The organism is Aeribacillus sp. SP014 (genome assembly GCF_054055575.1).
Map to the genome: position 1 here is coordinate 2,315,483 of NZ_JBSRXI010000001.1, position 57,671 is coordinate 2,373,153.

The 57,671-nt window shown below is 38.2% G+C and carries 51 protein-coding genes, 1 pseudogene and 1 CRISPR repeat array (2 of these 53 running past the window's edge); of the genes and pseudogenes, 18 read left to right on the forward strand and 34 right to left on the reverse strand.

Translation table 11 applies throughout. The annotated features are described in order from the left end of the window. Together ACVIJU_RS11210 and ACVIJU_RS11215 are read right to left on the reverse strand one after the other, a co-directional pair. Positions 1–964, reverse strand: partial view of an ABC transporter ATP-binding protein gene (locus ACVIJU_RS11210; RefSeq protein ID WP_429652866.1) — the 5' portion only. 44 nt of this gene lie to the left of the window's left edge; the window shows 964 of its 1,008 coding nt (coding positions 1–964); it begins with the start codon at positions 962–964; its stop codon lies beyond the left edge, outside the window. A gap of 17 nt (positions 965–981) precedes the next feature. Then, positions 982–1,650, reverse strand: coding sequence for an ABC transporter permease (locus tag ACVIJU_RS11215; RefSeq protein WP_277986825.1), 669 nt, complete (start codon positions 1,648–1,650; stop codon positions 982–984). Positions 1,651–1,955: 305 nt separating this feature from the next. On the opposite strand from ACVIJU_RS11215, the gene ACVIJU_RS11220 reads away from it, so the two are divergent. Beyond that, a complete protein-coding gene (locus tag ACVIJU_RS11220; protein WP_456687941.1) occupies positions 1,956–2,495 on the forward strand; it encodes a DUF2179 domain-containing protein in 540 nt (179 codons plus the stop codon). 1,322 nt (positions 2,496–3,817) lie between these two features. Here ACVIJU_RS11220 and ACVIJU_RS11225 read toward each other — a convergent pair. The 4 genes from ACVIJU_RS11225 to ACVIJU_RS11240 all read right to left on the reverse strand — a co-directional run bounded on the left by ACVIJU_RS11225 (position 3,818) and on the right by ACVIJU_RS11240 (position 9,567). Continuing rightward, entirely contained in the window at positions 3,818–4,072 is a 255-nt protein-coding gene (locus tag ACVIJU_RS11225; protein ID WP_063388730.1) for a hypothetical protein, read from the reverse strand. 1,519 nt (positions 4,073–5,591) lie between these two features. Beyond that, positions 5,592–6,941, reverse strand: coding sequence for a GntP family permease (locus ACVIJU_RS11230; protein WP_130157838.1), 1,350 nt, complete (start codon positions 6,939–6,941; stop codon positions 5,592–5,594). Between the two features lie 49 nt (positions 6,942–6,990). Then, a complete protein-coding gene (gene gntK / locus ACVIJU_RS11235) occupies positions 6,991–8,535 on the reverse strand; it encodes a gluconokinase (RefSeq protein ID WP_327855866.1) in 1,545 nt (514 codons plus the stop codon). A gap of 15 nt (positions 8,536–8,550) precedes the next feature. After that, positions 8,551–9,567 (reverse strand): LacI family DNA-binding transcriptional regulator, encoded by a 1,017-nt coding sequence (locus tag ACVIJU_RS11240; RefSeq protein ID WP_063388183.1) that lies wholly within the window; start codon positions 9,565–9,567, stop codon positions 8,551–8,553. Between the two features lie 639 nt (positions 9,568–10,206). Between ACVIJU_RS11240 and ACVIJU_RS11245 the strand changes: the two genes are divergently transcribed. The 3 genes from ACVIJU_RS11245 to ACVIJU_RS11255 all read left to right on the forward strand — a co-directional run bounded on the left by ACVIJU_RS11245 (position 10,207) and on the right by ACVIJU_RS11255 (position 12,958). After that, positions 10,207–11,253: an energy-coupling factor ABC transporter permease gene (locus ACVIJU_RS11245; RefSeq protein ID WP_456687942.1), complete on the forward strand. Its 1,047-nt coding sequence runs from the start codon at positions 10,207–10,209 to the stop codon at positions 11,251–11,253. Positions 11,254–11,529: 276 nt separating this feature from the next. Then, the gene (gene cbiQ / locus ACVIJU_RS11250; protein ID WP_456687624.1) at positions 11,530–12,123 is read left to right on the forward strand and encodes a cobalt ECF transporter T component CbiQ; all 594 of its coding nucleotides are present in this window, start codon (positions 11,530–11,532) and stop codon (positions 12,121–12,123) included. A gap of 4 nt (positions 12,124–12,127) precedes the next feature. Continuing rightward, entirely contained in the window at positions 12,128–12,958 is an 831-nt protein-coding gene (locus ACVIJU_RS11255; protein ID WP_261308718.1) for an energy-coupling factor ABC transporter ATP-binding protein, read from the forward strand. A gap of 324 nt (positions 12,959–13,282) precedes the next feature. After that, positions 13,283–13,573: a CRISPR direct-repeat array (repeat unit 30 nt; unit sequence GTTTCAATTCCTCATAGTTAAGATAAAAAC). Positions 13,574–14,298: 725 nt separating this feature from the next. On the opposite strand, the gene ACVIJU_RS11260 is transcribed toward ACVIJU_RS11255, so the two are convergent. The 8 genes from ACVIJU_RS11260 to ACVIJU_RS11295 all read right to left on the reverse strand — a co-directional run bounded on the left by ACVIJU_RS11260 (position 14,299) and on the right by ACVIJU_RS11295 (position 25,969). Continuing rightward, on the reverse strand, positions 14,299–14,997 hold the full coding sequence (locus ACVIJU_RS11260; RefSeq protein ID WP_082829387.1) for a response regulator: 699 nt from the start codon (positions 14,995–14,997) through the stop codon (positions 14,299–14,301). Next, a complete protein-coding gene (locus ACVIJU_RS11265; RefSeq protein WP_327873727.1) occupies positions 14,997–16,586 on the reverse strand; it encodes a sensor histidine kinase in 1,590 nt (529 codons plus the stop codon). Before ACVIJU_RS11265 ends, ACVIJU_RS11260 begins: the two co-directional genes overlap by 1 nt. A 65-nt stretch (positions 16,587–16,651) precedes the next feature. Next, positions 16,652–18,178 carry a tripartite tricarboxylate transporter permease gene (locus ACVIJU_RS11270; RefSeq protein ID WP_063388192.1) on the reverse strand — a complete coding sequence of 509 codons (1,527 nt, stop codon included), beginning with the start codon at positions 18,176–18,178 and terminating at the stop codon, positions 16,652–16,654. Positions 18,179–18,193: 15 nt separating this feature from the next. After that, entirely contained in the window at positions 18,194–18,649 is a 456-nt protein-coding gene (locus tag ACVIJU_RS11275) for a tripartite tricarboxylate transporter TctB family protein (RefSeq protein ID WP_063388193.1), read from the reverse strand. 55 nt (positions 18,650–18,704) lie between these two features. Further along, entirely contained in the window at positions 18,705–19,673 is a 969-nt protein-coding gene (locus tag ACVIJU_RS11280; RefSeq protein ID WP_395994369.1) for a Bug family tripartite tricarboxylate transporter substrate binding protein, read from the reverse strand. Between the two features lie 1,771 nt (positions 19,674–21,444). Then, a complete protein-coding gene (locus ACVIJU_RS11285) occupies positions 21,445–21,822 on the reverse strand; it encodes an iron chaperone (protein WP_063388196.1) in 378 nt (125 codons plus the stop codon). A gap of 883 nt (positions 21,823–22,705) precedes the next feature. Then, positions 22,706–24,013 (reverse strand): NtaA/DmoA family FMN-dependent monooxygenase, encoded by a 1,308-nt coding sequence (locus tag ACVIJU_RS11290; RefSeq protein WP_456687625.1) that lies wholly within the window; start codon positions 24,011–24,013, stop codon positions 22,706–22,708. A gap of 1,239 nt (positions 24,014–25,252) precedes the next feature. Beyond that, complete coding sequence (locus tag ACVIJU_RS11295) at positions 25,253–25,969, reverse strand: alanyl-tRNA editing protein (protein ID WP_456687626.1); 717 nt, start codon at positions 25,967–25,969, stop codon at positions 25,253–25,255. A gap of 354 nt (positions 25,970–26,323) precedes the next feature. Between ACVIJU_RS11295 and ACVIJU_RS11300 the strand changes: the two genes are divergently transcribed. Together ACVIJU_RS11300 and ACVIJU_RS11305 are read left to right on the forward strand one after the other, a co-directional pair. Beyond that, on the forward strand, positions 26,324–26,425 hold the full coding sequence (locus ACVIJU_RS11300; RefSeq protein WP_456687627.1) for a DUF3986 family protein: 102 nt from the start codon (positions 26,324–26,326) through the stop codon (positions 26,423–26,425). Positions 26,426–26,466: 41 nt separating this feature from the next. Further along, positions 26,467–26,595, forward strand: coding sequence for a DUF3986 family protein (locus ACVIJU_RS11305; RefSeq protein WP_456687943.1), 129 nt, complete (start codon positions 26,467–26,469; stop codon positions 26,593–26,595). Positions 26,596–27,094: 499 nt separating this feature from the next. On the opposite strand, the gene accC is transcribed toward ACVIJU_RS11305, so the two are convergent. The 4 genes from accC to ACVIJU_RS11325 form a co-directional block, all read right to left on the reverse strand. After that, positions 27,095–28,438, reverse strand: a complete 1,344-nt coding sequence (accC, locus tag ACVIJU_RS11310) for an acetyl-CoA carboxylase biotin carboxylase subunit (protein ID WP_456687628.1) — start codon at positions 28,436–28,438, stop codon at positions 27,095–27,097. A gap of 166 nt (positions 28,439–28,604) precedes the next feature. Beyond that, positions 28,605–29,159: an acetyl-CoA carboxylase biotin carboxyl carrier protein gene (locus ACVIJU_RS11315; RefSeq protein WP_456687629.1), complete on the reverse strand. Its 555-nt coding sequence runs from the start codon at positions 29,157–29,159 to the stop codon at positions 28,605–28,607. A 54-nt stretch (positions 29,160–29,213) separates the two neighbouring features. After that, positions 29,214–30,689, reverse strand: coding sequence for a hypothetical protein (locus ACVIJU_RS11320; protein WP_456687630.1), 1,476 nt, complete (start codon positions 30,687–30,689; stop codon positions 29,214–29,216). 111 nt (positions 30,690–30,800) lie between these two features. Next, positions 30,801–32,123, reverse strand: coding sequence for a phenylacetate--CoA ligase family protein (locus tag ACVIJU_RS11325; RefSeq protein ID WP_456687631.1), 1,323 nt, complete (start codon positions 32,121–32,123; stop codon positions 30,801–30,803). A gap of 179 nt (positions 32,124–32,302) precedes the next feature. On the opposite strand from ACVIJU_RS11325, the gene ACVIJU_RS11330 reads away from it, so the two are divergent. The 4 genes from ACVIJU_RS11330 (at position 32,303) to istB (ending at position 36,125) form a co-directional block, all read left to right on the forward strand. After that, positions 32,303–33,076 carry an IclR family transcriptional regulator gene (locus tag ACVIJU_RS11330; protein ID WP_063388202.1) on the forward strand — a complete coding sequence of 258 codons (774 nt, stop codon included), beginning with the start codon at positions 32,303–32,305 and terminating at the stop codon, positions 33,074–33,076. Positions 33,077–33,102: 26 nt separating this feature from the next. Continuing rightward, on the forward strand, positions 33,103–33,738 hold the full coding sequence (locus ACVIJU_RS11335; RefSeq protein ID WP_456687632.1) for an IclR family transcriptional regulator: 636 nt from the start codon (positions 33,103–33,105) through the stop codon (positions 33,736–33,738). A gap of 102 nt (positions 33,739–33,840) precedes the next feature. Beyond that, the gene (istA, locus tag ACVIJU_RS11340) at positions 33,841–35,370 is read left to right on the forward strand and encodes an IS21 family transposase (protein ID WP_066251714.1); all 1,530 of its coding nucleotides are present in this window, start codon (positions 33,841–33,843) and stop codon (positions 35,368–35,370) included. Next, positions 35,367–36,125 (forward strand): IS21-like element helper ATPase IstB, encoded by a 759-nt coding sequence (gene istB, locus ACVIJU_RS11345; protein WP_066251710.1) that lies wholly within the window; start codon positions 35,367–35,369, stop codon positions 36,123–36,125. The genes istA and istB overlap by 4 nt, the downstream gene beginning before the upstream one ends. Positions 36,126–36,997: 872 nt before the next feature. Here istB and ACVIJU_RS11350 read toward each other — a convergent pair. Then, positions 36,998–37,477 (reverse strand): VanZ family protein, encoded by a 480-nt coding sequence (locus ACVIJU_RS11350; protein ID WP_094245988.1) that lies wholly within the window; start codon positions 37,475–37,477, stop codon positions 36,998–37,000. A gap of 1,090 nt (positions 37,478–38,567) precedes the next feature. Next, positions 38,568–38,849, reverse strand: coding sequence for a hypothetical protein (locus tag ACVIJU_RS11355; protein ID WP_456687633.1), 282 nt, complete (start codon positions 38,847–38,849; stop codon positions 38,568–38,570). A gap of 652 nt (positions 38,850–39,501) precedes the next feature. Between ACVIJU_RS11355 and ACVIJU_RS11360 the strand changes: the two genes are divergently transcribed. Then, positions 39,502–39,924: a VOC family protein gene (locus ACVIJU_RS11360; RefSeq protein ID WP_063388747.1), complete on the forward strand. Its 423-nt coding sequence runs from the start codon at positions 39,502–39,504 to the stop codon at positions 39,922–39,924. Between the two features lie 760 nt (positions 39,925–40,684). Here ACVIJU_RS11360 and tkt read toward each other — a convergent pair. The 4 genes from tkt to rpiB form a co-directional block, all read right to left on the reverse strand. Then, positions 40,685–42,694 carry a transketolase gene (tkt, locus tag ACVIJU_RS11365; RefSeq protein ID WP_311066201.1) on the reverse strand — a complete coding sequence of 670 codons (2,010 nt, stop codon included), beginning with the start codon at positions 42,692–42,694 and terminating at the stop codon, positions 40,685–40,687. A 77-nt stretch (positions 42,695–42,771) separates the two neighbouring features. Continuing rightward, complete coding sequence (gene fsa, locus ACVIJU_RS11370) at positions 42,772–43,422, reverse strand: fructose-6-phosphate aldolase (protein ID WP_063388749.1); 651 nt, start codon at positions 43,420–43,422, stop codon at positions 42,772–42,774. A gap of 12 nt (positions 43,423–43,434) precedes the next feature. Further along, positions 43,435–44,394 (reverse strand): class II fructose-bisphosphatase, encoded by a 960-nt coding sequence (glpX, locus tag ACVIJU_RS11375; protein ID WP_117017533.1) that lies wholly within the window; start codon positions 44,392–44,394, stop codon positions 43,435–43,437. Positions 44,395–44,431: 37 nt separating this feature from the next. Then, positions 44,432–44,917, reverse strand: coding sequence for a ribose 5-phosphate isomerase B (gene rpiB / locus ACVIJU_RS11380; RefSeq protein ID WP_063388750.1), 486 nt, complete (start codon positions 44,915–44,917; stop codon positions 44,432–44,434). Positions 44,918–45,203: 286 nt separating this feature from the next. Here rpiB and ACVIJU_RS11385 point away from each other — a divergent pair, with 286 nt between their 5' ends. Next, a complete protein-coding gene (locus tag ACVIJU_RS11385; RefSeq protein ID WP_063388751.1) occupies positions 45,204–45,971 on the forward strand; it encodes a DeoR/GlpR family DNA-binding transcription regulator in 768 nt (255 codons plus the stop codon). Between the two features lie 969 nt (positions 45,972–46,940). On the opposite strand, the gene dhaL is transcribed toward ACVIJU_RS11385, so the two are convergent. From dhaL to ACVIJU_RS11405, 4 genes are all read right to left on the reverse strand, one after another. After that, on the reverse strand, positions 46,941–47,597 hold the full coding sequence (gene dhaL, locus ACVIJU_RS11390; RefSeq protein WP_063388759.1) for a dihydroxyacetone kinase subunit DhaL: 657 nt from the start codon (positions 47,595–47,597) through the stop codon (positions 46,941–46,943). A 16-nt stretch (positions 47,598–47,613) separates the two neighbouring features. Then, positions 47,614–48,618, reverse strand: coding sequence for a dihydroxyacetone kinase subunit DhaK (dhaK, locus tag ACVIJU_RS11395; protein ID WP_063388758.1), 1,005 nt, complete (start codon positions 48,616–48,618; stop codon positions 47,614–47,616). A gap of 79 nt (positions 48,619–48,697) precedes the next feature. After that, positions 48,698–49,984, reverse strand: coding sequence for an MFS transporter (locus ACVIJU_RS11400; protein ID WP_063388757.1), 1,287 nt, complete (start codon positions 49,982–49,984; stop codon positions 48,698–48,700). A gap of 29 nt (positions 49,985–50,013) precedes the next feature. Next, the gene (locus ACVIJU_RS11405; protein WP_063388756.1) at positions 50,014–51,123 is read right to left on the reverse strand and encodes an MDR/zinc-dependent alcohol dehydrogenase-like family protein; all 1,110 of its coding nucleotides are present in this window, start codon (positions 51,121–51,123) and stop codon (positions 50,014–50,016) included. Between the two features lie 281 nt (positions 51,124–51,404). Between ACVIJU_RS11405 and ACVIJU_RS11410 the strand changes: the two genes are divergently transcribed. After that, on the forward strand, positions 51,405–52,172 hold the full coding sequence (locus ACVIJU_RS11410) for an SDR family oxidoreductase (RefSeq protein ID WP_063388755.1): 768 nt from the start codon (positions 51,405–51,407) through the stop codon (positions 52,170–52,172). Positions 52,173–52,245: 73 nt separating this feature from the next. Here ACVIJU_RS11410 and ACVIJU_RS11415 read toward each other — a convergent pair whose 3' ends face one another. The 4 genes from ACVIJU_RS11415 to ACVIJU_RS11430 form a co-directional block, all read right to left on the reverse strand. Further along, complete coding sequence (locus ACVIJU_RS11415; protein WP_456687944.1) at positions 52,246–52,404, reverse strand: IS3 family transposase; 159 nt, start codon at positions 52,402–52,404, stop codon at positions 52,246–52,248. Next, positions 52,405–52,830: an IS3 family transposase gene (locus tag ACVIJU_RS11420; protein WP_117017532.1), complete on the reverse strand. Its 426-nt coding sequence runs from the start codon at positions 52,828–52,830 to the stop codon at positions 52,405–52,407. Then, positions 52,776–52,988, reverse strand: a complete 213-nt coding sequence (locus tag ACVIJU_RS11425; protein WP_456687945.1) for an IS3 family transposase — start codon at positions 52,986–52,988, stop codon at positions 52,776–52,778. The genes ACVIJU_RS11420 and ACVIJU_RS11425 overlap by 55 nt, the downstream gene beginning before the upstream one ends. 137 nt (positions 52,989–53,125) lie before the next feature. Further along, complete coding sequence (locus ACVIJU_RS11430; RefSeq protein WP_063388754.1) at positions 53,126–53,503, reverse strand: YmaF family protein; 378 nt, start codon at positions 53,501–53,503, stop codon at positions 53,126–53,128. A gap of 181 nt (positions 53,504–53,684) precedes the next feature. On the opposite strand from ACVIJU_RS11430, the pseudogene ACVIJU_RS11435 reads away from it, so the two are divergent. From ACVIJU_RS11435 to ACVIJU_RS11450, 4 genes and pseudogenes are all read left to right on the forward strand, one after another. Further along, positions 53,685–54,039, forward strand: a pseudogene (locus tag ACVIJU_RS11435) (polymorphic toxin type 35 domain-containing protein); the annotation flags it as partial. A gap of 105 nt (positions 54,040–54,144) precedes the next feature. After that, the gene (locus tag ACVIJU_RS11440; protein ID WP_235600469.1) at positions 54,145–54,486 is read left to right on the forward strand and encodes a hypothetical protein; all 342 of its coding nucleotides are present in this window, start codon (positions 54,145–54,147) and stop codon (positions 54,484–54,486) included. Positions 54,487–54,616: 130 nt separating this feature from the next. Beyond that, positions 54,617–54,985, forward strand: a complete 369-nt coding sequence (locus ACVIJU_RS11445; RefSeq protein WP_456687634.1) for a transposase — start codon at positions 54,617–54,619, stop codon at positions 54,983–54,985. Beyond that, positions 54,931–55,395, forward strand: coding sequence for an IS3 family transposase (locus tag ACVIJU_RS11450; protein WP_456687635.1), 465 nt, complete (start codon positions 54,931–54,933; stop codon positions 55,393–55,395). The genes ACVIJU_RS11445 and ACVIJU_RS11450 overlap by 55 nt, the downstream gene beginning before the upstream one ends. A gap of 86 nt (positions 55,396–55,481) precedes the next feature. Here ACVIJU_RS11450 and ACVIJU_RS11455 read toward each other — a convergent pair whose 3' ends face one another. Then, entirely contained in the window at positions 55,482–55,679 is a 198-nt protein-coding gene (locus ACVIJU_RS11455; RefSeq protein WP_063386748.1) for a hypothetical protein, read from the reverse strand. Positions 55,680–56,398: 719 nt separating this feature from the next. Between ACVIJU_RS11455 and ACVIJU_RS11460 the strand changes: the two genes are divergently transcribed. Next, entirely contained in the window at positions 56,399–56,581 is a 183-nt protein-coding gene (locus ACVIJU_RS11460) for a hypothetical protein (protein WP_429653369.1), read from the forward strand. Between the two features lie 995 nt (positions 56,582–57,576). On the opposite strand, the gene ACVIJU_RS11465 is transcribed toward ACVIJU_RS11460, so the two are convergent. Next, positions 57,577–57,671, reverse strand: the 3' portion of a protein-coding gene (locus tag ACVIJU_RS11465) for a hypothetical protein (protein ID WP_066252043.1). The gene runs 106 nt beyond the window's last position; 95 of the gene's 201 nt are visible here — the last part of the coding sequence; the start codon falls outside the window, past its right edge; the stop codon is at positions 57,577–57,579.

A 57,671-nucleotide genomic window follows, 5' to 3' on the forward strand; every position in this document is an offset into this window, starting at 1 on the left:
CCGTAACGATCTCAAAATCATCTAAACTTAACAGTCCGATCCTGCGATCTTTTTCGTCAACTACCCAAGCATTCCCCGTCGGCGAAGACAAAACAACCGAAAGCGTCGTTCGCAAATCGGTATTCACTTTCACAACAAAATCATGATAATCATTTCTTGTCGTTCTCTTTTGAAAGTGATCAATCTTGCTTATCAAATCTTTGACAGTGAACAAAGTCAGCCGTTTTAATTCCCTGTCGCTTCCTACAAAATCCCGCACAAAATCATTCTTTGGATTAGATAAAATTTCATCAGGAGTTCCATGCTGCATTAATTGACCCGATTTAAAAATCGCGATCTTATCCGCCAATCGGATCGCTTCATCAATATCGTGACTGACGAAAAGAATCGTCTTTTTCACATTTTCTTGAATGCGTAAAAACTCATTTTGTAAACGCTCTCTTATAAGCGGATCAAGTGCACCAAAAGGTTCATCCATCAGCATGACGGGCGGATCTGCCGCAAGCGCCCTCGCAACGCCGATACGTTGTTGTTGTCCTCCAGACAATTCCCAAGGAAACCTTTTTCTGTATTCTTCTGGATCAAGTCCAACCATTTCCATGAGCTCATTGTATCTTTTCTTGATCTTCACCCGATCCCATCCTAATAAATTTGGAACGACCGAAATGTTTTCCTCGATTGTCATATTCGGAAACAATCCGACTTGCTGAATTACATAACCAATGGAGCGCCTTAATTCAATCGGATTGAGCTTACTTATATCTTTTCCGTCAATGAATATCGAACCATTTGAAATCGGAATCAAACGATTGACCATCCGCAACAGCGTTGTTTTTCCGCATCCAGAAGGTCCAAGAAACACACATATTTGCCCTTTTTCGATATGAAGACTGACGTTGTCTACTGCTTTTACTTGTTTGTTTCCACTTTCGTAAATCTTTGACACGTTTTTAAACTCTATCATTTTTTCACCTCTTTTTCTTAAACTTCTTTTAATCTCGTCACTTTTGGCACCTTTTGAGAAAGCTTTTTCTGAATTCTTCCTAAAACAAAATCTATTGTAATGGCTAATATGGATACCCCGATTGCTCCCGCTTGAACCATCGTTTTATAGCTTGTGGAAATCCCTCTTGCGATATATTCGCCAAAACCACCTGCTCCGATATAAGCTGCTATTGTTGCTATTCCAATAATAAGAACGACAGCCATTCGCACACCAGCCATAATTACCGGAAGAGCTATGGGAATTTCTACTTTGTACAAACGTTCCCATGTAGTCATTCCCATTCCAATTGCAGCATCACGAACATTTGGATCAACATTTTTTATTGCTACATAAGTGTTTCGAATAATTGGTAATTGTGAATAAAGAAATAATGCGATAAATGCTGGTACAAACCCGATTCCTTGATTGATGATTGACAAAATCGGAATCATAATTCCGAACAAGGCTATGCTCGGAATGGTCATAATGATCCCGGCCACGGTTAATACGAGATTCGCTAAGGTTTCTTTCTGGCTGATATAAATCCCGAATGGAACTCCGGTTATAATGGCGACACCTACTGACAGCCCAACCAATTCAATGTGTTCCCAAGTCATACGAACAATATCATGCCAATTTAAAAAAATGAAATCCAACAATTCCAAATAACAGCCCCCCCTTTATCAATTCAATTTAAAATTATTGAATATTGAGAAATAAATGAATATTTACAATTCATCTATTTAACTATAATGCAAAATGCATGCCAACTTATTAGCAAGTAAATTTCATGGTTTTTATGAGAAAACAGTAAAAAAATTAGACACGTCTGTAAAAAAATTTTTACAAAATTCCAGAGGACATTTTTTTGATTGGTTTTTATATGACAAGATCTATTGGCATAGGAGTTGCAAGAAAAAATACAACCAAAGATGACTACCGTAGAGGGGGATTAGTTGATTTGATATCGATGATTTTTCTTATATTAACGATTATTGGTTTTAACATTTTATATATGGCTTCAGTTACCCTTCGCACGATTCTAGTGATTAAGGGATACAGTCTCATCGCTTCTTTTTTATCTATGTTTGAAGTATTTGTATATTTAATGGGATTAACTATCGTCTTAGATAATCTGGATAATCCAATCAACGTGTTTGCTTATTGCATGGGATGGGGAATTGGAGTTTATTTTGGAAGCAAAATTGAAGAGTACATGGCTCTTGGATATGTGACGGTTCAAATAGTCGTTGATTCTTTAGAGCATGAACTGCCTTCATACCTGCGAAACCATGGCTATGGGGTTACATCTTGGTATGGAGATGGAAAAAACGGCAAGCGCCTTATCTTACAAGTGTTAACAAAACGGAATAATGAAAAAAATTTATTGTATTTGATTAATGAACTCTCTCCTCAATCATTTGTAATTTCATACGAACCGAAATACTTTAAAGGAGGGTTTTGGGTCAATAGATTGAAAGGGAATTTCGTGAGGAGCAATAAAAACTAGAGAGTACTCGCACTCTTCTTTTTTTGAGTTAACTAGATTAGCCAATTAAGATTAAGTGTTTTTAGGTCACTCAATGTACTTTCCAGTATAGAAGAGGCCAATAAACCGTTTATCCAAAAAACCATATGCAGCGTTGTGTAGTTCCCAAATTTCGCAACAAAATTCGAAAAAAAGAAGTCGAATCGGCAAAGGTCTTCAAACTGATTTATCTCGCACAAGGAGTGGGCAAAACAAATGTTTATGCAACAAAGGCATTGCTCACGCATTGATGTCCGGATCTACAATACGTTCCTCCGACCATAAAAATAGATTAAGCACGACCGTATTGATATTGGCCGTGCTTTTTTGTTTAATATTTTTCTCAGTTAAAAATAAAAAACACGCTGGAACTATGCATTTTCGAAACAAAGTGCCTTATTTAAGTTCCTTTTAGTTAAGATAAAAACGATATTCCAATTAGAAAGACTTACCGGAGTTTCGTGTTTCAATTCCTCATAGTTAAGATAAAAACCCCAGAAAATGTTGTTAAATAAGCATTTCGTTTTAAATGGTTGATTGGTTATTTTCATTTTAACGAAGGAGTTATATTTTATCAATCCTTTAATTTGTGCGGGCTCAATGGAAATTTGAAAGAGTCGTCGATCCCCCAGGTTTTTTGCACGATTGGAGGTCGACGACAAATTTCATTATTTTTAAAACATAACGTTTGTTTGCAGATCGACAATTCCAGTTTGTTTTAATCCGTGTTTTTTACAGAATGCTTTTTACTGCTGCTTCTGTATCTTAGACAATATTCCACCAGCTTTTTCTCGATCTCTTCTTTCTTTGGAACATTTTGATCTATTGATTTTGTAATATGGTGATTGTTTTGAATCTCAAATTGATTATACACCAGATGTAAATTTATACAAGAATTGATTGTTAAATCCAAAAATTATATGAACAATATTTCTCAAGCATTTTTGGGTCAACTCGTCCGCTCCGGCGCATACATAGCCGGCAGCGTTAACTTCTTTACGGTTTAAACATAATCTTTTTCACCAAGTTCAGCTTTGCAACGTTTATTATCAACAAAAAAGCGTCTAGATGTTCGACGCTTCCTGCCCAGATTTCGTACTTTTTAACTTCACATTGACAACAAAACCTTTATATTCTTTGGTTGGCATTGTGATGGTGTTGCCCGAAAAACGAACCATCTGGTTGTTACCATTTCCGGCCAAACCGCTTGTTCCTCTAGCTGATTCAAGTACGCTTATGCAGCTGTCAAGAAAGGAAACACTTTATACTTTTCCAACCAGCAATCGCCCCGGATTTGTCTGCCATTATTTCTCCGTTGTCTTTTCAAGAGCATATTTGATTGCAGCGACGGATCCGATCCCATACAAGGCATATTTTAATCCGTTTACTAAAACCTCAAACGAGAAAGCGCTGGCTTCAAAAATAGAGAAAGCAACGCCAAGTACAACTGCGACAATCGGAATGTAGCGATTCGAAAGATTGGTTGCTTGACGGATTGCGTACAGCAAAACTGCTAATGCCACATATGCAGTGAACTCAATTGATAGAATAGCTTCCATTTGAACATCTCCTTTCTAATTGTCATTGCTCCAACATTAGTGTATTCAAGACCTAGGGCAAGAGAAACAGCAGAAGCATAGCAATTCAACAAATGAGTTACTTGTCTACCGCACGATTTTTTCCGTCACTGAACACTTACTTCAATGCAGCAAAAATAATAGCTACGACTCCTCCGATCACTGACACAATAATTGCGCTTGTGATCGTTAGCCGTAGCCACTTTGTATCGTCCTAAATAGATCGAATGTCATTAAATTAATGATCGCCAAAACAATTGACATAGAACCGTAATTAAATTACATTCTTATCCTTTGAATTTCAAATGTCGATATTTAAAACTCAATCGTTTGCTCGATTCTCATTAAGAATTTTCAAAAGAAAAAATGAACTTACTAATAAAACAGGTATTCCTATCAAGATGTATAAAAAATTTTTCGGCATAATCATATCGTATACATACAAAAAGAGTTGTCCAAACAAACAGGACTATATATTTTAATATTTTTCAACTCCGCATTCATTTATCCATCGCTGCTTAACATAAAATCTCTATGAAACTGTCATTTACTGCTAATTTACATTGTATTAAAACCGATGGATAAACATAAAAAAGGTCGTGTAGTATGAATGAAAGCATTTTTATTTAGAAATCTCACAACATATTGGTTGGTATCAGTACTGATAACGATCTGTCTAATCCCTAGATTCAGGATGGAAACTCCTGATGAAATATTTCCTATATTTTTATCTGCTGGCTTCTATGTATCTTTCATTGTTTTGTTGTATGGGGTATCCGCATCAATCCTCTCTGAAATTTTAAGTAAAAGTATTATGAAAAAAGAAAATCGACTATTAGTCAAAGCAATTGTATACTGTCTTTCTATATCTATATTTGCATTACAGTCTCCTCCTGAATTACTGATTTATGCAGTTATTCGTGCAGTGTTCTATTATTCTGTGGACGAATTTATTCGAAAAATATAATAGCAATAAACAATAGCCCAAGGATTTTTCTTTTGAACCTAAATAAAAATGCTCTATCAAATACAACTTCTAAATTTTATGTCGTTGGACGAATTTTTAACGAATGTTCCGTTCTTCTAATTTCGCATATTCACCTGCTTTTTACATTTAGATGAACAAAAAACACATAGTTTTGACGGCATCTCCTTTTTTATACGATTCAGCGAGCGATTAGTCTCACGCTTTTAGAAGTCCTTACGCAATTTCCTGCTGGATTAGTTTGATGATCAAAAAAAAATAAATGTGTGATTCTTTAAGGCTTGTAATTGCGATTGAAGAATATATTCATTTTTTACCATTACAGTCGTTTCCAAGAAAAAATAACGGCCTTTCCCCGGTTGAGTATCGAGAAAAGGCCGCAGCTTCATATACTCTTTTTTTAATATCTGCTTGACAGAGTTATGTGCAAGTGACTATTACAGCATTGTTGTTCGATCTCAGTCGGAAATGCCCACTTGACAGGGTTTTGCGAAAGCGCCTGACATTTTTTATATCTTACACTAATAAATCCAGCAACGCAATCAGCGCAAAAGCGACGACAGAAATAATTGTCTCCATTGCGGTCCATGTCATCAACGTTTCTTTGACGGTCATGCCGAAATACTCTTTGATCATCCAGAAGCCGGAGTCGTTGACGTGCGATAAAATGAGTGATCCCGCTCCTGTCGCTAATACAAGCAATTCAGCGTTCGTGCCAGGAATGCTGGCCGCAATTGGGGCAACGATGCCTGCCGCTGTCATCATCGATACCGTCGCAGAACCTGTCGCAATCCGAATGAGCGCGGCAATTCCCCAACCTAACAGCAGCGGAGACATTTGCGAATGTGTAGCCCAGTCTGCGATTTGGTCGCCAATGCCAGAATCAAGCAACACCTTATTGAACGCCCCGCCAGCGCCGATGACAAGCAAAATATTGGCGACAGGACCAAGGCAGTCATTGGCAAATTTTAATACTTTATCGCGATTGAATCCTCGAGCGTAGCCAAGGCTAAAGAACGAATAAATCGTCGCGATCAAAAGCGCTATGATCGGATCCCCGATAAAGCGCAGCACTTTCGATGCTTCCGACGCTTGATCCAGCGTAACATTAGCTATGGAAGCAACCAGCATTAAAATAACCGGAAGCAGAATCGTAAATAACGTGTTGCCAAAGCCAGGGAGGTCTTTCTTTTCTTTATGCTGTACAAGCTGCTCGGCGATTTCACCAGGCACTTGTTTATACATGCGCGACCCGATCCATTTTCCAAACAACGGGCCGGCGATAATGGCTGTCGGCAGCCCGACAATAAGCGAATAAAGAATTGTTGTCCCGACATCGGCTTTAAAAATGCCGACGGCAGCCATAGCAGCCGGATGCGGCGGAACAAGTCCATGCACGACAGATAATCCGGCAACTAGCGGAATACCAATTGTCACAAGTGAAATTCCTGTTTCCATTGCAATTGTAAACACAAGCGGAATTAATAGCACGAATCCTACTTGGAAAAATACTGGGATCCCCACTAAAAATGCGACGACCATCATTGCCCAATGGACGCGTTTTTGGCCAAAACGGTCAATCAATGTTTTCGCAATGCGTTCAGCGCCTCCGGACTCCGCCATCATTTTTCCAAGCATCGTTCCAAGCGCCAATACGATCGCCAAAAAGCCAAGCGTATTGCCAAGACCTGCTTTAATCGAATCAATAATTCCCGGCGTTTCCGGCGACGGTGCGATCAGCGGCATCCCCATTGCCAGCCCTACTCCAACGGATGTCAAAATCAAAGCGACAAACGGATGCATTTTCGCAACCGTGATGAGCAGCAATAACACAACAATCGCAGCAATAACAATCGCGATTCCCATTTCCATTCCTCCTCTTTTCTGTTTGATGCAAACTAAACCGATTTAGTAGCTATCCATTTCTACGCTGGAAAGAAGCAATCACATCAAACTCATCCTTTAAGCGATCATATAATCGTGTATATATATCAAATAGTTCGGAATAAATAAGCGTATTTTCTTCATTTGGCACATGGCGTGATAAAATATGAATCCACGTTTTCACCGTATCAAGCGATGGAATATCGCCAAGCGCATACAATGCCAATGCTGCAGCGCCTAGCGCAGACGCCTCGTGCGTTTCCGGTACTAACAGCTCTTTTCCCATCATATCGGCAAGCATTTGCCGCCAAAACGGAGATTTCGCAAAACCGCCAGATACGCGGATTTCCGACAGCGGCCCTGTGACATCGCGAATCGCCAGAGCGACAGAAAAGACGCTCATACATACCCCTTCCATCACCGAGCGAATAAAATGCTCCCGCTTATGACGGAGGCTGATGCCGAAAAAAGTCCCTCTTGCGTTCGCATTCCAGTACGGTGCACGTTCGCCAGACAAAAATGGAAGAAACAGCAATCCTTCTGAACCTGCTGGAACTCTTTCAGCGTACTTTGTCAGCAGTTCATATGGATCAATGCCGAGCCTTTTCGCCACTTCGCGCTCTGGGCTGCCAAATTCGTCACGCAGCCAACGCAGCAAAATACCGCCATTGTTCGTCGGCCCGCCAACGACCCAATGATTTGGTGTAAGCGCATAACAAAACGTCCGCCCTTTTTCATCTGTTTTTTGAATTGGGGAAATCGTCCGCACCGCGCCGCTTGTTCCTATCGTAATCGCCGCCTCCCCGGGCAAAATCGCTCCGACGCCGACATTAGCGAGCACCCCGTCACTAGCTCCGACAACGACAGGGACGTTCGGATCCAAGCCCATTTGCTCAGCCCATTCTTTCCTCATCCCCCGCAATATGTGCGTCGTTGGCACCAAGCTCGATAACTGCGCTCTTGTCATTCCGAGAAGTTTAAGAACATCCTCATCCCAATCAAGCGTATCTAAGCGGAACAGACCCGTTGCTGAGGCGATCGAATAGTCGACAACATATTGGCCATATAATTGATACAGCACATATTCTTTCATCGATACAAATTTGTGCGTCTGACGGAATAAATCAGGCTGTTCCTCTTTCAGCCAAAGCAATTTCGGAAGCGGGGACATCGGATGAATCGGGGTTCCAGTCCGTTTGTAAATGCTTATGCCGCTTAATTCATCCAAAAGCCGCTCCGCTTGTTCGACACTGCGGTTATCGGCCCAAATAATGCAGCGGGTAAGCGGGCGTCCTGATACATCAAGCGCCATTAATGAATGCATCGCCGCGCTGAATCCGATCGCCTTCACTTGGCTAGAAGGAATTTTTAACTTAGAAATAACAGCGTTTACAGTTTTCACAACAGCTGCGAAAATCTCCTCCGGATCCTGCTCCGCCCAGCCTGGATGCTGCTGTATTATTGGATAATCAATTGCGTGGGAGGCTAGCGTCCGCCCCTGTTCGCCAAACGCCACCGCTTTTGTGCTCGTCGTTCCGATATCGACACCAATTACAACTGGTTGTTTTGCTTCCATGTCTGCTCCCTCTTTCTATGATGTTTTTTCCTTTACCGATCCTCGTTCGATAAACGTAGGCGAAAAACGAAAAACTTGCGGTTGATGCTCGCTTTTTTTGGCGATTTGCAAAAAAAGCCGTTCTGCCGCTTTTTTCCCCATGGCAAACGTCGGCTGCGAGATCGTCGTCAACGTCGGCGTATAAACATGGGCAAACGGCACATCGTCAATGCTGATGATCGCCAATTCGTCAGGAGTATTAATATGATTTCCTTTAATAAAATACAAAACTTCCATCAATGTTAAATCATTGATCGCAAACAATGCTTCCGGCAAGCGGCCGGATTCATACAACCTTGTCAATTCTTTTTGAATACGAGGGATCTCCGTTGTGATAAAATAATCGTCAACAACTGGAAGTCCCTTTTTTACTAACGCTTGCCGAAATCCTTCAATGCGCTCCATCCTCGGAACGATATGGGAAACAAGCGGCGGAGTGACAATTCCGATGTGTTCGTAACCACGCTCAGCAAAATATTCGACCGCCAATTCAGCAGCCTTTTGATTATCAAGCAGAACTGCGTCCGCTTTGACCTCCGGAACCATCCGATCGACAAACACAAGCGGAAACCGTTCTTCAAGTAATTTTTGATATATATCAGCGTTTTTTCCTGTTGGAAAAATAATCAAACCATCGACTTGTTTTGCCCGCAGCATCTCAATATATTTCTTTTCTTTCTCCGGATCATCATCGGAATTAGAGACGATAACATGGAAACCCCGCTCTTGGCACTCTTCCTCAATCGCATGCAGCACTTGCGTCGTAAGCATATGCATAATGTTGAAGACGACCACTCCGATTGTCATCGTTGTTTTCTGTTTTAAGCTGCGGGCGATAATATTCGGTTGATATCCCAATTCCTTAATCGCCATGGCAATTCGTTTTCTCGTTTCCTCGCTCATATATTCATAACGTTTATTTAAATATTGCGACACCGTGCTTTTCGAGACATCCGCCAACTTTGCGACGTCAGCCATCGTAACTTTCTTCAAAGGGATCCCTCTTTCATTACTAAATCGATTTAGTATTTATAAGCGTTTTCATAAACCGGTTTAGTAAAATTATAAAACAAAATGAAATCGTTTTACAATTATTTTGTTAAAATTTTTTCTTTAAAAATCAACATATCTAGCTTCCAAACGTTGTAAATAAATTGATATTTTTGTGAACCTGTTAAATGCGGACAAATCCAATTTTAAAAAAACTGCCCGTTTATATGGATAGATTCATTAATCGCCGATAAGAAAAAAACTTCGCAAAACATTGACGGAATTACCGGCTGTACGCAACAGCGATCATAAAAATGTAATTTTCGACATCTATGACCCGGCAAAAAAAATCTGCGATACTAGTTGACCCTTAACGATGAGCCGAAAACAACATGAGTACCAGTAAAAATCCATCTCCTCCCCCGTTTCAAATCCAGAAGCCGGATAGTGAGAAAATGCTGGATAGCAAAAGATTGTAATTGCTGAACAAAAACAAATCGCGTTCAACAAAGCTGAACATTTCTGACCATTGAAAGTCGTGTAACTTAACATTCTCTTGACCATTCTTGTCAAACCGTGATACGCTCGTCTTACAAATTATTTTAAAAATTCTAAAAATAATGTTACAAAGGGGTGAATATGATGCACATGGCGGATGCCTTGATTTCACCAGCTGTTGGTGGAACCATGCTGGCAACTACTGCTGGAGTTGCAGCTTATTCAATCAAAAAACTCCAGAATGAGCTGGATGAAAAGAAAATTCCTTTAATGGGAGTGATGGGAGCATTTGTTTTTGCAGCACAAATGATTAATTTTTCAATACCAGGCACTGGTTCAAGCGGACACCTCGGAGGAGGAATGCTGCTGGCAATATTATTAGGTCCTTATGCGGGATTTTTAACAATGGCTTCGATTTTGTTGATACAGGCATTGTTCTTTGGTGACGGCGGATTGCTTGCTTATGGCTGCAACGTATTTAACCTTGGTTTTTATACGTGCTTTATAGCATATCCATTCATATATAAATGGTTTACACGTAAAGGTATTACTTCCAAAAGGATTTTTGCTGGTTCGATGGCTTCAGCACTGGTTGCTCTCCAATTGGGTGCTTTTAGCGTTGTCCTTGAGACTCTTTTATCAGGAAAAACCGAATTGCCCTTTGAGAAATTCGTATTGTTAATGCAGCCGATACACCTTGCGATCGGAATAGTTGAAGGGCTGGTAACCGCAGCAATCATTACCTTCGTATGGAGAGCTAGACCTGATATTTTGGAAAAAGTAGCAAACGAGGAAGCCTTTGGCAATATATCTATGAAGAAAGTATTGACAGCCCTTTCAATCGCTGTAGTTGTGGTTGGCGGTTTGTTTTCTTGGTTTGCATCCGCTAATCCTGACGGACTGGAATGGTCTATCGAAAAAACAGCAGGTACGGCAGAATTGGAAGCTCCTGACGGCATTCATGAAACACTCTCTGAAATTCAAAGCAAAACAGCATTATTGCCTGATTATGATTTTAAAGCAAGTGAAAATGAAAAAACAGCTGGACAAGCTGAAAATGCGTGGCCTGCTGTTAATGCTGGGACAAGCGTTTCGGGTATAGTAGGAGGAGCATTGACTCTTGCATTAGCCGTATTTACAGGGTGGGGCATCATGTTGATTAAAAGGAAAAAAATAAAAACGACCGCTTGATCATTTTTATGGTGGGGTCCTCCCTTTAGTTTATTAAAAATATATAATAGGAATGGATGTAAATGTCGAACATGATAAATTCGCTGTCTAATATGAGGCTTCTGGATGATCTGGCGCGAAAAGAGACCTTTATACACAGAATTCATCCACTAATAAAGCTGTTAACCACAGTCGTCTATTTGACTGTGGTTGTATCATTTGAAAGGTATGAAATAATTGGTCTTTTGCCTTTTATTTTTTATCCTATACTACTTTTTGCTTTTGCAGAGCTACCAGTTGCACCAATTTTTAAAAATGATATTGCTTATTGAACCTTTCATTATCGGAATTGGAATATTAAATCCATTGTTTGATCAATCTAAAGTGCTGTTTGGTGGAATTGCCATTTCAAAAGGTTGGGTTACTTTTTTATCCATTTTAATAAAATGCAGTTTAACAGTGACAGCCAGCATTTTACTCATTGCAACCACAGGGATGGATCGGTTTGCTGCAGCTTTGCGGATGCTCAAAATACCTAAGATTTTTGTCTTACAGCTTCTATTAACATATCGATATATATCGGTGCTGATCGAAGAGGTTTCTAGGATGATAAGGGCGTATTCACTTAGGGAGCCAGGACAAAAGGGATTAAAGTGGAGCGCTTGGGGCTCTTTTGCCGGACAAATATTGCTCAGGACTTTTGAAAGAGCAGAGCGGGTATATCAAGCAATGAATTTAAGAGGCTTTACAGGAGAGTATTATACAGGAGATATTGCAAAACTAAGCTTTAAAGATCTTGCCTATTTTGCCGGATGGAGTCTATTTTTTATTATTGCAAGAATTTACAACATACCTGTATTGATAGGGTCATTGTTTACAGGAGTGATTTGATAGGATGAGTCATCATAAAATTGAAGTGAGGAATCTGCATTTTTCGTATCCGGATGGACATAAAGCAATTAAAAATATGTCTTTTTCCATTTATCATGGTGAATCAGTCGGAATCATTGGTGCAAATGGTGCTGGGAAGTCTACGCTGCTAATGCTGTTGATGGGAGTTTATTTTCCGGATGGCGGAGAAGTGCTGGTAGGAGATGTGCGTGTAACCAAAAAGACATTACCGATGATTCGCCAAAGATTGGGAATGGTTTTTCAGGACCCTGACGACCAATTGTTCATGACTACTGTTTATGAAGACGTTGCCTTTGGACCACGAAATTATAAGCTGGAAGAGGAAGACGTGGAGAGACGGGTGATGCAGGCACTGGAGAAGGTTGGAATACCTCATTTGAGAGACCGAGCCCCCTATAAACTATCAGGAGGAGAAAAACGATCTGCCGCAATTGCATCCGTTTTATCCATGCAACCTGATGTATTGATCATGGATGAGCCAACTTCTGGCCTGGATCCAAAATCAAGACGGAGAATAATTGATTTGTTAAAAAGCTTTGAACATACAAAAATAATTACCAGCCACGATTTGGACATGGTACTTGAAACCTGTAAAAGGATTATTGTGATAAAAAAAGGAGAAATAGCTGCAGATGGAACCGCAGTGGACATTTTATCCAATGAAGATCTGCTGAATAGCTGTGGCTTGGAATTACCTCTTTCACTTCAAAATTGTCCTGTTTGCGGAACTTCAAAAGACAAATTCGGATATATCCATGAGAAAATTGTAGTCGACAAAGAAGCCAAAAAAGAATTGCGATTGACCGGAGAATGAGATTGCTTTTGAAATTTGAAGAAGCTCAAATAAATTCAACTATTTCGAAGCAGTTGACCTTATGAAATAAGCACTGCCTAATCTGACGAGAACGATCAAAATATTCTCTCGTTTATTTTGATGTTCCATGCCCCCCGCTCCGACATCACTTTCACAAAAAACATCGGCTGGCTCATTGATGTTCCGAACTTAACTTATATCCGTTTCCCCGATTATAAAAATGATGAAGCACGACCGCATAGGCCGTGCTTTTTTGGTTAAAATTTTTCTTCATAGTTAAGATAAAAATAGTATTGGCAATTGATATGGACGGACAAGGGAATCGTTTCAATTCCTCGTAGTTAAGATAAAAACGTTGGATGATTTGGATGTGCGGATCATCCTACGATGTTTCAATTCCTCATAGTTAAGATAAAAACGGAAATAAAAAAACGAAAAACAAAGGAGAGATTTGTTTCAATTCCTCATAGTTAAGATAAAAACGAAAACCCGGAATTGTTGGGGGGATCGGAATGAGCGAGTTTCAATTCCTCATAGTTAAGATAAAAACGATACAGGCTAAGATATCCGGTACGCCTTGCTTGGGTTTCAATTCCTCATAGTTAAGATAAAAACCCAAAAAATCACTGTTATATAAGTATTTAGTTTAAAATGATTTATGAGTTATTTATATTTTAGCGAAAGAGTTACATTTTATCAATCCTTTGATTTGCGTGGGCTCATTGGAGATTAGAAAGAGTCGTCGATCCCCCAGGATTTTTGCATGATTGGGGGTCGACGACAATTTTCATTTAAAACAGGCTTTCCACGTTTGCAGGCCAACAATCAAATCCGTGTTTTATCTGAAATATTTTACCTGATCCATCTGTTTTAATAGAGCAAACGGCCGAACTAGAAGTTCATGCCGTTTGTTATTTCCATTGAATGGTTAGAGAGATAGACCATCATCGTCACGGTCTCTGAACTAAACAGTATTGAAATCAATACGCTTAAGCGGCATCATCCGGTAGTGTCCATATTCCACGGATAAAACGCTGTGTTCTGGGTTTATCCTTCTCACTCATTTGCGGTGAGAGTGAGACCATCTTCAACGCATAAAACGCCGTGTTTCTGGAGCAAGGATACGGCCTACCGATGAATAACGATTAAGTAATCACTCCACTCCACCAAGATGCAATACAAACATAATCATAGCGGCAATCGCCGCGCCGGCGAAAGAAGAAGGCGTCTGAAAACCGTAAAAAACAGCAACGATGGGAACCGCAAATACCTGCAAGCAAAATATCGGTAAAATGACATCAAGCAAAATCAGAATAAAAACATCTAAGCTGTCTTCCTCCCTATCGTTTTAGCTTGTAAATTCTCTCCGGCCTTCCAACAGAGCCGTACAAAATGTCAGCTGTCACTTGAGAAATGGAAACAAGATATTCTAAATATCTTCTTGATGTCGTTCGGCTCGCGCCAATAAGTTTCCCTACTTCTTCCGCTGTAATGCCGTCTCGATATTGCTTCACTACCGCCAGCACTTTCTCCAATGTCAATCGGTGAATTCCTTTTGGCAGTTCCCCTTCTGCGTCTCCAAAGGTACGTTCCCGTCGAATTAATTGATCGATTTCCTCCTGTCCAATCAATTCTTTTTCCTTCATCAGTTCATGCATTTTATAAAAATATTCTTTGTATTTCACCAATGTTTCGGTAAAACGGTCGAGCATAATCGGCTTGATAATATAGTCAAACACTCCACCATGCATCGCTTGCTTTAATGTATCAATTTCTCTGGCAGCTGTAATCATAATAATATCGATATTCGCAAAATGCTCGCGAATCCATTTTAAAAATTGAATCCCATTCATATCAGGAAAATAAATGTCCAGCAGCACTAAATCGGGTTGCAGCACTTCTATCAGTTCTTTCCCTTCCTGTTCGTTTGTGGCAATCCCGACCACTTTATATCCTTCTACTTTTTCAACAAAGCGGCGGTTAATTTCGGCAATACGTTTATCATCTTCGACAATGAGCACTTGAATAGTGTATTCCATCATAATTCCTCCCGTTGCTTCGGAATGATAACGGTAAAAACGGTTCCTTTTTCTCGCTCTGATTGATAAGTAATGTGCCCTCCAAGCACCTTTAACGAATTTTTTACTAAATCCAGACCGTATCCTCTCTGTGCTTTCCCCTTGGTGGAAAATCCCCGTTCAAATATTTGTTCAGCAATCTCTTCCTGAATACCCGTTCCGTTATCTTCCACTTCAATGATTAGATCGTCGCCAAGATCGGTTAAAAAGACGTTGACCCGCTTTTGGTCACGCCCATTGTGCAATGCCGCCTCCATGGCATTATCAATAATATTGCCGATAATCGTAACAAGATGATCGCGGTCCAATTGTTTCGGAATATCTTTAAAGCTGCTTTGCCGATCAATATCAAATTGAATTTTCAGCTCATTAGCTCGGTTAAATTTTCCGATTAACAGCCCTCCAACAATCGGGTCAGGTACTTCTTTCATCACAAAACGAACGATATCCTGCTGCATGTTTGTTTCTTTTGTAATGAGTTCCAACGCTTCTTCATAAGATTCCAGCTGAATCAATCCAGAAATAAGATATAATTTATTGGAAAATTCATGTGTCTGCGCCCGCAGTGCTTCGGCATAGCTTTTTAGCTGGGAAAGCTCTTTTGTCAATCGGTACAGTTCCGACTTATTGCGAAATGTCGATACCGCCCCAATGACGTTTTCTTTTTTATCAACAATCGGAATGCGATTAGTAATGATCGTTTCTTCACCTAATATCATTTCGTCATCATATTCTGCTTCACCTGTTCGAATTACTTCTAACAGCCTAGAATGAGGAATAATATGTAAAATATATTTTCCTAGCACATCTTGTTCTCTTTTATACCCTAACAGCGTCATCGCCGTTTTATTGACCATTGTAATGATTCCTTCCTGATTCACAGCAACAATTCCTTCACGAATCGCTTCTAAAATCGCCTGCTTTTCTTGGTATAATAGCCCGATTTCTTTCGGTTCCAATCCATGAATCGATTTTTTTACCGTTTTGGCAATAACAACCGCTCCAATAATCCCTAGCAATAGAGCAAGGATAGAAAATAAAAAAATGTTTGAGGTATATGACCAAACGATATCCTCAATATCTTCCAGCAAAAAGCCTACCGATACGATGCCCACCACATTTCCCTGCTCATTGAAAATCGGTGCTTTTCCGCGTATCGCCGGACCGAGCGAACCAACCGCTTCAGAAATAATCGCTTTTCCTTTAAGCACCTCGTGATTATCTCCCCCGACCATCTTCTTCCCAATTCGATCTGGGAGCGGATGGGCGTAACGAATTCCTTGTCTGTTTCCCACGACAACGTACTCTGCGCCTGTTTTTCGACGAATCATTTCTGCAAACGACTGAATTTGTTGATGAGGGTTCGGCTGTTTAAAAGCGTTCCGAATGTGCGGCGTAGCGGCCACCGTTTCTGCTACATTCAGCGCCCGCATTCCGATTTGTTCTTTCAGTGTTGCCGCAAGCATGTACTGAAACAAAAAGGAAAGAAAAATAATAACAAATAAAAGCAATGAACAAATAATGATCACCAGTCGCGTTTGCAGCTTCATTTTTCTCTCTCCTTGACTAAAAATAGAGAAAGACTATCCGCCAAAAGGCAATAGTCTTTCCCTTATTACATATCTTCATTTACAATAATCGACTTCCCTTTTAATTTCATGATAAATGGCACAACAATCCATAAAAACGCTATGATCAGCAGTACAAGTGAGATTGGTTTTTCAAAAAACACCATAAAATCGCCATTCGACGCTGTAAGTGCTCTTCGCATGTTATTTTCGATCATCGGACCAAGTACCAGCCCTAATACAAGCGGAGCAAGGGGAAAGTCATGTTGTGCCAGCAAATAGCCTAAAAGGCCAAACCCAATGAGTAGAAACACATCAAATATTGTGACTTGCACCGCATAAACACCGAAAACCGAAATCGCAACAATAAGCGGCAGCAAATATTTAGTCGGGGTTTCAATAATTTTAGCAAATATTTTGACAAGAGGCATGTTTAAAATAAGCAGCATCACATTGCCGATAAACATGCTGGCAATAAGCCCCCATGCAACATCTGGATGTTCGTCGAAAAGAAGAGGACCCGGCTGGACGTTATACATAATTAACGCACCCATTAAAATCGCCGTCGTCCCAGAGCCAGGGATTCCGAGCGTCAACAGCGGAATCATCGCCCCTCCTGAAGCGGCATTGTTCGCTGATTCCGGCGCCGCCACGCCGGCAATCGTTCCCTTTCCGAATTTTTCAGGCGTTTTGCTTAATTTCTTTTCCATGATATATGAGAAAAACGAGGCGAGCGTCGCCCCTGCTCCCGGCAATACGCCGACGAAAAAGCCTAGCAGCGATCCGCGCGCAATCGGACCCACGCTTTCTTTTGCTTCTGCTTTCGACGGAAGGATGCGGCCGATTTTTGCGATTTCGCCGTCATTTTTCTCCTTATGAAGAATGGCTTTGAATACTTCTCCTAAGGCAAACAAACCGACCGCTACCGTTAAAAATTCCAAGCCCCCGTATAGAAACGAAATGTTATACGTAAACCGTGCCACACCTGATACATTATCAAGACCAATGGTCGAAAGCAATAAGCCGAAAACAGTCATCATCCACGCTTTTGTCATCGAGTTTCCCGCCAGTCCACTGACAGCAGCCAATCCGAGAAGCATTAAGGAAAAATATTCCGCTGGGCCGAATTTCAACGCTACATTGGAAAGCGGCTCTGCCAACAGCACAAGGGCAATTAAGGAAACGAGCCCGGCGACAAATGAACCGATCGCCGCAATCGCTAAAGCTGCCCCCGCCCTTCCCTGCTTTGCCATTTGATAACCGTCCAATGTCGTTACAACAGAGGAGGATTCTCCAGGCGTATTTAATAAAATCGATGTTGTCGAACCGCCGTACATCGCTCCGTAATAAACACCAGCAAGCAAAATAATCGAGCTTGTCGCCGCTTGAGCTGGGTCAAGACCGGACGTCATTGAAGCGGTTACCGGGATGAGCAGCGCTACCCCGCTCATCGGCCCAATTCCTGGCAGCACTCCTACCGCCGTTCCGATGAGCACTCCAAGAAAGGCGAAAAACAGATTGTGCGGCTGCAATGCGGTCTGAAAGCCATCAATTAAAAATGTCAATGCATCCAAACTTTTCCACCTCCTTTACTGCAACCAAATTGGCCAGCTAGGCAACGTTCCTTGCAACAGCTTGACGTATAGCCCGTATACCCCTAGAGAAAAACAAGCGGCAAACAACACCGATTTCCACAGCCCACCTTTTTCCATTGCCTGAAATCCAATAACAAGAAAGACAAAAGTGGTAATCACATAGCCGACTGTTTCTAATAAAGCAGCATAGAAAACGGCGGCAAGTAAAATGATGAAAAACTTTTTATATTGCAGCGGCAGCTTTTCGCTTTCTGAGTGCGCATATTTTGCTGTTTCGAAGAGCAGTTTAATGCTTAATAACACAAGAATAAGTCCTAGCAAAAATGGAAACACGTTTGGTCCGACGGCACTCCCATACGCACTTTTCGAGATTCGCAGACTTTCCACCATAAACAAAGCTCCAACAGCCAAAAAGGTGATGGCAGCAATGCGATCAAACGTTTTACTCACTCACATCCCTCCGTTCTTGTTATAAAGATGGGGAAGAATTCTCTCCCCCGTTCACTTACTTATGCATTCCGAGCGATTTTAGCATGTCGCTAATAAGCTGTTCTTGTTCTTGTAAAAATTGTGTAAATTCTTTGGAACCTTTGTATTCAGGCTCCCAGCCTTGTTTTGTTAACTCCTCTTTCCATTTTTCATGCTCAGACAATTTTTTGAATGTATTTTCCCAAAACTTTTTCGCATCGTCAGACATTTGTTTTGGACCAAAGACGCCGCGCCAAATTGTAAATTCCGCATCAATGCCAAGCTCTTTTAACGTCGGTGCATCTTTCAAAACACCGCCAAGACGTTCCGGCGCTGAGACAGCAAGCACCCGCACTTTTCCTGCTTTTACATATTCCCCGACAGAAGAAGCATCGGTTGCAATGACATCGGTATTTCCGCCAAGCAGCGCTGCAATTGCTTCCCCTCCGCCATCGTACGACACGTATTTCACTATTTTCGGATCGATACCGGATTTATAAATAGGAAGAATCGCAACCAAATGATCCATAGATCCTGGTGCAGATCCGCCGGCAACCGTCACCGATTTCGGATTTTGCTTAATCGCATCCAATAATTGAGACATCGACTGAAATTTCGAATCCGCTCTGACCACGATCGCTCCAAAATCTTTGGTTAGTTGGGCAAGCGGTGTTGTATCTTTATAACCATATGGACTGTTTCCTTCCGCTTTTAAGTTGTTAATAATGATCGGCGGGGAGTTGACAAACAGCTTATAATCATTGTTTTTATCTTGCGTCGCATATTCCGCCATAAACACGGTTCCTCCACCGCCCGGTTTATTCTCTACCGTCATCGTTTGCTTCACTAGATTTGTTTCATCCAATATTTTCGTAATCGCTCTTGCTGTTAAATCCCAGCCGCCCCCAGCACCTGAAGGAGCGACAAACATAATCGGTTTTGTTGGATAATTTTCTTGTTTGTTAGATGATTTTGTCGTCGCAGTACTTCCGCAAGCCGCCAGCATCACCGCGACAATCCCCATCACTAGAAAGAACCACCACTTTTTCATTTCAACAGTACCCCCTTGTTTTTTGACAGCGTTTACATTTTCAAAGGTATTATAGCAGCAATTTTCTGAATAATGTTTTTTTGCAAATAAAAATAATTATGTGCATTTTGTTCATAAAAATAGAAAAAAACCTGTCCCCGACTGATGTGGCAAAGAACAGGTTAAATTACAAAAGGATGGCCTTCTTCTCAAATAGAGCCTCGTCTACTCTGGATTTTTGAATAGTTTGTTGTAAGGTGACGGTTTACTTGTCGTTTTATAAGTAACAGAAATAACGGAGCAATTCCTTCGGTTAAACCGCATAATATTACACGGCTGATCCGATCAAATGATTATTCGTCCCAAGTTTGCGGATTGGAGAACGCAACCCGGACGACTTTGTCGGAAATGAAACATTTAAGCGTTGAAGGATTTTTGAATATGGATTCATATGCGCTCTACAGTTTTTTTCGTCTAGCATTCGATTGGCTGCAGTTTAACTTCTTTCTTCCCGTTTGGTACGATCCGGACGAGTTTCCTCGTCTTTCATGGTATTCCATTCTTTCGCTTTCTTTTACTTACGAATTTCATAGTTTTGAAGCTATCACTTTTGAATACATTTTTTATAAGATTGGCCGTTATCTTTCACAAGTCTGTGCATAATTTCCTGCTGGATTGTAGAGATGATCGCTATAAAAATAGATATGTGATTTCTTTTTCTTGAAAAAGTATGGCTTGTATATCATGAAAATACTTCAATACTGAAAGATGGATAAAAATGTTCCTGTCTACTTGACATGGGTCACTTCACATTGGCCGTGCTTTTTTGTTTAAAGTTTTTCTTCATAGTTTAAAATAAAAGCATATTTTGGGCGGAAATTGCGCCATCCACAACAGGGCTTCAATTCCTCATAGTTAAGATAAAAACGGGTCAATGGTTAGCAAAATTAATAATCGAGACATGGTATTTCAATTCCTCATAGTTAAGATAAAAACGACAGCAAATTTACGCGCTTTGCTCGATTTTTACGAATTTCAATTCCTCATAGTTAAGATAAAAACCCCAAAAATGGTTGTTAGATATGTATTTGGTTTAAAGTGGTTGATTAGTTATTTTCATTTTAGCGAAGGAGGTACATTTTATCAATCCTTTGATTTGCATGGGCTCAATGAAGATTTGAAAGAGTCGTCGATCCCCTGAGATTTTTGCACGATTGGAGATCGACGACAAATCTTATTATGTTTAAAACAGGTGTTCCACATGTACCGATCAACAATTCTATTATTTGGAACTTGATTTAACACCTCTTACTTAATTACAATTCCGGCCTCCAAATAAAGAATGGCATACTTACCGAAACCTGTCCATCCTTCATGAAATGACAGAAAAAGGTCAAACGCATGGCGATGGGATAAAAATACGAGGAAACATTCCTTATCGAATATCGATTAAAGAAAAAAGTTGGCAGATTCACCCTCTATTTTTTACATTATCTATATCTATTATAGGTTCCCTTAAAAATAGGCAAACCAACCCCTTTTTCTCCGCACAAAGGCAGAGCTTTGAATGGTTCCTCAATCATGCGGATTCTCTACTCGAATTCCAATTCGATCCCTCCCAGAAAATTTCCGAAAGTGCATCTTTTCCAATAAAATCTATCCATAAAGGCTATTAATGTAGGTTCATAAAAGTTTGTTACGAATTTTGATGGAGAATACAACGAACACTTTTCTTATTCTAAACGTTCTAACAAGAAGTATCGCCACCGGCTCTCCAAGTATCGATCGTCTTTTTCACAAAATCTTCAAGTCCGCTATTATGCAAATCAACTGACTTTTTTATGCGTATACATCCTTTTCCATAATCCAATCCGGTCAGCAACTCCTTGGAATTTTCTATTTTCTCAATATTGCCCACGTATAGACTCACATAAGATTTTTGAGCATTCAAATGGAATAATTTTGAGGGCCCGCTGCCATAACATAGCATCTTGTATTGGATGCCCTCCTCGAGTTCAGGCGCATTTTCTAATATAAATTGTCTTACAATTAGGAGCTTCTCTTTTCTCCAGTCGTCGTCTAGCAGTTCAATATATTCTTTTGGGGTTTTAGCATCGTATTGCATTGTCAATCCTCCATAAAAATCTTTTTTTTATCTTATCTTATTTTCTAGTTTTAAGCAAAACTACCGTTAATGATATGTGTCAAGATTTTCTCAGGATGGTTATCGGATCAATATTTCAGACGTCCTCATCTAGTACACCACAGCCAATGATTTTTTGGAAGTCTCAGTAATGTTTGCCATTATGGGTGACCTTCCGCAATCGTCCCGCTCCGCTTGAATTGGACTGTATACCGCTACACACCCTGATCAATGGTCGGGTTCTCTGATACAATATTGCGGACATCTTGACGGGTCTTCTCGGCTTCCTACTGCTTACGGACGCTCCTTTGTCTGCCCTTCACGTCTGATTCATGATCCCCTGGATGATTTTGACCCTAACTTCGCCACCCCTCTGTCTCCAGTACATTCTCCGTTTTTTCATCCGGTAGATAGCAGGTGGATGTGCGCTGATTGGATTCATCCCCCTCAGTCCGTGGGCTCCCTTCTGAACCTCTTCTCCCGGTCCCGCCAGTCCCAGATGTACTCCCAATTACCAAGGATATCGTTGCTCTAGTAAGTTCCTAATGCCTTCTGAACAATCTGCCCTTTAATAAACCGTTATAGTTTTTAAGCAACTCTTTGAACATTTAACAAATGTCTTGATAAGTTTTTTGTGCCATGGACATTTAACCCTACTAAAAAACTTTTTAAATTAAAAAACACACGTTCGGAATTACTTCCATAACGTGTGTTTGTTGCTTTTAAAGCATCTAAAGACAAGTTTTATGACTTTTTCATCATCTCATCTAATTGTAAACACAAGTTGAGGCAATACTATCAATTAAATTTCATATAGTCTCTAGTAAACCTCCAAATTTTAAACACTTCATTGCAAATTTAAGACCTATGTTATACCTAAATGCTCACGCAAGGTACAACCCTTATATTCGCTCCTGAACAAACCTTTTTCGACCAGCATTGGAATCAGCTCATCGAAGAATAATTGCAAAGATTTTATCGAACCGCCTGGAAGAGCTATAAATCCGTCCATTGCACCGGCTTCAAACCACTCTGTAATTTCTCTCAGTGCATCCTCAGCCGTTCCGACGACCACCCAATGTGCGGATCCGACAACCTCTGGCCTTGACAACAGCTCTTCCACTGTAGGCTGCTGATGCATGATCAGCCTGCGCAACAGATCAGCGTGTGTTTGACTCCGTACTGGCTGATTCGGGTCGGGAAGCAAATCGGCAGTTACTGGCTGATCCAAAGGCAGGTGGCTAATATCAATGCCCAGAATGGATTTGACGGCTGCATATCTATGTGCAATGCTCATATGTGCATGCGCCTCCCTGTGCAAATCGAGCGCTTCGCCTCGGGTCTTGCCTAAGAAAAAATACAGTCCTGGCAAAACTCGGATTGCATCCGGACGGCGCCCGTGCTTCCTCGCTCGTCTCCTCAAATCATCACGCAATTCGATGCCTGAAGCAATGTCTGGTGTTGCGGCAAAAATAGCATCCGCTACTGAAGCGGCAAAATCTCGTCCAAAAGTCGAGGCACCTGCCTGAAATAAGGGAATCGATCCTGATTTATGGGCTGGAAGATTGAGCGGCCCTTTGACACTGAAAAAATCACCGGAATGATTAATTGGAGAAACCATCTCCCTGTCAGCATATTTACCCGAAACGCGATCAACAATCAACGCTTCATGCGGGTAGCTCTCCCAAAGCTTGAGTACGACATCAGTGAATTCAATGGCTTTTAAATACCTTTCTTCTGTTGACGGCATGGGGGAATTACTGAAATTTTCGGCTCCCTCAATAGAGGTTACAATATTCCATCCGGCACGCCCATTGCTGATCCAATGCAAAGACTGAAGCTGTCTTGCAACGACGTATGGCGGGTTGAAGGTAGTGGAAACGGTCGTAACCAGCCCGATCTGATCGGTTTCGCGGGCAATTGAGGTAAGGAGAATCGTCGGATCGAGGCTGCTAAAAGCAGGAGAATTCCCCAGCATCTCTTCTTTGAGAAAAAGTGCATCAGGCTTAAAGACAAAATCAAGCTTTGCCTTCTCTGCCATTTTCGCCAGCCTGACATAAAAGTCGCTCGAATACAAATTTTCCACGCCGCTATCTTCTTGTCGCCAGCCATTTCCTCTCATCCAGGTTGTTGACAATGACAACCCGATGCAAAGTTGCCTATCTTTTGTCAATCGCACCACCCTTTCCTATAAGTAATTTGCGCTCGGAACATGCTCCAATCAAATGTATAGCTGCAATAGGTCGTAGTGATCTGATCTCTAATGTCTTTCGATATCGGCTGTCACTTCTCCCCAATCGGCAGGGCCATACTGTGTTTCTTTAAATAATGGTGGAAAATATCCGTCCAGACTTATGGAACTGACCGATGCAGCAGCACTAATTTCTCTATGTTTTAGGATCGTGTCATCACGATTCGTTTCGTTTCGATTAAAACAGTGTATTTCGTTTCGAAATTATTCACGTTGGTATTTCCTTATTTTCTCCAAGACCGACTCATCACCGTCTAGTCCACCATCCAACTGCCGTCTGCAGAGTCCATCTCTCTTGTCTAAACCTACCAAATTTGCTGAAGTGATTTTTATTTTAATAAAATTGATAATCATTTTCATTATAATATTAAAAATGTCTCCGTTCCATGAACAAAATCCAGAATTTTTTTTGTACTATTTGCATTGTCATCCAAGCAGAAGCAATATTTCCATTCTACATGGACCTTGAAGTAGCTATAGAAATAAAGAGAAAAGATCTACAAGAACAAAACCATTTCTCGACAATGAGAATGGCTTTTATCTTTATTTAGAAGTTGTTACAACCCGTTCACTTGAAGTTTTACTAAACATAAATTTTGTTGAAGCTGTTTCATGATTTTACTTGTAATTGTGCTGCCTAATTTTGCGCCAATTCGCTCACGGTGTTACTTTTAAGTTTCAATTTTTGAAGTGGATAAATAAGATTTTAACTTTGATCCTGTTAAGATTAACCAACAAATCCATTCCTTGTCGTCATTTGCTTCCACTTTAGCATCGCAAACAGACAAAAAGCATGGAAAAGCTTATATTATAAGAGCAATCCCGTATTTTTAACGTGATTATTATACTCCCGTTTTTTTGCAGAAAAGCCGTATTGAACACTTCCTTTACTCTCTTTCCTCAATTAATTGCACTTGATTTTTTAATGCGAAACATAAATCGTTTTTTCACAAAATTTTTTCTTCCTTAACTTTCACCAATGATCTGACAGCTTCCTTCAACCCTTCATGGCAAAAAAATACGCCACCCCGGATCGGAATGACGCTTCATTTCGATAAAATTTCCAAGAAGCAAACATAACACGTCACTTTTTCTGTCACGAAGGCACATTTTATATGTGCAGCACAAACTTCTAAATAATGTGTATGTTTGTAAATTTGTTCAAATAGTGTTTAAAGTAACTTCTAAACGTTTTTTGTTCTGCCCTTTACTTTTGATTTTCGAAATTTGAAAAGAGCCTATTTCTTTTGTTTCCTTTACATGTGTTCCTCCACAAGCCTGTTCATCAATGTCCCCAATAGTAACGAGGCGAACATTTTGAATAGAAGGAGGCAGCAAATTAATAACTGTTTTAATAAAACCATCAATTTTCTCAGCTTCTTCACGGCTAACGGTTCGTATTGAGACATGATGATTTTCTTGGATTAACTTGTTTGTTGCTTCTTCCACCTCATTAAATTGTTCATCTGTTAATGGTTCTTCAAATTGAAAATCTATTCTGGCCTGATCCTCAAAAATTTGATTCCCTGTCGCCAACGCCCCAAATTTGCTGTAAAGATAACCGGCTAATACATGCAGCAGAGTATGGTAACGCATAAGTTTATATCGTCGATCCCAGTCTATTAGTATTTCTACAGGACCTTGCTTTAGTTTTTCAGCATTGTCTACATAATGGACAATTTGTCCGTTTTCTCTTTGAACCTTATTCACTTTAAATATTTCATTTCCTTGTTTGATCATCCCTGTATCATGAGGCTGGCCGCCGCCTGAAGGATAGAAAATTGTCTCGTCTAAAATAATTTTGTTTTCTTTAATGTCTATGACTTCCGCCTGATGCTCTTTTTTATAACTGTCTTCTAAAAAAACTTCTCTTGTCATTTGTAAATCCCCCTTTAAAAATTATGGAAATATTATGTACTCTTAATTTATTATAACAAATGGGATTTATCTGATTATGATTGACACAGAGATGGATCGAGATGAAATATAGGATTTTAAAGGAATTGCAAAATGCATACTGGAATGAAAGAACTTGACTTGAACTTTAAAATTTTTTCACTAGATTGATTGCCATTGTAATGGGGTTAGTAACAAAAAAACTAAAACAGCCTATCTCTAGATTGGATTATCGGAAAAGGAGCACATTTACAAGATCATGATGCAGCTCCTAATAAAAACATCACTTTTTATGATTTCAGTTACTTGATAAATCAATGAATAGGGGGACTAAACGTGAATTTTGATCCAAATCAGCATCTCCATTTAGGGTATTATGAGAACAATGTTGATCTAGAAGCAGTCGCATATAAAATTCAGAATGAAATAAGTGGGTAATTTTTTTAGATAATGAACAAGATACAACATTAGTTAAAAAAATATTAGATAACTATGATTTCCATAAAAAATATGGTTACAAGCTTTTTACTGTTGATGCAGATGATTTATCTTATAAAGTTGGAAATAGACTTTTTGAAAAATGGTTAAAAGAAAATAATATTATATAAGAAATACGGAACATATTTGTTTAATACAAAATAAAAATTTAGCAGCTTGCAAAATAAAAAATCATTGTCATCTCCCTCTTCCCTGCCTTCTAATTGGACAAAAAAGGCTGTTAATAGAGAAAAATGCTTGCAATAATTCAACAACATCATATCAACTATTTGTATTAAGGGATGTCTCTGATACCAACGCCAAAGAGACGGGACATAGTTTTAAAACAGTTAAAAAATATGCGAATAAAGAAGATAGGAATCTGTTTGTGAGACTTTTTATAACCAGATCGATAAAATTAAGACAAAAATGAGATAATCGACAGTTTTGCGATAGCCTTCTTTTGAAAGTTAAATAAAGTTATGTTTTGCTAGACATTCTAAGTAAAATCTAAATCCTTCATCATTTATTATTTAAAAGTAAAATAGACAATTTGCTTATGTTAAAAAAAAATCAGGACTGCTCTTTCATCGATTTTTGAACAGCCCTGTCTATTTCTGCTTCCATTGTTTACTTCATAACTTTTTCAAGCAAACGGGTATTAACATTTCCGCTTACAAATTCTTCGTCCTGTAAAACTTCTTTTAAAAATGGGATTGTTGTTTTAATCCCTTCAACTGTAAATTCATCTAATGCGACAAGCATTCGTTTCATGGCATGTGTTCGATCATAACCATGGACGATAACTTTGGCGATCATGGAATCATAAAACAAAGGCACTGAATAGCCTTGGTAACAATGGGTATCAATCCGCACTCCAGGTCCTTGCGGCATTTCCCATTTTGAAATTAATCCTGGACTTGGTCGAAACCCTTCTTCCGGTGCTTCCGCATTGATTCGGCATTCGACTGCATGACCAGTAAACCGAATATCTGATTGGGTAAAGCGAAGTTTTTCACCACGTGCAATATTTATTTGTTCCTGTACTAAATCAACACCTGTAATAGCTTCAGTCACTGGGTGTTCAACTTGAATTCTTGTGTTCATTTCAAGGAAATAAAACTTTTGTTCATCTTGATCCACAATGAATTCAACCGTCCCTGCATTTTCATAGGAAATGTTTTTGGCTAGCTTCACTGCTGCTTCACGGATCTCTTGGCGAAGCTTTTCAGAAATATTAGGTGCGGGCGCTTCTTCAATTAATTTTTGATGCCGGCGTTGTGTTGAACAATCCCTTTCACCAAGATGAATAACATTTCCGTGTTGATCGCCAAGGATTTGCACTTCAATATGCCGGGCGTTAGGGATATATTTTTCAACGTACATAGTTCCATCGCCGAAAGCTGCTTTCGCTTCAGCTGAGGCTGATTCAAAAACCGTTTTAATATTGGCATAATCGGTAATAATTTTCATACCGCGGCCCCCTCCTCCAGCTGCAGCCTTTAACATAATGGGTAAACCTATTTTTTCAATGGTTTGAACTACTTCCTCAAAGGATGCCACTTTTTCGGAACCGGGCAAAACAGGGACGCCGCATTGCTGTGCGATTGATCTAGCGACAAGTTTGTTTCCCATTTTCGAAATGTGCTCCGGTTTTGGACCGATAAATATGAGACCATGATCTTGACAGTTTTGTGCAAGTTCGGCTACTTCCGATAAAAATCCATACCCTGGATGTATTGCATCTGCCCCAACTGATTTCGCTGCTGTAATGATCACGGGAATGTTTAAATAACTTTTGGTTGAATTAGCTGGTCCGATGCAAACGGTTTTGTCGGCTAATCGAGCTGGCAGACTGTCTATATCAGCTTCAGAAACAGCAAGAACTGTTTCGATTCCTAAAACTTTACAAGATCTTATAATTCGAACTGCTATCTCGCCTCTATTGACGATGAAAATTTTTTTAATATTCATTTGACCTGCACCCTCTATCTTTCATTTAATAGAAATTAAGTTTTTCCAATCATAAAAAGAGCAACGTAAAGAGAAGAAATCGGTATAAAACCGATCCCCCTAATTTCTGAGCTTAAAAAGCGATACCCATTTTATATTTTTCCAATACGATAAGAGGTGCTTACGTTTATTTGACTTTAACTGAAAATAACGGTTGGCCGTATTCTACTAGTTGTGCATCCTCAACATGAATGTCGACAATTTCTCCTTTTACTCCCGCATGAATTGCACTGTATACCTTCATGACTTCGATTAATCCAACTGTTGTCTTTTCTTCAACTTGGTCGCCAACTTTTACATACGGAGGAGCACCTGGTTCAGATTGAGCATAAAACAAACCGGCCATTGGCGCTTTAATAATTTCAATCCCTTCTTGTATGGCAGGTATTTCTTTTAAAGTGTTTGAAGGTGCTTCCTCAATCACAGCTTGTTCTTCCGTTGCAGCTGCCTCTTGGTACTGAATTTCTTGTGTTTTTGATTCTACAGGAGTTTCAGCAGCGACTTGGACAGTTTGTTTTTCAGTCTCACTTGATTCGATCACGCTATTTTTGCCGATTACAATTTTATAATCTTCATTTTCAAGCTTTAAAAAGTTAAAAGAAGAAGCCTCTAATTTTTCAATAAGAGCCGTGAGGTTTTGTACATCCATTTCACTTAAAATTTCCAATCCCTTTTTGTTCATATTTTCCCCTCCTACGTTTTCTTTGACAAACCCGCGTTCTATCCGAAACTTTTTTTATTTTGTTAAAACTAAAGAGCTGTTAAAACCTTGTATTTGCACATGTGTGATATCTTGCTGCTTACTAAGTTTATCTAGCAGTTGTACTAATGGAGTTGACGCTGAAAAATAGGTCTTATGAGGCCCTGCTTTACGCATCTCTTCAATTTCTTTTGTTCCTTTCATAATATAACGAAGCAAAAACTCTTCATCCGATAAATCAGGACCGCCGAATTGCTCTCTTATTTTATGAAGAGGTACATCTCGATCTGACGGTTTTGACAACTGTTTTGCTCTCGGCAAAGATAAAATCTTATCCCGTAAATTTTGATCCATCCAAGTGTAACCAGAGTCTTCACTAAATATTCCTTGAGCGAATTGAATAATTTCATCAATTACTACTTTGTAGCGCTCGCCTGTAGCAACATTGATCGCAGCTTGACTGACAACAAATTGAGAATACGGAGTAATCATCACCGGATAGCCTAAATCTTCACGAACACGCACCGTTTCTTCCAATACTTCATCTAATCGGTTTTCAAGTTTTAATTCTTTTAATTGGTGTTTTAAGTTTGATATCACACCGCCCGGAATTTGGTAAACATATTGGGAATAATCGTAATAGAGCGGTTGTCCGATAGGCAGATTTTCTTCTTTCGCGATTTGCATTAATTTATCTGAAGCCCGCTGGATTCTTTCTAAATCTAAGCTTGTTTGATGGCCTAAATATCCGGCATTTTTTACTGTATTGAAAACGGATGGCTGAGAAGATCCGTCCGCTAACGGCGGAATGGCAGTATGAAGGGTCCGAACGCCAAGTTTAACCGCTTCCATATACACCGCTTCGGCTAATCCCGTTGTACAATGGGAATGGAGTTCAACAGGAATGCCGCCCGCGTTTTCCAAAATCACCGGCATCAACGTTTTGATTCTATCTGGTGTTAAAAGACCTCCTTGGTCTTTTAAATAAATAACATCCGGTTTCATTGCAGCTAACTCACGGGTTTTCTCGGCATAATACTCATCCGTATGCCGTGGTGAAACAGTATAAGAAAGAGCTAGAACAACTTCTAAGTTTAAACTTCTTAAAAACGGAAGATACCATGGATAAAGTTTGTCTACATTCCCGAAAATATTTGCCATAATTTGTACCCTGTTTAATACTTCCGTTTCCACAATCCGCTTATAAAACAGTTTCACAACTTCAACAGGGGCGTTTATAATCTCAAAGGGAAAAATGGCCGGTTCCCCCATAGTACCTTTTGTTACATTTGGCATTTTTTCCGCCAACATACGAACCAATTTCCAAGGATCTTCTTTTAAATCTCTTATCATCTTTTTGAAATTAATCGGCATAACGGGTACTTCAACAACGCGAAAGCCAGCATTTCCAATATCTTCCGCAACCGCTTCCATCATTCCTGTACGCATTCCGGCTGCCCACAAACTTTGGGATCCATCGCGAAACGTTGTATCAACAAATTGCAAATTCATTTTATCCCTCCATAAATTTTTTAAAATTTCTTATAAAAGTAACATTTCTCGCTATATGAAAATTCTATGAATCTTATTAACAAATAGTCAGTGTTAATATAGAAAAATTTTTTACACATTTATTTCTTGAACTAATTTCGCTTTCATTTCAAACCTTGGTAATGTTCCTTTTGGAACAAGTTGAACATCAGAGGTAAAAATCAGTTTCGAACGAAGAGTACTCTCTATCTCTTTTTTCAATGCCGATTGTTCACTTTCGGTTAACCCGTCTTCAACCTCCACCTGAATGGGTAAAGGAGGATGTACTAACGGCGGTTTTTGTTTTAACAAGATTCGAATTTCTCCCGTTACTTGTGGACGGAAGCTGCTGACCATATCTTTAATAGCTGATGGAAATACATTGACACCTCTTACAATAAGCATGTCATCAGTTCGTCCGATGCATCTGATTCGAAAACTTTTTCTGCCGCATTTACATTCACCTGTTTTAACCCGAATTAAATCTCTCGTGCGGAAGCGAACGAGCGGACAGCATTCGCGATCGATCGCTGTATAAACGAGTTCCCCTTCTACTCCATCAGCTATTGGAATCGTTTTACCCGTTTTCGGGTCAATGATTTCGCAAATGACAAAGTCTGAGCCTATAAAATGCATTCCATCCTGTTCCGGACACTCGCTAAACAATACAGGAGCCATATCTGCATTTCCCATTGCCTCTAAAACTTTACATCCCCAGTCTTGCTCTATTTTTTTTCTTACTTCCGGCAGACCACCTCCCGGTTCGCCTCCTACAGACATAATTTTTATGCCAAGATCTTTTGGCTCCATATGAAAATGGTCCCGTACATATTCTGCTAAATAGCTTGCATAGGAAGGGGTGCAAAATAGAACATCCGCCTGAAAATCTTGAATGCTTTGAACTACGCGTTCAGAAGCGCCGGTACCAATAGGAATAAATGTTGCACCTAATCGTTCAATACCGTCTTTCATTGAACTTCCAACGAAAAAAGTAAGTCCCATGGCAAAAACGATTCGACTGTCTCTTCCAATCCCGTGGGTCGTCAATACCCTTGCAAGAATTTCTGTCCATACATCCCAATCATGCCTTGTGATCCCAACATATGTTGGCTTGCCTGTTGTTCCTGATGAAGAATGCACCCGAATGACATCTTCTAAAGAAGCGGCCGCGTGCAACCCTAGAGGCGGCTGAATTTTTTGGCTCTCCCTTATCTCATCCTTTGTTGTAAAAGGTACTTTCTCTAAATCCCCGATCGTTTGAATATCATCAGGCGAAATTCCCGCTTGTCTAAATTTTTCTCTATAAAATGGGGAATTTTCATACACATACTTTATTTGTTTCCTCAGTTTTATTTCTTGAAAATCCTTCAATTCCACATAAGGTTCGTTGAATTCGTTTTCAAATTTCAGAATCATTTTTATCCTCCCTAAATTATGAATATTTTGTTTTTATTGAATTTTTCGATTTGATGTTATAATAAAAAACAGTTAAATAAAAGTATACATTCCCGCTATATGACATTTACCAAAAAAATAGTTGTATAAAAATATAGATTCTCGCTATATGATAATTTCAAAAATTTTGGAGGAAGCATATGAATGAAACCTATTCGATTCACACAATCAAAAATGCCATGAACATTCTAAAACTATTTACGAAGGAGAATCCTGAATGGAAACTATCAGAGATTTCGAAGCAGCTTCATTTAAACATTAGCACGACCAAAAGGTTATTGGTGACCCTTGAAGATTATGGCTACATCTTGCGAGATTCTCAATCAAAACGATATAGGCTAGGCTATATGTTTCTCCATTTATCTGAAATCATTACAACAACAATGGAAATTCGAAAAGAAGCCAGACCCGTTTTAGAAGAACTCGTTCAAAAATTGGATGAAGCCGTTCATCTAGGAGTCCTGGAAGGAACTGATATCGCATACTTAGACAAAATTGAGAGCAAACATCCGATCCGGTTAAATTCACACATCGGGAAAAGAAATCCATCCTATTGTACAGCCTGCGGAAAAATCATGTTAGCTTATCAAAAAGAGGAGAAAAGAGAAAAGTTAGTGAAAAAAATTGAAGAAAACGGGATTGTACGTTATGGACAAAATACTGTTGCATCTGCTCACGAACTGATCACTCAATTAAAGGAAATTCAAAAACAAGGTTTTGCTATTTGTATTGATGAATTTTACCAGGGGATTAGCATCGGTGCTCCTGTTTATGATTATACAAATGAAGTCATCGCAGCGATTAGTGTTACAGGAAGAAGTAATCGGATTACCAAAGAGGATATTCCCTATTTTACCCAAGAAGTCATCCGAGCCGCCAAAAAGCTTTCGAAAATGCTCGGATATTTTAATTAATCTTTAGGCGGGAGTTGCTAAATTACATGAAAAAGAAAACTTACTCTTCTTTAGAAAATGCCTTAAGAATTCTCGATTTATTTACCATGGAAAAAAGTGAATACTCCATTAGAGAAATTTCAGATCAACTTGGAATCGCCTACAGCACTGCTCATCGGCTAGTAAAAAATCTTGAAGACGAAGGCTTTATTGTGAAAGATTCCATATTGAACAGCTACCGATTAAGTGTGTCCATTCTTTCCTTAAGTTCTGTTGTGACAGCCCACACAAAACTTATCAGCAATTCTACCTATTTACTTAAGAAATTATCTTCTCAATTCAAAGCAACGGTTCAAATTGGTGTGATGCACCGCGAACACGTTTACTATATTAATAAAACAGACTACGAACATCTTATCATGGGGTATGTGACGTACATAGAAAGAAAGGTACCTTTACACTATACAAGTGCTGGAAAAATTTTATTGTCGCAACTATCTGAAGAGGAAATTATCCATTATTCCGAACAATATCTTTTAACTGCTACCGCTTTTTCAAATATTGAGGACTTTTTAGATGAACTCAAACATGTAAAAACTAATGGATATGCAATTTCAGCGGATGAACATTATCAAGATTTCATCACTGTTGTATTTGATAATTTAAAATTGAGCCACTTTTGAAGGGTTCGATCACATAAAAAATGAGCCACCTGATTTCCAATTTTCATTACCTCCCTTATGATTGAAAGTGCCTAAACTTTTCATCAGAGGGAGAGAAAAAGGATGATCAAGATGGCTCAATTTCATCATATCAAATTCTTGCATGAGGTAGAAGGGCTATCCCAACGACAAATTGCTCAAAAATTAGGGATTTCAAGAAATACCGTAAGCAAATATCTAAAACAGAATGAGGCTCCAACCACCATTCATCGGCAGAAAAACTATCATGGAAAGGAGTATTCCGATGAAACGAAGCGAGTCTTGCCCATTATTGATCAATGGCTCGAAGACGATCTAAAACGTTGGGGAAAACAACGTCATACCGCTGCCAGAATTTATCGAAGATTGGTCGATGAGTACGATTTCAAAGGATCTGAGTCCAACATCCGTAAGGTTGTAGCCAAACGTAAGAAGAAGCTACAGGAAGTCTTTATTCCCCTTGACTTTCAACTCGGCCACCAATTCCAATTCGACTGGGGAGAGGCGGATATTATTCTACAGGGTCGAACACAACGAATTTACCTCTTTTGTATGCAACTTTCGGCAAGTCGAATGCGATTTGTACGAGCATACCTGCATGAGAAACAGGAGGCTTTCTTAGATGGCTTTGTCCATGCGTTTGAATTCTTTGGAGGAGTACCTACCGAAGGGGTATTTGATAATTTAAAAACAGCCGTAGTAAAAATACTCCAAGGGAGAGATCGTCTCGAACAGGATGCTTTTCTAGCCTTACAATCCCACTATTTGTTTAAGGCAGAGTTTTGTAATATTCGTTCCGGGAATGAAAAAGGACGAGTGGAAGGGACGGTCGGATACGTAAGAAGAAACGTCTTCGTTCCGCTTCCGGACGTACAATCGCTGGAGGAATTAAACGCTTATCTATTGGACTGGTGTTTGAGAGAGGCGGAAGAAAAAACCGTTCCGTTCACTAAAGAAACGGTTGCGCAAATGTGGGCGAAAGAAAAGGAGTATCTACACCCACTCCCTGAAAAGAAGTTTGAAGCTTGCCGATTAGTCTCTTGTCAGGTGAATAAGACCTCTTTAATTACAGTGGAGACCAATCAGTATTCTGTCCCTTGTAGTTATGTAGGTCAAGCTGTATGGGCAAAAATATTTGTCGATCATGTGATCGTTGTGGCTCAAAATCAAGTGATCGCTGAACATCCTCGTTCTTACGAACGGAACCAGATGATCACCAATCTAGATCATTATCTGGAGGCATTATTAAAAAAACCGCGAGCGATTCGGGATGCCCATGCATTTCAATCATCTGACCTTCCGGATGTATTTAGGCGTTTTCACCGAAAAATGAGGGAACAAGAAGGAGCCGCGGGCGACCGTAAATTTATCCGACTCCTTCTCCTTCATCGAGAGATCGGGATGGAAAAATTGACACAAGCATTACGAGAAGCTGAACAAGCGCAGGTCTATCGGTATGAAGTCGTCCATGAAATCATTCAAAGACTGACGAATAACTACTTGCAGGTCCAAGATCTATCTAAGGAGAAAACGCCTGTAAATCTACTAGACTATAAAATTCAAAAGGCAAACGTAGCTCAATACGGACAATTAACGGGAGGTCAGATGAAATGACAACAGAAATCCTTTTAGACCATATCACGAAGCAATTGAGAATGCCTACAATTGCGAAACAATATCGCTCTCTCGCAAGAGAGGCAGAAGAAAGAAATCTACGGTATGAAGAATACTTATTGGCACTATTAGAAGCAGAAGTGCAGGCAAGAGAGGAAAATCAAAGACAGCGAAGGCTCAAACAAGCTGCCTTTCCCATCCACAAAACTTTAGACACCTATGATTTTACTTTCATGCCGAGCTTAAATCGAAATCGATTTCTCACACTCGCAAAAGGTGAGTTTGTAGAGAGAAAAGAGAATATTATTTTTCTAGGGAATAGTGGCACAGGGAAAACCCATTTGGCCATTGGGCTTGGAATCGCCATGATCCAAAATGGCTACAAAACCAAATTCATTACTGCTTCCGAGTTAGTGGAAGAGTTGCTTATTGCTAAAGAAGAGCACAAACTTGGTGCGTTTGAGAAGAAGTGGCTCAAATATGATGTGATCATCGTAGATGAACTGGGATATATCCCCTTTTCCAAAACAGGAGCAGAGCTATTATTTCAGTTCTTTTCCAATCGCTATGAACGTGCAAGTGTCATCATTACAACAAATCTTGAATTTGTAGAATGGACGAACATTTTTGGGGATGAAAAGATGACAGCAGCGTTGCTTGATCGGCTCACTCACCGTTCGCACATTCTTCTTCTAAACGGAGAATCTTATCGATTCCGTCAAAGTATGAAACAGAGGGAAAATGGGGAGTGGTAGCCAGGTGCGCGAAGCGTTTGGATGAGTTGCCCCTAGGGGCAACTCATCCAAACACCCACCTTCTCCCATTTATGGGAACTCTGATTCTAAAAGTGGCTCACTTTTGAAGTGATCGCTCTGGCTCAATTTATTATTGACAAAAACAACTGTCGCCGCTCCTTTGAAAAACACAAGCGGTCATATTATTGCTGCTATTGAATTGATATATCCAAATGATGCAAAACTATTGCGAACGATTGAGCAAAGGGCAAAAGAATTCAAGAAAGTTTGCGAGAAAATTCGGCTTAACTCGTAACGTTCAAAATGTCTCCAATCCTTTCTAGAATCATTAGTTAGATAGCGGTACTATTCAAAGGATGCTTCTTAACTGGGATAGTTGATGTCCATCTCTTTTATCGGTATGTTTTAAGCGTTTGAAAGATAGTATGTGTTCTTTTATTCTCTTCTATCTAATGAAATTGTAATGACAGAAAAAGGTCGTCTTTATGTTTCCCTATTTTTGTTTTTCGGGTATTTATGTATTCACGCAGTATATGTTGGCGCAAAACGGCTTTCTAAATTTATAGTAAAAAATTGAGATAATTACATTTGATACGAGGTGCTGGAAAATGATGAGAGAGGCGTTTTTTCTTTATATACTTTTACAACTATTCACTGGAGATTTGATATTAGGTCAATAAAGTAGACACAAAAATTTATAAATTTTTTTCGCAGCTACCGCGCTATCACTTGGTGGCCTTTTAAAAATGGCTATGTTAAAGTTTAATGTTGATTTTATATAAAAAAGTAGAACTTCCAATTATCTGGAAGTTATATATCGTAGTTTAGTCTTATTCACCTAAAGCCCCCTTTAGTTGAAGAGTAAGAGACATTTATTTAAGTAACCTCTGAACTATTTTTGTTTTCCAAATACCAAAACCTATCAAAGCACCTGCCATATTAAGTATAAAATCATCAATATCAAAACTTCCTCTTCTTGTAACTAATTGTGTTACTTCAATAACAAATAACAATATAATCATTGAGAACGTAAATCCACCTACCTTGTTTATCTTTTTAATATAGTAAGGTAGGTAAATTCCCATTGGTAAAAACATAATTAAGTTACCAAAGAGGTTTTTTATAGGTATACCTATATTCAAACTTCCGTCAAACATTGCCGTAATATATGTACTAATAGTTTTAAATGGAACGAAATTTGAAGAACTCCTTAAATATTCTATTAACGATAAGTCTGTCCATATATGACCTCTAATTCCCACAAACATAACTCCTACAAACAACAGCATTACCAGTGCTAATAAATAAAATATGAAACTAATACTAAAAATTACCTTTATTACTTTTTTCATTTACAGCTCATCCTGTCTTTCTTCGTATTTTTAATGTTAGCTCTTAAACTATCCCGCCACGTTAATTGAATAAGATATAATGTTAAATCACAAATTTAGTTAATCTTTAGCTCCTTTTTCATGGAACAGTCTATATGCCAGCCGACTATTTTCCTTGAAAACAAACATAATACTAGCTAGATAAAGCCAACCTTCCGTATGCATTGACTAGTCTCTGTCCATCTCTTTCTTCAACAAGCTCTCAATATAATCGTTAAAACGTTCCGTTCCATCTTTCAAGGAATACAAAAAATACTATTTGTGAAAGCTAATCCAATAACTCTCAAAATCTTAATGATACTTCCTACGAAGGATACAAATATATACAGTTCGTCATTCCTCCAAATAAAAAGGCACCCCGAAGGATACTATTGTTTTAAATTCTATTTTAGAAATAAGATCAACACAGCACAGGCTATACCTGAATAAATCCAGATTGCTTGATCTTTGGCACATTGAAAAAACTTTTTCATTTTAAACCAACCTCCTTTTGGTCTACTCAATTCGACAAAATGTGTCGATTTCCTGCCCAAAAAAGAAAAACACCCGAAAGAGTGTTCATATTGGTATATCTATAATTTCAAATCCTGTTTTTCATTTGTTGGACTAATCATTGTGCAAAATAAAAAAGTGTGGTCGTCCAAATGCAACCACATTTTTTTAATGCCAAAAACACAATAAACATGTTGTTATTTCAGTATTAATATTGTGTGTTCTTGTTCCCAAGAGTGTACTTTAGTGTTGATTCTGTACTTGCTTTTATTTTTGCTTTTCAAAAGAAAATCCTTATATATTTGTAAATATCAATGCTTTTTAAAGTTTTAACTTTCATTCCAAAAATATTGGAAGAACTAAGTAAAATTCTTTTATTATTTTTATCTTTACAAAATTTAAAGTTCTGTTTGCTTAACTGTTCCGTCCTCAAACACACGATATTCCTTGCGTTTATTGTTTTCATCAATATAATAAGTTAGAAAAATAATTTATAATTCCTCCATCTGTCCATAATATGAACTATTGCATTCGCAAATCTCCATTTTTTAGACCTTTTTCATCCACCGTATCGAATCCCCATTTCTTGAAAATCCTTCTGTTCCCCAAAAACATAGCCTTCTTTGGTTACATAACCATGTCTCCATACTTTATGGCTTTCCAAAGCACTAGTACCAATAGCTTTTGGTTCCCCTAATAAATTCTTTACTTTTTCTTGAGTCATCCCTATCTTTAAGTTATTCTTTATAAAATCGTTATCAATTTGGTTTTCAGCTTTTTTTAAAAGGTTTCTCCTCTTGTCTTTCTTCTTTTTCACTATTTTCTTTTGTTGCTTTCTCATTTTGAACTGCATTTCTGGTTCCTTTTCTTTCTCATTCGTTTCATTAGTTACATTTTCTTTTAAAACTTCTTCCCCTTTTTCTTGATCATCACTTTCCTCAGTTACATTTTCTTTTACATCGCTTTCCGTTTAGAGTCATTTTTTTGCTTTTCACCATCATTGTTTTCAATAACCTCTTTTCCCTCTTCTTCCTCAGCTACCTTAAGAGAAGTGGATGATGATTCATCAGCATCAGCCGTTACATCCTTGTTGCTCGTACTGCATCCCCCAAGAATACTAATAAAACAACGAATAAAATGTTTTTCAATTAAAATGATCCCCTTAAAAAATTTGATTCATCACCACTTTTTGTGATTTTGGCAAAAAAGAAGAAAACACTTACGAAAACTTGGCAATAATGTTAGCTACCACATATTCGTCTGTCATGGCAAGGGATGAGAGTCCGAAAGCGCTCACGGATGAAATTCAAAAAAAATGGTTCGCTAACCTATGACTTACATCTGTTTTCAGCGAATCAAAAAAGTTCCCACAAAGTATTGACTGACTCTGTTTTAATCTGGTGCTTCCATACACATGCAATATGTGATATTATTACGAATGTATGTTCTTGTTGGTGATTATGATGAAAAATTGAAAAAAGAGGTGTGTTTTAATGATTTTAGGAGTTCATGCTTATTTAAGAATGGATGGTAATGGAAAAGAAGCAGTGAAATTTTATGAAAATGCACTGGATGCAGAAGTTCTGGGAGTTCAAACTTACGGTGAATTGCCTGAAAACCCAGAATTCGCTCTTCCTGCTGAAGCAAAAGATCGTGTAATACATGCACAATTAAGAGTCGGAAATACGTTTCTTATGCTATCTGATACATTTCCAGGTCAACCATATCAACTTGGTTCACAAGTTGAAGTAGCGATCACTTTAAATGATGTAGAAAAATCAAAAGAAGTATTTGGAAAACTTCAGGAAGGTGGCGAAGTAATCATGCCACTTCAAGAAACTCACTGGAGTCCATCATATGGACAAGTTAGAGATAAATTCGGCATAACCTGGCAGATTTCAACAATAGTAGAATAATTTTTGTACTTTGGAAGATACATCCCCCTATTCTATTCTTTATTTTCTTACAATAAACGATTAAAGAACAATTGATGAAATTAACTTATATTTCAAATACTTGGAAGCACCATTTAACTTATGCATAAATGGGTGCTTTTTTATTTTCAATTCTTATTTTACTCAACTAACTGCTTCTTCCTCTTTCAATTGTTTTTTAGACTTTTTACTAAACAAAAGAGTAAAAGAAGAAAAGGTACTTGTTCAAACGGTAAGATTTAAAAAGATTGTGATAATTTTACTTCAACTATCGTGTTCAATAGTTGAACAATACTGACAGAAAAGACCGATTTATTCATCTGGCCCGATCCATTAAGTCCTGGTTGACACCGATGTATTTTTAATGTTATGGCAAGCGATAAATGGTTAAATATCAACTACTCAAAATTCATGACTTGTACACCTCGATTCGCTGAGCAAAGGCAAGCTTATAAAAATGCCCTTGCTTTTAAACGATAGTACTTACTCTCGCTCTTTCCCATCTCATTATTATGATTTTTATATTATCCTAGATACCTAATATTCCCATAACCGTCGCTCGGCTTATTTCCAGAGCGTCGCTCGTTTCCTGCAAATTCCTTATCACTACAAACATCTTCCGTTCAGATCCTTGAGTTAAGCTAACCGCTACTTCTACTATCACAGATTAGGACTTTTACCCTAGCGCACAAAAAAAGGAATCGGACATCCGTCCGACTCTTTTGCCATAAAATTTCTACATTTATTTTACTAACCGCTCAACTTGATTAACAACATTTTCAACCGTAAAGCCGTATTCTTCAATGATTTTATTGCCGTTTCCGGATGCACCAAATGTGTCGATTGCCATTACGATGCCGTGGTCGCCGACATATTTTTTCCACCCGAGCGGAGAAGCCATTTCAATTGCGACTCTTGCTTTTATCGTTGTTGGTAACACTTCATTTTTATAAGTCTCATCTTGTTTTTCAAATCGATCCCAAGACGGCATACTGATCACATTAACTTCAATTCCTTTTTCTTTCAATGCTTTTTGTGCGTGGACAGCCAGCTGCACTTCAGAACCAGTCGCAATCAACAATGCATCAGGTACTTCTTTTTCTCCTTTACTTATTACGTAAGCACCGCGTTTTACCCCTTCATAAGCAAGCTCTTGCGTACCTTTCAATGTCGGCAAGTTTTGTCTTGTTAAAATTAATGCGGTTGGCTGATCTTTACTTTCAAGGGCAAGGCGCCATGCCGCTTGGACTTCGTTACCGTCTGCAGGGCGTATAACCAAAAGATTTGGAATGGAACGCAATCCGGCTAATTGTTCAATCGGTTCATGAGTCGGACCGTCTTCACCGACAGCAATGGAATCATGGGTAAACACATACGTAACCGGTACGTTCATAAGAGCTGCCAAACGAATGGCCGGTTTTAAATAGTCACTGAATACTAAGAATGTTCCTCCGTACACTTTCACCCCGCCGTGAAGTGCCATTCCATTTAATACCGCACCCATACCGAATTCGCGAACACCAAACCAAATGTTCCGTCCGGCATAATTTTCGGCAGAAAAGTCACCTTCTCCGTTTAAGTAAGTTTTGTTTGATTCTGCAAGGTCCGCACTGCCGCCAAATAGGTATGGTACGTTTTTCGCAAGGGCGTTTAACACTTTTCCGGAAGACACACGTGTTGCAAGAGTATCAAAACCTGGTGTAAATTCCGGCAATTTTTGATCCCAATCGGCCGGAAGCTCTCCGTTTATTGCTGCTTCCAATTCTGCGGCAAGTTCCGGGTACTTTTCTTTATAAGTGGTAAACAATTGATTCCAAGCATCCTCAGTAGTTTTGCCCGGCTCAACTATTTTCTTATGAAAATCTGCATAAACTTCTTCCGGCACATGGAAATCCGGATGATTCCAACCGTAAAATTTTTTCGTTAATTGTATTTCCTCTTTACCTAACGGTGCACCATGAACTTTGGACCTACCGGCTTTATTCGGCGAACCGTAACCGATCACGGTTTTTACTTCAATTAATGTCGGTTGTTCCGTATTTTCCCGGGCTTTTTTAATCGCATCATAAATCTCTTTCGTATCATTTCCGTCTTCTACTCGTAAAACTTGCCATCCGTATGCTTCAAAACGTTTTGCCGTTTGATCGGAAAAAGAGCGGTTTAAGTCACCGTCAAGGGAAATATCATTGGAATCATATAAAACAATAAGTTTGCCTAATTTTAAGTGACCGGCAAGCGACGCGGCTTCGTGAGAGATCCCTTCCATCAAGTCGCCGTCACCGACAAGGGCATATGTATTATGATCAATAACCGACAAATCTTCTTTATTATACTTACTTGCCAAAAATCTTTCTGCCATCGCCATTCCAACAGCCATCCCAATTCCTTGTCCCAATGGGCCTGTTGTTGCTTCCACGCCGTCTGTATGATGCACTTCGGGGTGACCCGGTGTTTTTGAACCGTATTGACGGAAGTTTTTCAAATCATCCATTGTTACGTTATAACCGGAAAGATGAAGTAAACTGTACAAAAGTGCCGAACCGTGACCTGCTGATAAAACAAAGCGATCTCTATTGAACCATTTTGAATTTTTCGGGATATGTTTCATAAATTCCGTCCAAAGAACGTAAGCCAACGGAGCCGCCCCCATCGGTAATCCGGGATGTCCGGAGTTGGCTTTTTCGATCATGTCAATGGACAAAGTACGAATTGTATTAATGGATAATTGTTCTATGGAAACTGTGTTGACCATTGGTGTTCCTCCTTACATTTTATAAATGCCTAAGAGCAATCGGTCAACTTCCGATTGCCCTTTTCTTTCAAATAAAATTAACCCTTTATCGGAACTTTCTTCCAATCCTCTAAAAATCGTTCAATTCCTTTATCTGTTAATGGATGTCCCCATAGTTTGGGGAATAGGTTACCCGGGATTGTTACAATATCAGCACCGACAACTGCTGCTTCTTCGACATGTTCAAGGCTACGAACACTTGCCGTAATAATTTCTGTTTTAAAATTGTAATTGGAAAGTACGACTTTTAAGCTTCTAATTAATTGAAGACCATCTGTACCGATATCATCAAGTCTCCCTACGAATGGGCTTACATAAGTGGCACCGGCTTTAGCAGCCATTAAGCCTTGGGCAACTGTGAAAATTAAAGTAACATTTGTTTTGATTCCTTCTTTTGAAAGAATATTAACCGCTTCCAATCCCGCTTCAGTCATCGGAATTTTTACAACAACATTAGGCGCCCAACCGGCCAATACGCGTGCTTCCTTCACCATTTCTTCGGTAGTCAACTCGATAACTTCAGCACTAACTGGTCCGTCCACAATACTACAAATCTCTTTAATAACTTCCTCAAAATCTCTTCCTTCGCGGGCAATAATTGTCGGATTTGTCGTTACACCGTCGACTAATCCAAGACTTGCTACTCGTTTTATCTCTTCAATATTAGCTGTGTCAAGGAAAAATTTCATGTTACTACCTCCTTATACTGTTAGAGCTGCCTTTCTTGTGAAAAAATGCTCAGTTTCGGTATATCGCATTTTTTTATCTCTTCCGTTAATTAATAATGAATGAGTAATAAACTTATTTTTGTCTTGACGAATCCCTCTTATTAACATGTTGTTTGTAATACCCGTTGCAATAAAAAGACAATCATCAGCATTGACTAAATCGTTAAGGATAAGCGCTTGTTCAGGATCTGATAACCCCATTTTTTTACATCTCTCATACTCCTCTTTTGTTCTCGGCAGGAGTCTAGCCTGCATATCACCGCCTAAACTTTTTATACCGACAGCTGCCAAAACTCCTTCAGGAGCACCTCCAATGCCGATAAACATATCAATATTTAAATGTTCTACACATGTGGAAATCGCAGGAATAACATCACCTTCTTCAAATAAAAGTACCTTCCCACCAAGACTACGAATACTATCTATCATTCCTTGATGGCGTTCCCTCCCTTGAATAATGACTGTTAATTCATTTACTTGCTTTCCACTTGCTTCCGCTACAGCATATAAATTATCTTCCAATGATTGATTGATATCAATTATACCTTTTGCTCGAGGTCCGGTAGCGATTTTTTCCATATACATATCCGGAGCATTGAGCAAAGCGCCCTTAGGAGTCGCGGCGATAACGGCTATAGCGTCATTTTGACCATTTATGGTTGGAGTTGTGCCATCAATTGGATCGACGGCTAAATCAATTTCAGGACCGCTTCCATTACCGACCCGTTCTCCAATATAAAGCATTGGTGCTTCATCTATTTCACCTTCACCAATCACTACTGTACCGGACATGGGGATCTGATTTAACAAGGTACGCATTGATTCTGTTGCTGCTCTGTCCGCTTCCATCTTATTCCCGCTTCCAACCCATGCAAACGAAGCCAATGCCGCTGTTTCAGTCACATTTAAAAAATCGAACATTAATCGATGCACTGACGTCCACCCCTTTTTAAATAAAACAATGACATATTTAGCAACCACATGAACCGGCAATAGCTTGTTGACCTTGTTCGGTTAAAAATTGTTTTTCTTTCTTTACAATTTTATCTATCTTACGTTGAGAGCCGCCTTGCCATTCAACGTTTAAGTAAGCGGATACAACTTTCTTTGCCACTTCCGGTCCAATAATTTGTGCACCCATTGTAAGAATTTGCGCATCGTTACTTAACTGTGCCCTTTCAGCGGAATAGACATCATGAGCTAATGCTGCACGGATACCCGGAAATTTATTCGCAGCAATACATACACCAATTCCTGTACCGCAAATAAGAATACCGCGTTCTATCTCCCCTTTGTTGACCCCTTCTGCCACTTTAAATGCAACGTCAGGATAATCAATTGCATCTATCGAATAACAGCCGTAATCTATAACCTCATGTCCTAATTCCTCTATAAAATTTTTTATTATTTCTTTTAATTCAAAACCATTATGATCACATCCGATTCCAATTTTCATATTTGTTTCCCCTTTCAAATTCATCTTAATTTTTTTATTTCTTACTATCCATTATCATTTTATTATATTTACTTTTTATTTTCAAGTTTTATTTTCGTTTATTTTTGTTTCGATAATATAAACAAAACTTTTTATTATTTTTAAATTTTTATTTACTTGCCATATTGCAAATAATTGTTTAAACTGATATAAGTATTATTATGGTTGTTTTTATTTGTTTTTAATTACTTTTACTTATTAATGAAACGTTATTGATACAATTTATGTAGGTTAGGAGGGATAAAAAATGAATAAATTATTTGCGACAGAAAGAAGACAGTTAATTTTAAATATATTACGGGAGAAAAAAAGAGTAACTGTTAAAGACTTAGCTAAATATGTAAACGTTTCCGAGGCGACATTACGTGCTGATTTAAACATATTAGAAGAAGAGGGGCTTTTAACTCGTACACATGGCGGTGCTGTTTTGAATGAAGATCTTCCTGCAAAAAAGAGTTTCTCTGAGAGGGAAAAGAAAAACCGAGAATCCAAAATTGCCATTGCTAAAAAGGCAATTGATTTAATTTCTCATAAAGATTGTATACTTCTTGATGCGAGTACAACATCTCTTGAATTAGCTCGGCTTTTACGTGGGTCAAACAAACATATTACAGTCGTAACAAACGGCCTTTCTCAAGTATTGGAACTAAAGGAGAACCCGGTAATTAATGTTATATTAATCGGCGGTATCGCAAGAATGGGATCCATGGCAATCGAAGGACTCCTTGGTAAAAGCGTGTTGGACAAAATTAATATTGATACATTGTTTACATCAGCTAGTGGTTTTACAGTTGAAGAGGGACTTACCGATTTTAATGTGTATGAAGTTGAATTAAAAAGAGTGATGGTTGAAAAGGCAAACAAAGTTGTTGCCCTATTGGATTCATCAAAAATCGGAACAAGTTCAATTGCAACCTTTGCTACTTGTGAGGAAATTGATACATTAATTACTGATCAAAATATTTCAAGCGATTTATATAATCAGCTGATTAATTATAACATAAAAATTTTATAAAAATTTTTCAAAATAGAGGTGCATAATATTATTATTTTTGGCTGCATCTCTTTTTTATGTAAGAGTAAAATAATCCAACCTGTTTATCAGAATAAGGATGTATTATTTGGATGTAAGGTTATTAAAAACACGACAATATAATGGGATCGTTTCTGACTATGCATGGAAGTAGCTGATCAAGGCGTCCGTATCGATCATTCTTATCTATATTTGATTTAGAAATTTCTTAAACAGATAGCAAAGATAATAAAATGGATTGAAAAATTTTCCTTCTTTGTCTTCACAATACTATAGATTCATGAGGAGATTATCTCATAATATAATCAGGCCTAGAAAATGTGCAAAGTTTAACGATTACTTTTTTATTATATTTAATCAACATTTTTTGTAATTAATTAAAATTCTTATAATAAGTTGGATAGTTTAAGATACAAGCAGACCTCTCCTTCTTCATCCCTTCAAAATACAATCACAAAAAATGATGAGGAAGGAGAGGGCAGAACGTCTGTTGTTAAGTAAATCCAGCACATTCAAGAAATACAATCGAAAACGTTCTAAATTTCTGTAATATGCTCTATTTTTAATCTTATATTTGCTTCCCTAGATAAGAAATATTGGGAGATTTCACCTTTTTAATTTTCTATTATCTGGGCTACCTCATGGAATGAAGGGTATAGACTACTCCAGGAAATCATTCTATCCTAAAAAGGATTCAAAAATCGGGATCTCAGAAGAGCTTTCATTGTTTGTCTAAATCACAAAATTTAATGATAAATCTTTATTTTTTATTGTTTTTTCCTAGAATTCGAATCTTATAATAAAAAATTATGTTTTTATATATCCATTTTATCCATTTAAAAGATTTATAAAGTGAAAGGTGTATTTTCTTTTTGAAAAAGACACCTTTATTACATTTGATACAATAAAGGTGCCATTAAATAATAAGAATGGATTCATTTGTGTTGCTTTTTAACCGACTTTTTCTACCTTATTATTTACATAATTTAAGAATGTTTCTAATATAAGATAACAGGAAGTTGCTCCCGGATCTTGAACTCCAATTGAACGATCTCCTAACCGGCTAGAACGTCCTTTTTTCGATAGCAAATCTTTTGTAGATTCCATTCCTTTTTTGGCCTGATGCACAGCAGATGTAAATGCACCAACAAAGTCACCGGATTTTTTAACCTTTGCTTCAAGTTCGTTTAAAAAAGGTTCTAGCGTATCAACCATTGTTTTCTCACCAACCCGTGCACCACCGCGTTCTTGAATCCCTCTTCCAAAAGCTATCCAATATTCCGCTAAATCTTGATCATTAATCACTGTTTTCCCTTTTATGACTTTTGCACCACGTATAAAACCTGTGGCATATAAAGGACCAACAGATGATCCGACTGCATTTAAGAACGTTTTGGCGACAGTTGTATTTACTTTAGCGGGATCTTCTTCATTTGCTAATTCATTTTCTAATTTTTCGTTTACAGCTTGCCAGCCTATGGACATTGTTACACCATGGTCACCATCACCTAGTTTGCGATCTAATTCACACAGATAGTCTTTTTGTTCTTCTATTACATCTACAACTGCTTTAAAATAGCGCATGAAATCTTTTGCTGTAAATTCCATTTAGAGACCTCCTTACTTATTTCTGTACAAACATTGGTGTATTAACTGGATGATCAATCATTTTTTCCAATTCCTCATCCAATTTCATTAATGTAATTGAACAGCCACCCATTTCTAATGAAGTAATATAATTTCCAACATATGAACGATATATCTTAATCCCACGTTCACTTAATAATTTTTCAACTCGACGAAAAATAATAAAGAGTTCCATATATGGTGTAGAACCAAGGCCATTTACTAAGACAGCCACTTTATCCCCTTCTTCGATTTCGATATCTTCTAAAATTTCATTAACTAAGCGATCTGCTACTTCATCTGCCGGTTTAAGCGGACCTTTTTCTATCCCCGGTTCCCCATGGTGTCCAAGTCCAATTTCCATTTCATCATCACCAATTTCAAAACTTGGTTTACCGGTTTGAGGTAATGAACATGGTGTTAAACCAACACCCATTGATCGAATATTTTCATTTGCCTTTTTTGCAACCCGAACAACTTCGTCTAAATTATAACCAAAATCAGCTGCTGCACCCGCTGCTTTCCATACAAAGAATTCACCTGCAATCCCACGGCGTTTTCCCTTTTCTTCTTTTGGTGCAGATGCCACATCATCAGTTGTTATAGCAGTACCTACACATATATCCTCATCCAATTCAGCCATTTCAGCTGCCATACCAAAGTTCATTACATCACCTGCATAATTACCGTATAAATAGACGACCCCTGCTCCTTTATCAATTGCTTTTGTTACTGCCAAAATTGGTTCTGGAGATGGAGAGGCGAAAATATTGCCAACTGCTACACCATCTGCCATTCCCTCACCAACATAACCCATAAAGGCTGGTTCATGACCAGAACCCCCTCCGATTAATATACCTACTTTCCCTTCTCGAGTTTTACGTGTTGTAACTATTGCTCGTTTATTTTCAGGTAGTTGTTTAACATAGTCTGGATAGGCTTTTACATAGCCCTCAATCATTTCTTCTACAACATTTTTCGGATCATTTATCAGTTTCTTCACAGACGTACACTCCTTTGATTAATGATACTATTATTAATGCTAATCCTTTTCTTTTTAATAGTACTACTATTTTTAGTTTTTAAACTATTTTTTCTTTTACATTCTTAGATACTTTTTTGACCGTTTCATCAGGAAGTTTTAAAAAGTTTGTTAAAATAGCCGCTATAAAGTATAATCCAGCTAATAACCACATTAAACCTTTAACGCCAAGAGCATCATAGAATAGTGTTACTATTGCAGGGCCGACAAAAACACATAAACCAGCCCCCAAGTTTAAAATTGACATTGCAGCTCCCTTATCTCCGTCACCAACTAAAGAAGGAGTTAAAGCTGATAGTGGAACAAATCCAGCTAAACAAGCTCCCCAAAGTATACCTGCTAGACCGACTAGAAATACATTTTCTTCAAAGAAATATGGTGTGTAGAATAGCATTAATGTGAATACACCACAACCTACAGCACCAAACCATTTAACCGTTCTTCTCCACCCTAACTTATCACCAACATATCCAAAGATTAAGTTGAAAGCGATATTAGAAATAAAAATTGTTCCCCAAATATTCAACCAAACGGTTGTACTAACTCCTTGTTTTCCCAAATAAATCGGTAAAAACAACGGAAAAGCATATTGAGAAGCTTGGTTGATAACACGTACAATCCCGGCAATTCCAACTTTCGGCTCTTTTTTGACAATTAAAATACCATTTAATAGCTCTTTCAATTTATTTTCTTTCTTAGATTCATCCACTTTTTTAACATCAATTTGGTCGCGGTTCACAACTACCGCTAAAAATGCTCCAAATGCGATAAATACAAGTGCTACCCATAAAGTACCTATGTGGCCAATAACCGGTATGGCCCAACTGGAGAAATATGCCCCCAGTACACTTAATCCGCCAGTAAACACAAACCAGAACCAACCAACAGCTTTCCCTAATTGATAGCTAGGTGTCCGATAAGTAATCCATACTAAAAATGCGTAGGCAAATAATGGATAGCCAAATCCCCGAACAGCATATGTAGGGATCATCAAACCGTAATGTAATTCAGGTAACGCAATAGTTAGAAATAGTACTTGACCTATAGTATAAGTCAACACACCAAGCAACATTGTTTTTCGTGGACCTATGGCTTCTACCAATACACCCGAAAACCATGCCCCAATCGCAATCGTTACTCCATATGCGGTTGTAAGACCGGCAGCTTGTTGGACGGTAAGCCCACGATCAACGAGATAGGGACTTATCCAAGCAAGTTCTAATCCGTCACCCATCATAAAGATTAAAACTCCAACATATCCCCAAAACAGATGAGAAGGAATACCAATACGATCCAAAAACGACTGTTTTTTCGTTAAATTTGTCATTAATTTCCCCCCTTTTTCTCTGAAAGACATTACGGCACTAAAATGACTTTCAAAGATTTTTCCCCTTTTTCCATCAATTCAAATCCCTTTTCAAATTCTTCAAGCGGTAACTTATGAGTTACAACACCTTCAGTTGGGAAATCACCGTTAGCAATTCCTTCAATAACCAACGGGTAGCAATAAGGTCCTAAGTGTGATCCTAAAAGATCAAGCTCTTTACGGTCACTGATAATACTCCAGTCAACTGTTACAGGTTTGCCAAATACACTAAACTCAACAAAACGACCTAATTTTCTAATGGCAAGAAGACCTTGTTCAACGGAAGAAGGATGACCTGTAGCTTCAATGTATACATCACAACCGTAGCCGTCAGTCATATTTTTAATTTCTTGTACTACGTCAACTTTAGTCGGATTCATAACAATGTCGGCACCAAATTTTTTTGCTAACTCTAAACGATCTTCTTTTAGATCTAAAACTACTAATGTTTTGGCCCCGGATTTCTTAATTGCACCTATCATTCCTAAACCTAATGTACCGGCTCCGGAAAGTACAACGACATCTCCTAATTCAATCTGCGCACGTTGTACAGCATGTAAGCTACAAGCATATGGTTCTATTAAAATAGCTTTTTCAATTGGTAGATCTTTCGGAACCTTATAGTTAATTGCTTCTTTTGTAAACTTCATGTATTCCGCCATTCCGCCGTTTACATTGTTTTGAAATCCGTAAAGGTCATGTTTTTCACACATCCAATATTGACCACGCTTACAAAAACGGCATTCCCAGCATGGGACAATTTGTTCGGAAATTACGCGATCACCAATTTCAAAATCTGTAACAGCATCACCTTTTTGAACAATTTGTCCAATAAATTCATGTCCTGGAATCATAGGCGCTTTAATATAAGGAGGCTGTTTTTCATCTCCCCAGAAACTTGGCGCTCCATAGAATGCTTTTACATCACCGGCACAAATACCGCAAGCTTCCACTTTTACAATTATCTCTTTATCGTTTTCAATTTTGGGAGTCTCTACTTCTTCTAATCTATAATCTCCTGGTGCATAAGCAACAACTGCCTTCATTGTTTTTGGAATTTCAAAATTTTGCGATTTGTTATTAATAGCTGTTAATTTCATTATTATTTATCCCCTTTCCAAAAATTTTAATCGTCATTTAAAAGTAAATATTTACAAATAAAAGAAAAGAAAAAATGCAATCGCTTTCATTTGGTGGTTTTATTTTATCACTTACTTTTCTTTTTTGTCAATAATATTTATTTATTTTTATTTTTTGTTTCGTTATGAAAATATACTACCTTCATTTATTGACTAATAATAAAAAATGAAATAAAATGCATAAAAAAGCGAAAATTAATATTTTTTATTTTTAATATTATAAAAAAGAAAGGATGGTATTCATGTCTTTTCAAGGATATGATAAAAACTTTAACATTAAGGATAAAATTGCAATCGTAACCGGTGGTGCTAGCGGGATCGGAAAAGCAATTTCAGAACTGTTTCTTGAAAAGGGAGCAAAGGTTGCAATTTTCGATTTAAAAGAAAATGTAAGTAATATCGCAAAAGAAATTAATGATGAAAAAGCAATCGGGATTTATTGTGATGTAACAAATAATGATAGCATGGACCAAGCAATACAAATGGCGAAAAATTACTTTGGGAAAATTGATATTCTTGTAAACTGTGCTGGCATTGCTTTACTTGATGATGCTGAAAAAATTTCCGATGATTATTGGCAAAAAACGATTGACATTAATCTAACCGGTACATTTAAAATGTCACAAAAAATCGGCAATGTGATGATTGAACAAGGTCATGGGGGAAAAATTATTAATTTAGCTTCACAGGCAGCACTCATCGCATTGGATAATCATGTTGCTTACTGTGCAAGTAAAGCCGGCGTAATTGGAATGACTAAAGTTTTAGCTTATGAATGGGCACAATTTAAAATTAATGTAAACGCTATTTCCCCGACAGTTATCTTAACTGAATTAGGTAAAAAAGCATGGAGTGGTGAAAAGGGAGAAAAGGCAAAGAAAGAAATTCCACTTGGTCGTTTCGGATATCCTGAAGAAGTAGCTGCTGTTGCACTATTTTTAGCTAGTGATGCAGCAAACTTCATTACAGGGGAGAACATTGTAATAGATGGCGGTAATACAATTAAATAGAAGCATTCCTGTTAGGAAAGTTTGGTGTTTATGCCAAGAAAACGGACACGTTAACAGAGAGAAATAGCTGAATTTATGCAGCTACTTTTCTCTGGTTAGCGTAATATGCAGCTTCAAATTCACATGGCGATACATAGCCAAGAGCAGAATGACTTCTTTTACGGTTGTAAAAGCATTCGATATACTCAAAAATGTCTTGTTTCGCTTCTTTCCGCGTGCGGAATCGCTTCAGCTAAATAAACTCTTTCTTGATGAGGCTATGAAACGACTCCATACAAGCGTTGTCGTAACAGTTTCCACGTCTCGACATGCTCACTTGAAAATGATGTTCCTGTAAAAGTTGCTGATAGTCATTCGAAGCATATTGACTTCCACGATCCGAATGATGAATCACTCGTTCCGTTGGTTTTTCGTTGTTTAGAGCCCGTTGTAACGTTTTGATGACTAATTCTTTCGTCATTCGTATATCGATATACCATCCTACGATCTTTCGTGTATATAAATTCATAGTGCTCAATAAATACAACCATCCTTCATCAGTAGGAATGTACGTGATATCGGCCATCCATACTTCATTTGGAACCGTTGCTTGGAAGCTTTGTTTCAATAGATTAGAATATACGTTGTAAGGATGGTTACTGTTCGTGTGGCTTTGAATTTACGGACAGTAATGCATCTCAAGCCTTCTTCACTCATGATTCTAGCAACCGTCTTTTGAGACACACGAATCCCTTGTTTGTCTAGTTCTTGCGTAATTTTTGGACTGCCGTAAATCTTTCGTGACTTGAGATACTCATTTCGAATCTGTTGAGTCAGTGGACAAGGTCAAATCTACCTACACCAGCTCGAGGACTCGTATTCCTGTAGAACGACCTTGTCCTTTTTAAGCCTATAACCTTGGTTCCGCCGCATCCAATCTTCGAATAAGTTTTTTCAAATCTCCACATCAAGTTTTATTCACTACTTGTTTTTCCTCTGTATTGATGCGTGTGAGGTATTCGTCCGTTTATTGTTGTAACTCCAGAGAATTCGTGATAATGTCCCCCTCCTGGAAGTGGAATAGCCGGTCCGGTAACGCCACTTATCTCATGCCTATGCCCATCATTGAAGGAGGTAAAGGTAAAATAACGGTGTGTATGTGGAACACCACTTGGTGCAGGTTCTGTCACACCAACAAATTTATGACTATGGCCTACATCAAAAGAAGTAACTCCGGAGAATTGGTGAACATGTACAGGCCTACCGTCCCAAGTAGTAATATACAAGTTATGCGAGTGATGCGAATCAGAATCATCAGAATGAACCAAATAGCCGCTAACGGGTATCTCCATCGTTTTTCCCCCTTCATTCATTTTCCTCGTATCATATGATGATGGGGGTGTTGATGTGTGGGCTAGTATCAGATAGAATACCTCCCATATTTGCCTGCTAAACAAACTAACAATTTTTTCAACATTTTCATTCTTCTTTCTAAAAACGTAACCTCAAAACTCAACCGTCACTTTCACTTTCATCGGAACTTCTTTTGCAAGATATGGAGTTAACTATGCCATAAAAAAATTCGGAAAAAAAGCAGTCCAATTTGGTAAAGAGACATAGTTACGGAAAAGTATAGTCTTCTGTCTCAAAATTAGATAAAAATAAAATTCATTACATTATGCAATTAAAACACAACTGGCATAAGATAACGAAAAACAACTGGAATGAGGTTTCAAAAGTAATTTCACATGTGATGCGCTATGGGAAAGAATCTTCGTATAAGTCTGTAAGAAAGAAAACTTTAAAAATGAATGGCCATACTGTTACTGTTACCTTTACACGAATTCGTGGGCAAATAAAAATAAGTGATGCGTGGGTGAATAAGTAATGATAAAAAATTTAGATAGTCTTATATTTTCTAATAATTTTGAAAATGCCAAAAGATTAGTTGAATCAATAGATTTTAAGACATTTTCTGAAGAAATTCTTTATAATGCGTATAATAATTGTAGTATTATTTATTTTAGTTTTCTTAAATTACTTATTAATTGAAAATGAGACTAGTAAAATACATGACCTTGCATTCTCCCTATTAGTAAATCCATTAAGCCATTTGGAAGGTGCATATAATTCAGCACTATATCATGCATTGAGATCTGTTGAGTTAACAAATAGAAAAGATGTGGGAAGTTTAGAAAATTTACTATTTTTAAATACCATACCAGATAAACTTATTAGTGACGAAGAAGCAATTAAAATTTGTAAGGAAATTTTAAAGCTCGATAATAAAAATGAATTGGCTAAAGAATCCCTAAGTGAATTATTACAAAATTAAGGAATATTTTAAAAATTTATTTTATGGACTGCCCCTTTTCTTTCGGTGAAATATCAAAAATAATGTTTAAAAGTATAATGCTCCCATAAGGTGAGACACATGAGCGTGATAAATAAGTTATAATGATACCATGAAAAAAAGAAACCGATATACCGCAGATTTTAAAGCTAAGGTGGTTCTTGAGGTGTTGCGTGAAGAGCCAACCGTCAATGAAATAGCCGCCAAATATGAATTAAGCCCAGTCATGGTCAGTTGTTGGAAAGCAGAATTTCTAGAACGATCCTCGATGGTCTTTGAAAAAGGCTCAAGCGAAGTGGATAAAATCCGTAAAGAATATGAGGCCAAACAAGAAAATTTAGAGAAATTGGTAGGTCAGTTAACGGTTGAAGTTGACTGGCTGAAAAAAATCTGGGCTCAAATAAGTCTGTTGACGAACGAAAAGCTATGGTCGAATTCAATCACCCATCGATCAGCATCAAGCGTCAGGCACAGTTATTAGGTATTCATCGTACTAGCGTGTATCGCCAATCAAAGGGGCAAACAGAAAGCTCAGAAAACATCATGCTCATGCACGAAATGGATATGCTTTATACAGCTCATCCCTACTTTGGCTACAGGCGCATGACTGCGAAACTTCGTGAGAAAGGATTTGATGTGAATCGTAAACGCGTACACCGTCTCATGCGTCTTATGGGTATACAAGCTATTTACCCTAAACCCAACCTTAGTAAGAGGCTACATGCCAAGTACTGCCGACCTTACCTGCTCCGTGGATGGGAGATCACCCATCCGAACCATGTGTGGGGAGTGGATATCACCTACCTTCGTATGGGACGGGGCTTTATGTACCTGTTTACCATTATCGACTGGTTCAGCCGCAAAGTGATCGATTACGAGTTATCTAGTTAACTAGCACGCTGGAGAAAGGATTTGTCATCAACTGTCTGAAGCGGGCATTACGTCATGGTAAGCCGGCCATCATCAATAGTGACCGTTTAACTGAGCACCTCAATATGATCTATTTCGTCTTCGTATATACAAATAGCAATAGGTTGATCTGATAATTCAATGGACAAACTATCCTGTTCTTCTTCAAAATCTTCCTTGTCATTATAAGTAGCAAAGCCTTTGATCGATTCGCCATCTTTCGTATAAACAATCACACTTTTTCCACTATATTCCCATAATTTCATGTTCATCTCTTCTTTCAATAGGCATGACATGAGTTTCTGATTTAGAATCGTGTTTTTAAACGGTTACTTGGCGTTTAAGTCCTATTAAACAATGAAATATGTACGTCTATATCCCGTCAGCCTAAACAACTTCTTTATGGTTCCAATTCCTTTGCGATCAAATTCAAGAGTCCTCGTACCAGCTACTGATGGATTAGTTTCTGTTAGACAACTTCCCCTAACAATCCTTTCGCTCGATTTTTTTTAGTTTCTTATAAAACGTTTATAGACTTTTAAATATTCTTATAACTTTTTTCTTATTTGGTTATATTTACTAATTAAGAATATCATGTTTAATTTCATTTTCAAAGTTACTTATTTTTCATTGCATCGCTTTACTTATTTTCTTTATTTATTATGCATAGTAAAATAAACCCATATGGAGGTGAACAAATGGATGACTTAGGAAAAATAATTGCTCTAGCTATTTCGATCCTGACGCTTCGTTAACTCTGGCTCACCAACCGAAAGACGAAATTAGAGATCGAAAAACTAGAGTAAGAAATTAGAAGACAGAGAAGATTAATCCTCCCTTCTCGATCCTAAGTATACCATAAAAATTATGGATATATTACTAATATTAATTATTGTTATATGGGTGTTCATTGTTTTATTAGGCGTCCGTTATTTATTTCTTAGAAAGAAACGGGAACACTTGAAAAAAGTGAGGAATAAATTAAATGCCGAAAAAACAAACCGAGGCGAATAAAAAATGGCAGCAAAAAAAAGAATACGCCAAATATTTAAGCAATCGTTCAAGGGCCAGAAGTTTTATTAGAAGACAGGCTACTTTGAATGATTTAGAGGAGTTGAAGCAATTAATAAAAGAACGTGAGGAACTTTTGAAATCTTCCCCAGATTAAATTGGCATGACCGCAAAGGCCATGTTTTTTTGAACAATTTTTAAACAGAGGGCTAACACAATTGATGATGAGCTATAACACTTATCATACATTGATGTACTTTTCTAATATTTCCATCTGCTTTTTTAATTTTTTCAAAGTCACAGTCAATTTCTTTTAATAAAAATTTCACCTTTGTTCATAAAAAGCATCCTGTTTATTATTTTAAATCAGAATATTCTAAATAATCAATTTTTAACAAACAAATAGACCCACTCGTATGAGTGGAGTTTTTATTTTGAGACAATCTGATCAGCCTCTATTACCTAATTAAGAAAATAATCTAAAAACTTTTCGGTAGTTTTTTCTTAAAATTCCCTTTTTTATTTCTATTTGGTTCACCACCAAAAGATGTACTTGATTTTTACATTAAAATGTGATAGAGGTCTATAAACGGATACGCAAAGTAAAACGTTGGATATTTCTGTATCCATATCCTCGACGTTTAATCTGTTTTCTGCAAGAAAAAATTACAGAGTGTTGCAGTATATCTTTATCAAAATTTTGTATAAATATACATATATATGATCTATCCATCAAGGGCTTGACATGGATCTTCTGTAGCCATGATTCTTTAGCCAAGCGCCAGCTTCAACAGTTTCGGCAAAACCAAAAAAGGTTATCATGGCTCCTCCTCCATGTAAAGCCCATTGCATATCACTGAATAAGGATTTTGCAATTCTCTGCACTTTTAATTTGCAAAAAACACAAATGGGACAGCGCAGCCTCCCAACAATTTCAAGCGCGGCATCACCTCCAAATAATTCATTCCACTAAAATAAAAAAGCCCTGCCAAACGGCAAGGTTATAGCTTGTTGACAAAATGGCATAGCTGAAAAGAACCTATATGCTCTTTAAAGATGGTGTTGATTAAACCATCAATTGATCATTTATTGAGTTTGCAAATCGAGGAACGTGGATTCAAATGATGAGACAAAGATTTTTAGTTATCGTTTTTAGAAAACCCGCCTTCTTCCAAATCTTAAGAGAAAAAGAGCAGCGATTAAGAAAAATGGGATAAATCTTCTTCTAAAGCCGGTGCGAATAAACA

Excerpts from the sequence above, each read along its gene's own strand:
- gntK (WP_327855866.1), bottom strand. The coding sequence starts at position 8,535 with ATGGAAGCAAAACAACCAGTTGTAATTGGTGTCGATATCGGAACGACG.
- ACVIJU_RS11440 (WP_235600469.1), top strand. The coding sequence starts at position 54,145 with ATGCGTATAATAATTGTAGTATTATTTATTTTAGTTTTCTTAAATTAC.
- tkt (WP_311066201.1), bottom strand. The coding sequence starts at position 42,694 with ATGGTCAACACAGTTTCCATAGAACAATTATCCATTAATACAATTCGT.
- istA (WP_066251714.1), top strand. The coding sequence starts at position 33,841 with ATGATCAAGATGGCTCAATTTCATCATATCAAATTCTTGCATGAGGTA.
- ACVIJU_RS11385 (WP_063388751.1), top strand. The coding sequence starts at position 45,204 with ATGAATAAATTATTTGCGACAGAAAGAAGACAGTTAATTTTAAATATA.
- ACVIJU_RS11350 (WP_094245988.1), bottom strand. The coding sequence starts at position 37,477 with ATGAAAAAAGTAATAAAGGTAATTTTTAGTATTAGTTTCATATTTTAT.
- ACVIJU_RS11405 (WP_063388756.1), bottom strand. The coding sequence starts at position 51,123 with ATGAAATTAACAGCTATTAATAACAAATCGCAAAATTTTGAAATTCCA.
- ACVIJU_RS11280 (WP_395994369.1), bottom strand. The coding sequence starts at position 19,673 with ATGCTGGCGGCTTGCGGAAGTACTGCGACGACAAAATCATCTAACAAA.
- ACVIJU_RS11445 (WP_456687634.1), top strand. The coding sequence starts at position 54,617 with ATGAAAAAAAGAAACCGATATACCGCAGATTTTAAAGCTAAGGTGGTT.
- ACVIJU_RS11455 (WP_063386748.1), bottom strand. The coding sequence starts at position 55,679 with ATGAAATTATGGGAATATAGTGGAAAAAGTGTGATTGTTTATACGAAA.
- accC (WP_456687628.1), bottom strand. The coding sequence starts at position 28,438 with ATGAATATTAAAAAAATTTTCATCGTCAATAGAGGCGAGATAGCAGTT.
- ACVIJU_RS11265 (WP_327873727.1), bottom strand. The coding sequence starts at position 16,586 with ATGAAGCTGCAAACGCGACTGGTGATCATTATTTGTTCATTGCTTTTA.
- ACVIJU_RS11285 (WP_063388196.1), bottom strand. The coding sequence starts at position 21,822 with ATGCAATACGATGCTAAAACCCCAAAAGAATATATTGAACTGCTAGAC.
- ACVIJU_RS11450 (WP_456687635.1), top strand. The coding sequence starts at position 54,931 with ATGGTCGAATTCAATCACCCATCGATCAGCATCAAGCGTCAGGCACAG.
- fsa (WP_063388749.1), bottom strand. The coding sequence starts at position 43,422 with ATGAAATTTTTCCTTGACACAGCTAATATTGAAGAGATAAAACGAGTA.
- ACVIJU_RS11400 (WP_063388757.1), bottom strand. The coding sequence starts at position 49,984 with ATGACAAATTTAACGAAAAAACAGTCGTTTTTGGATCGTATTGGTATT.
- dhaL (WP_063388759.1), bottom strand. The coding sequence starts at position 47,597 with ATGGAATTTACAGCAAAAGATTTCATGCGCTATTTTAAAGCAGTTGTA.
- ACVIJU_RS11360 (WP_063388747.1), top strand. The coding sequence starts at position 39,502 with ATGATTTTAGGAGTTCATGCTTATTTAAGAATGGATGGTAATGGAAAA.
- ACVIJU_RS11430 (WP_063388754.1), bottom strand. The coding sequence starts at position 53,503 with ATGGAGATACCCGTTAGCGGCTATTTGGTTCATTCTGATGATTCTGAT.
- ACVIJU_RS11260 (WP_082829387.1), bottom strand. The coding sequence starts at position 14,997 with ATGGAATACACTATTCAAGTGCTCATTGTCGAAGATGATAAACGTATT.
- ACVIJU_RS11245 (WP_456687942.1), top strand. The coding sequence starts at position 10,207 with ATGCACATGGCGGATGCCTTGATTTCACCAGCTGTTGGTGGAACCATG.
- ACVIJU_RS11460 (WP_429653369.1), top strand. The coding sequence starts at position 56,399 with ATGCCGAAAAAACAAACCGAGGCGAATAAAAAATGGCAGCAAAAAAAA.
- ACVIJU_RS11410 (WP_063388755.1), top strand. The coding sequence starts at position 51,405 with ATGTCTTTTCAAGGATATGATAAAAACTTTAACATTAAGGATAAAATT.
- ACVIJU_RS11320 (WP_456687630.1), bottom strand. The coding sequence starts at position 30,689 with ATGAATTTGCAATTTGTTGATACAACGTTTCGCGATGGATCCCAAAGT.
- ACVIJU_RS11325 (WP_456687631.1), bottom strand. The coding sequence starts at position 32,123 with ATGATTCTGAAATTTGAAAACGAATTCAACGAACCTTATGTGGAATTG.
- ACVIJU_RS11255 (WP_261308718.1), top strand. The coding sequence starts at position 12,128 with ATGAGTCATCATAAAATTGAAGTGAGGAATCTGCATTTTTCGTATCCG.
- ACVIJU_RS11335 (WP_456687632.1), top strand. The coding sequence starts at position 33,103 with ATGAAAAAGAAAACTTACTCTTCTTTAGAAAATGCCTTAAGAATTCTC.
- ACVIJU_RS11330 (WP_063388202.1), top strand. The coding sequence starts at position 32,303 with ATGAATGAAACCTATTCGATTCACACAATCAAAAATGCCATGAACATT.
- ACVIJU_RS11220 (WP_456687941.1), top strand. The coding sequence starts at position 1,956 with ATGATTTTTCTTATATTAACGATTATTGGTTTTAACATTTTATATATG.
- ACVIJU_RS11355 (WP_456687633.1), bottom strand. The coding sequence starts at position 38,849 with ATGAGAAAGCAACAAAAGAAAATAGTGAAAAAGAAGAAAGACAAGAGG.
- istB (WP_066251710.1), top strand. The coding sequence starts at position 35,367 with ATGACAACAGAAATCCTTTTAGACCATATCACGAAGCAATTGAGAATG.
- ACVIJU_RS11225 (WP_063388730.1), bottom strand. The coding sequence starts at position 4,072 with ATGGAAGCTATTCTATCAATTGAGTTCACTGCATATGTGGCATTAGCA.
- ACVIJU_RS11315 (WP_456687629.1), bottom strand. The coding sequence starts at position 29,159 with ATGAACAAAAAGGGATTGGAAATTTTAAGTGAAATGGATGTACAAAAC.
- ACVIJU_RS11295 (WP_456687626.1), bottom strand. The coding sequence starts at position 25,969 with ATGACAAGAGAAGTTTTTTTAGAAGACAGTTATAAAAAAGAGCATCAG.
- rpiB (WP_063388750.1), bottom strand. The coding sequence starts at position 44,917 with ATGAAAATTGGAATCGGATGTGATCATAATGGTTTTGAATTAAAAGAA.
- ACVIJU_RS11230 (WP_130157838.1), bottom strand. The coding sequence starts at position 6,941 with ATGGGAATCGCGATTGTTATTGCTGCGATTGTTGTGTTATTGCTGCTC.